Source organism: Gordonia sp. SMJS1, from assembly GCF_029866425.1.
Lineage (GTDB): Bacteria > Actinomycetota > Actinomycetes > Mycobacteriales > Mycobacteriaceae > Gordonia > Gordonia hongkongensis.
In genome coordinates, this window is sequence record NZ_CP123381.1 from 4716997 (window position 1) to 4774667 (window position 57671).

A 57671-nucleotide genomic window follows, 5' to 3' on the forward strand; every position below is an offset into this window, starting at 1 on the left:
CGACTCGGGATCGGCGGAATTGTTCATCCCGGGAGCGGCCCACACCGACAGGACGACGTCGAACATGGCGCGCGTCACGGGGTCGAGCGTTGCGGTCAGCCGGGACATCAGTTGGGCGTCTTGCGGCCCGAGTTTGAGGCCACGGTTGCGGGCGCGGTCGCGGTCGTCGGTGATGGTTCCGTCGGGGTCGAGGTGGGCCAGGATGCGGGCGCCGAGGTCACGGAGTGACGACGGGTCGTACTCGCGTGCGTAGTGCGCGAGCGTCGCCTCGGCGGCTTCCCGGTCGGCGGGGTCCACGTCGGCGGGGATCTTGCGCATCACCTCGATGACGACGTCGACGTGGCGTCCCGAGATCTCGCCGTCGGCAACACCTTTGGCGGTCTCGGGGAAGCGCGGTTCGAGCGGCACCCCCTGCATGTCCGGAAACCTGCCCAAGGCCCAGACCCGGTTCATCAGGCGGTTCGCCTCGCCGCGCCGGTTCAGCGCGTGGCAGAGGAAGTTGGAGACGGTCTGGCACCCCATCTTCCGGTACGCCGACCGCTCGTCGATATCGACGATGTGGTCGGTGAACAGCGACAGCATCCGTCGTTCGGCGCGCTCGTGCTCGATCGCGACCTGCAGCAGTTCGGTCTCGGAGCAGTCCGTGGACTGCGTCTCGGCGATCTCGTCCATAAGTGCATGCAGGCGCTTGTACTGGTCGAGAAGAAGTGGTGGTGGTGCAGATGGCCCGGTAGAAGCCATGATTTCATCCCCCGTCATCATGGCTTTACTCGAAACTACGTTCGAGACTACCGGCCGGCCGCCCGGCGCGCAACCCCTTCCGGCGAATTATTCTGCGTCGCAACTGAATCGCGTCGGCCCGCCGCCGCCCGGTCTCGCCTAGATGTCGCAGTTCGTTGCGCCTGACGCCACGATCCACGACATCTGCGCGTGCCGGCGACCGGACCGGCCACGGGTTTGCTAGGCTGTCGTTCGCGAGTCCGGCACTCGCACGCCGATGTAGTTCAATGGCAGAACATCAGCTTCCCAAGCTGAATACGCGGGTTCGATTCCCGTCATCGGCTCCACCATCACCGCAACTCGCGAGGCCCCCTGGTCCGGTGATCGACTAGCCGAAGAGAGCGACAGCGGTGCCGGCGATCAGCGGCACACTGAGCAGGACCAAGACGACTCCGTTGATCCATCGGTGGTCACGCAGAACCGCCAAGAACTCACGGACCTGGGCGTTGGGGACGAAGTATCGCGCGGTGTGGGCGCCGGTCGAGAATCCGTCGATCCCGGCAGACCGCATGAGCATCGCTCCGCGGAAGGCGTGATAGCCGCTCGTCACCACCGCGACCGATTCGGTCACTCCACGCTCGTCGAGCACACGCCTCGAGTACCGGAGGTTCTCCGCGGTGTCGGTGGATCGGTCCTCGAGTGCGATGGCATCACGATCGACGCCCTTCGAGACGAGGTACTCGGCCATCGCCGCGGCCTCCGACAGCCGCTCGTCGCCACCTCTGCCTCCGGAGCAGATGATCAGCGGGTCCAGGCCGGAAGGCCGGGCCAGATCATAGATCTCGCGACCGCGGTCGAGTCGTGACGCCAGCAGCGGACCGACGCGGGACCGGTCGAGCAGACCGGCACCCAGGACGATGATCGCGCCGACCTTCGCCCGTCGCGCCCGCCACCTGCTCCACCTGCCGTACAGCCACGACCAGAGCAGCAGCGAGGCGAACACGAATCCCAAGTAGCCGGCCGGGATCCCCACCGCCAAGAGGAAGTTGAGCAGAGCGTTGCTCGTCGACACGTCGAACCATCCGACGATGATCCCGAGCAGGACAGCGAGCGCATAACCGGACAGCAGTGCACCCAGGAGCGCCGACAGCAAGTTCCCGGGGCGGCGCCCCTCTCGGCGCAGAAGCGTCACGCCGTTGGCGATCAACGACACCCCGAGAGTGAGGATGGCAAGCAGCGCAACGAGTCCGAAGGCCACGATGGCCACCGCCGGCGCGAGAACCGAGCCGTCGTCGTCGATGCGCCTGTCCACGGCCGCGATCACCGCGGCGAGCATCAGGCCCGACAAGCCCGCGGTCAGCAGGATGCCGGGGCTCAGACGACGCGGGTCCTGCCATGCGAGCACCGCGCTCATGATGAGCAGCACTGCAGCAACTATCGGTACGCCCATCACGAGCTCGATGGTGTCACAGGTGTCGCGCAGGTCGGGAAATGAGGAATGAGCCCAGTGGCTCTAACTCGATCTCGGCGCACACGAAACGTTTCTTCGTACCCATTCCCAGACGCGATCGAAACCGCGCGGCCGGCGTGCAATCATCAGACGAGTTGGACCGACGCCACAGTCGGTCCTCGTCATCCCAGGACGCTCACAATGCATCTGCCCGCGATGAGAACTCCGATTCTGGTGCTGAGCATCGGCCTGCTCCTGAGTTGGCTGCTGCCGCCGCCCGCTCATGCGGCGCCCAACCGGGTCGATGCCACTCCGGCTGGGTTGACCCTTGATGGACGCCAGTGGTGGCCATCCGGATTCGACGCCTACCAGCTGGCCACCGATTGGTCGGTGAATGCCGGGTGCGGAGCGATGGTTGATCTCGACGACTATTTCGCCGCCTTACCTCCGCATACGCTCACCCGCTTCAATCTGTTCGCTCAACTGGCCGTGAACAAGTACACCCAGCAATTGGATTTCGGGCCGATGGATGCCGTCTTCGACGCCGCCGCGCGGCACGGTCAGATGGTCTTGCCGGTCCTCGCGGCCGCCGACGGCGCATGCGAGAGCGGAGTTTTCAAGGAACGAGACTGGTACCGATCCGGCTGGCGAACCGTCGCCGGCGCGGGTGGACTCACGTTCGAGCAGTGGGTCAGGACGGCAGTGGGACGCTGGAAGAGCAGGTCGACCCTGGCGGGATGGGAATTGGTGGGTGAACCCGAACCGTCCATCTGTGGCGATCAGTCGTGTGGATGGCAGCAGCGGTCGTGCCCGGTCGACGCCGCGCGCGTACTGCGGTCGTTTTTCGGCAGCGCAGGTGCGATGGTCGCCCGGCTGCACGGCGGGGCGGTGATCTGGTCCGGCTTCACCGGCGGTGGCCAGTGCGGCACCGCCGGGCCCGACTACCAGTACGTCGCCGGCTCCCCCTACGTGGACGTCCTGGACTATCACGACTACGGTGCGGACGGCGTCGCGCTCCCCGGGGATCAGTGGAACGGACTGGCCGAACGTCTACGCCAGGCACGCGCAGTCGGAAAACCCCTCGCGGTGAACGAGATCGGCCAGCATGCCGGTTCATGCGGTTCGACATCCGAGCGCGCCGACGACTTCCGGACCAAGGTCGCCGGTCAGCGGGCGGCCGGGACGGCAACCGCGCTGTTCTGGGCATTCGTCCCGGACCCGAGGCACGACCAGTGCACCTACGACATCGGTCCCGGTGACCCGGTGCACGAACTGGTCTCCGAACTGACCAGCCTCGATTGAGGGTCAGCACTCGGGCAACAGTGCAATACCCGGCCGACGGGCCGACCGGCCGTTAGACTCTGCCGATGTCCAGTCCCCTGGGGATCACCCCCGACGAGTCGCTGCGCAAGGGACTTCAGAGTCGTCACATCAGCATGCTCGCGCTCGGCGGCGCCATCGGCACCGGCTTGTTCGTCGCCTCGGGCGCCACCATCTCAGACGCGGGCCCGGGTGGCGCCATCCTGGCGTATCTGCTGATGGGCTGCATGGTCTTCTTCCTGATGCAGAGCCTCGGCGAGATGTCGGCATACATCCCGTGCAGCAACCCGTTCGAGGAGTACGGAAAGCGCTTCGTGTCCAAGTCCTTCGGCTTCGCAGCCGGGTGGAACTACTGGCTCAACTGGTCGGTCACCCTGGCCGCCGAGTTGGTGGCCGCCGGGCTGATCATGAAGTACTGGGCACCCGACGTGCCGTCGTGGATCTGGTCGGTCGTGTTCCTGGCGGGTCTGCTGGCGCTGAACCTGTTCGCGGTCAAGGCATTCGGCGAAGCCGAGTTCTGGTTCGCGGCGATCAAGGTCATCGCGGTGGTCGTCTTCCTCATCGTCGGCGTGCTGCTGATTCTCGGTGTCATCGGCGACCGTCCTTCGCCGGGCTTCAGCAACTGGACGATCGACGACGCTCCGTTCGTGGACTTCCCGCTCGGCATGCTGTCGGTCTTCCTCATCGCCGGTTTCGCATTCCAGGGCACCGAGATGATCGCAGTCGCCGCCGGCGAGGCGGTCGAACCGAAGACGGCGATTCCGCGCGCCGTGCGCACCGTCTTCGTGCGCATCCTGCTGTTCTACATCGGCACCCTGACCGTCATCGCGTTCCTGATCCCGTACACCGATCCCAATCTGCTGAACGCATCCGCGGAGAACATCGCGATCGCCCCGTTCACCCTCGTGTTCTCCGACGCGGGGATCGCGGTGGCGGCATCGATGATGAACGCCGTGATCCTGATCGCGATCCTGTCGGCGGGCAATGCGAGCCTGTTCGCGGCAACCCGCGCGTTGTACGGCCTGTCGGTGCAGGGCAACGCCCCACGTGTGTTCGCCTGGGTCACGCGATCAGGAGTGCCACTCCTTGCCGTGGCCGCGACGACGGCCATCGGCGCCCTCTGCTTCCTGGCGAGCCGGGTGGGCGACGGTCGCGCGTATGTCTGGCTGGTCACCGCCTCGTCGGTGGCGGGCTTCATCACGTGGATGGGTATCGCGTGGGCCCACTATCGTTTTCGTCGGGCGTGGCAGGCGCAGGGTCTGGACCTCGGCAGACTCCCCTACAAGGCCTGGCTCTACCCGGCCGGCCCGATCATCGCGTTGCTCATGTGTGTTGCAGTCATCGCGGGGCAGAATCTCCCGGCGATCCGCGACGGATCCGCGGGGAACCTCGAACTCTGGCTCACCGCCTACGGCGCACTGTTCGTGTTCCTCGCTCTGTGGTGGGGCCACAAGGTGATCACGCGCAGCCCGACCGTCGACCTGCTCACCGCCGATCTGTCACCCACATCGGCTGCGTCGGCGCATCGCGATCCGGATCCGGACCTCGTCGGCTGACGATCAACCGACAAGTTCGGCGATGTGGTTCAACGAGTTACGCAGATGGTCGTCGGCGAACGGCGGGAACTCGATGTACTCGCGGATGTGGGTGGGTACGGCCGACCAGTCGTAGGTCAAGGTGAGCTCGGTGGACGACTCCCCCACCGGCACCAGGTCGTACCGCCATGTCCAGCCGCCGAATTCGAGCTCCCCGGAGTCGTTGCGCTGCCCTGGTTGCCACGCTATCGCCGACCGCGGTTCGATCACCTCGACCCGGTTCTCCATAAGGTAGTCACCATCCGGATGGTTGGAGTGGTACATGTTCATCCGGAAGACCTGGCCCACCTCCCGCAGCGGTGTCGTGTCGACTGCGTCCCGAACCCAGCCGGTGCCGTCGATGGCCTGGTGTGTGCGGGGGTCGGCGAGCGCCGCGAACACCTCCTCGGGCGTGGCGGAGATCGTGCGGCTGACGGCAACGTTCTGGTTCGTCATGGTGCTGGCCCTTTCGGGTCGGGTCCCCCGGATCGGGGTTCGGACACAGAGGTGGACCCGAACCGGCGCCCGAGCTCATCGGTGACCTTGTTTCCCACGAGTGCATGCCATCCTCGGATGATGGACCTGCGCCTGAGTCGCGAACGCTTCGCCGCCGCCCGGTCGGTCACGCTCGCCACCGTGTCACCCTCCACCAAGCCGCACCTGGTCCCCGTCGTGTGCGCACTCGACGACGACGTCATCTACACGTGCGTGGATCACAAGCCGAAACGAACCACCGCACTCCGTCGTCTCGCCAGCATCGCGGACAACCCCGCGGTGTCACTCTTGGCTGACGTGTATTCCGACAACTGGGATGAACTCTGGTGGGTGCGGGTCGACGGCCGGGCACACGTCGTCGACGCCGGTGAACCCATCGGCAGTCACGGCATCGACACGCTGGCCGCGAAGTACCCGCAGTATCGACTCCGACGGCCCGATGGACCGGTGATCGTCGTGGAGTCTCTGACGTGGCACAGCTGGTCGGCCACCTCATAGGCACGTCGGCGGGCGGCGGTTTCGGATAATTCCGACACGCTCCTCGATAGGCTGGGTGCCACGCAGGCATACCGAGGAGGCTCCGATGGTGCAGCGCAGCGGCGAACGGCCACGCGACAACCGGTCCGACACACCGGGCTCGGCCGGCCGAGGCTCCGGATCGCCTGACTCACAGCAGGAGTTCGACGAGATCGACCACCAGTCGGCGGGTGAGCGCGCTGACGAGGTGGAACCGAAGATGCGGCGTCGGCAGTGGATCGGGCTCGTTGCCGGCGTGGCACTCGCGGCACTGGTCTACGTGATCCTGCCCGCCGAGGTCGGGCAGGGAGCCCGGCTCACGGCGTCGACCGCAGTTCTCATGGGCCTCTGGTGGATGACCGAGGCGATACCCATCCCCGCGACCGCGCTGCTGCCGCTGGTGATCTTCCCGGTCTTCGGCTCAGACGAAGCAGGCGAATCGATCTCGGTGAACGACGTCGGCGCGGCCTACGGGAACAACGTCATCTTCCTGTTCATGGGCGGCTTCATCATCGCCCTCGCGATGCAACGGTGGAATCTGCACCGCCGCATAGCCCTGGTGACCGTCGCAGCGATGGGCACCAAGCCGCCGATGGTCATCTGAGGTTCCCCTGAAAAAGTGGACACGGTTAGCTTGTTTGCTGACTTGTGTGTGATCTGATTTCGAAGTCGATAGGTGAGACCATCCCTAGCGAGCTATGCCTTCTGTCATGGTTGTAGAATCGGATGTAATTGTCAAGTCCGGCAGCAAGATTCGCGTAGCTGCCGTACGCGTGGCGCTTGTAGTTCTCGTGTTTGACCGTTGACCACAACGACTCGGCGCCGGCGTTGTCCCAGCAGATGCCGGTCGCGCCCATCGAGCGTTGCAAACCATGTCGACGGCACGCTGAAGCCATGTCGTAGCTGGTGTACTGACCGCCTCGGTCGCTGTGCAGAATGGTGCCGGCCACCGAACCGCCACGAGTGAGCACTGCAGCATCCACCGCGTCCTCGACGAGCTCGGTGCGCATGTGATCTGCCAGCGACCAGCCCAGCACTCGACGCGAGTGCTCGTCTCGGATCGCGCACAGGTAGGCGTCCCCTTCGCCGCAGGTCAGATAGGTGATATCGGAGGTCCAGACCAGGTTGATGCCGCCGCGATCGAAATCGCGGCCGACCCGGTCCGGCGGGAACGACGCGGCCGGATCGACCTGGGTGGTCCTGACCTTGAACGTGCGCGGACTGATGCCCTCGATGCCCATCTCGGCCATGATCTTGGCGACGGTGTTCTCCGAGACCGCCACCCCCTCAGCGTGCAGATCGGCGGTAATGCGCGGTGAACCGTAGATGCGTCGCGAGGCCTGCCAGTGCGCCAGAATCTTCACTTCCAGATCCCGGCGCCGCTGCTGTCGGGGCGTCAACTCGACACGATGTTGCCGATCTGCCCACGCGTAGAATCCGGACCGCGACACACCCAGGAGAGCAACAAGTTTCGTCACGTCGTGGTTGGCGCACTCCGCGGCGATGAGTTCGAAACGACTCACCGATGATGCTGCGCCGCAAAGTACGCCGATACTTTTTTCAGGAATGCGATATCACGGTCCTTCTCGGCGAGTTCGGCACGCAGCCTGGTCAGTTCTGAGCGTTCACTCGCCGACAGATCTTGGTCGGGCGGCACCTTGCGAACATCATCGGCGACGCCGTCTCGAAGCCGCTCAGCCCGAACCCATTTGCCCAGCAGATTCTCATGCACATTGAGTTCCCGAGCCACCTCGGTGATCGGCCGACCACCATCAATCACCCGACGAGCAGCCTGAGCCTTGTACTCCGGCGTAAACGACCGCCTCCTGGACATGTCGACATCCTTCCAGCAGGACCCCTGGCCCCACTATCTCGGTGTCCACTCAAACTGGGGAGGCTCAATCGCCGGCTTCATGATCGCCACCGGATTCCTCTCGATGTGGGTGTCCAACACCGCAACCGCCGTGATGATGATCCCGATCGGCGTGTCGGTCCTGGCGCTGGTGCTCGACCTCGGCAAGGAATCGGGCACCGACGCCCCCGCGCCGAAGGCCACCGGCACCGACGAACCGGTGGACGGTGAGACCCTCACCCAGGCGGTCATCAAGAGCAACTTCGGCACGGCACTGATGCTCGGCATCGCCTACGCCGCATCGATCGGATCGTTGGGCACGATCATCGGCACCCCGCCCAACACCCTCCTGGTCGGATACCTCGAGGGTGAAGGCATCGACATCGGGTTCCTGGAGTGGATGATCGCCGGCGTCCCGCTCGCCGTGATCTTCCTGGCCATCGCGTGGTTCCTGCTCACTCACGTCCTGTTCAAGCCGGAGATCGACGACATCCCCGGCGGCCGGCGCATCATCCGCGATCAGCTCGACGCCCTCGGCTCGATGTCGCAGGGCGAGATCCGGGTCGCCGCGATCTTCGGCCTCACCGCATTGGCGTGGATCGCGGTCCCGCTGATCTGGGACGAGAACCCGCCGATCTCCGACACCGGCATCGCGATGACCGCCGCCGTTCTCCTGTTCCTGTTGCCCAGCGGCTCCAAACCCGGTGTGCGACTGCTCGACTGGGAGACCGCGATCAAACTGCCATGGGGCGTGCTGCTGCTGTTCGGCGGCGGCCTGGCATTGTCCCAGCAGTTCGAGTCCAGCGGATTGACCGCTTGGATCGGCGATGTGGCCGCCGGGCTCGACACGATCCCGGTCATCGTGCTGGTGGTCATCGCGGCGACCGCGATCATCTTCCTCACGGAGATCACGAGCAACACCGCGACAGCGGCAACCTTTCTCCCGGTCGCCGGTGGCGTGGCCATGGGAATGGGTCTCGACCCTCTGGTGCTCACGATCCCCGTCGCCCTCGCCGCAACCTGCGCATTCATGCTCCCGGTGGCGACCCCACCGAACGCGGTGGCCTACGCCAGCGGGTACGTCACCATCGGCCAGATGATCCGCGGCGGGCTCTGGCTCAACCTCATCGGGATCGTGCTCATCACCCTCGCCGCCTACACCGTGTTCGCGTGGTCTCTCGGTATCGCGTACTGACCCACGACTCGACCGGGCCCGATCGAGTCGCTCGTCACCCTCCCGCCGACCACGGGAATGCACCGAACCGACGGATCCGTTGCGCGAAGGGTCAACAACGTCGTCGAACAAAGAGGTGCAGTTGTGAAGATCGGGATCATCGGAGCGGGATTCATCGGCGGGACGCTCACGCGTCGTCTGACATCGTTGGGACACGAGGTGCGGGTGGCGAACTCGCGCGACCCGGAGACGCTGGCCGAACTGGCCTCCGAGACCGGCGCCACCGCGGTATGGGCCGCCGACGCCGCGAAGGACGCCGACCTGGTGATCGTCAGCATCCCGCAGAAGAACACCCCCGACCTCGCGCCGGGCATCCTCGATGCCCGCAAGCCCGACGCCCCGGTGATCGAGACGAACAACTACTACCCCCAGCAGCGCGACGGCAAGATCGAGGCGATCGAGAACGGTACCCCCGAGAGCGTCTGGGTGTCGGAACTGCTCGGCGTCCCCGTGTACAAGGTGTTCAACGGGATCTACTGGAAGCACCTGCTGAACAAGGGCGTACCCGCGGGCACAGAGGGCCGTATCGCGCTGCCGATCGCCGGCGACGATCCGGCGGGCAAGGAGATCGTGTTCCGCGTGGTCGACGAACTCGGGTTCGACCCGGTCGACGCCGGACCGCTCGCCGAGTCGTGGCGGCAACAGCCGGGAACGCCGGTGTACGGCAAGGATTTCGGCGTCGACGACACCCTCAAGGCGCTCGCCGATGCGTCGCCGGAACGCACCGCTGAGTGGCGCGCCTGACGCACTGACAGGAGCGGCACGCCACAGTGGGAATCACCGACGCTTCGGACGTCCGGGCCCGCGTCGCGCGCCCTTGCCGGGGATCTTTCCGGCCGCCTCGCGTGCCGCCCTCTTCGCCGCCGCCTTCTCCTTGGCCGACCGTTTGGGCGCCTCGTCGGTCCGCCCCCGCGACGACGTCGCCTTGCGGCCGCGCACGATGCCGATGAACTCATCGGCCAATTGAGTTGTGGGAGCAGGCCACAGGAGTCCGACGGACCCGGTCGGGGCGTCGGTGACCGGTCGATACAACAGGTCCTTGCGGTGATGCAGGCGCGCCAGCGACTGCGGCACGAGCAGTACGCCGACGCCCGCCGCGACGAGCTCGATTGCGTCACCGGTGGTCTCGGGCCGATGGTCTACCGCCACACCCGGGCGCTCGGAAACGGCCAACGGCTCGTCCAGCGGCCACAGGAACTGCTCGTCGGCCAGATCGGTCAGGGTCATCTCGTCGCCGGCGGTCAGGGCGTGGTCCTTCGGCACGACGACGACCGTCGTCTCCTCGTAGAGGTCGATCGTGTGATGTTCCCGCGCATCGCCGGACCGCAGGGCATCGGGCAATCTGGTGATCGCCATGTCGACGCGCCGCTCCCCGACCGCCTCGGCACAGTCCGCGACGTCGACGGCGACGAGTTCCAGCGGGACGTCGGGACGCCGCTCGGCCCAGATCCTGACCCACTTGCTCGGCGTGACCCCCGGAACGTACGCCAGCCGGAAGACAGGGGCCTCGCCCGCTGCGTGAACGTCGGGTGTGGTCACGCCCAAAGGCTACCGCCCGATACCCTCGTCGAATGAGCTCGCAGTCGATGAAGCCGGCCACCGCCGCCAAGAAGCTGGACGTGTACCTGCCGGCCACTCCTGCGGAGTTCCAGCAGGGCCCGATCACCCGGGCCGAACTCGCCGCCCTCCAGACCGACCCGCCGGAATGGCTCCGCACGCTTCGCGCCGACGGCCCGCACCCGAAGAATCTGGTCGCGGCGAAACTCGGCATCTCGAACTCGGGTCTGGTTCGCGGCGGCATCACCGAGGCACTCACGACGGCGCAGATCGACGACCTCCTCGCCGAGATGCCGGATTGGCTGGCCGCCGAACGCGCCACCCAGATCGAGGTCCGTCGCGAGGAGCGGCGCGTCAAGTCGCTGCATGCCGACCGACGACGCGCCCGCGAGGAGGGTGACACGGACCCGGAGAGTTAGTCCTCTGACCGGTCCGCAGCAGCACAACGGTATCCGCCCGACAGCGAATATCGTTTCACTGCAACGTCTCTCGGATCTCGACCGCCAGCCCTGTCAGATACTCCCGGAGCACGCGCTGCGCGCGAGCCGGCGAATCCGTGTCGGCGAGGAGCAGATGCATCGCCAGACCGTCGACAAGGGCGTGTACCGCGATCGCTTGAGAGTCGAGTTCGCGGCCGGCGCCGATCAGCCCGTGCTCGTCGAGGACGCCCAGCACCGTCCGACAGAGTGAGCGCAAACCGTCGTGGGCCTCGCGCGCAGCATCCGCGAGACCGGGGTGTGCCACCGACTCGGTCACCATCGCGAGGTTGACGTGCATCTCGACGCGCCGCTCGTCGTCCAGCGGTAGGACCTCGGACAACACGGCTTCGGCCCAGCGGAGCGGATCGCGGATCCGGTCGTGCTCGCGGATGCGGAGCGCCACCCGTTCATAGATCAGGCGCATCGAGAACTCGAGCAGCTCTTCCTTGGCCCCGAACACGTGTCGAAGCGAGCCCACCGAGATGTTCGCCTCGGCCGCCACCTCCCGGACCGATACTCCGGATGCGCCTTCGCGCAACACGATCCGCCACAGGGCCTCGGCTATCTCGGCGCGTCGCCCGTCCCGGTCGATCAACTTGGGCATTGACCCATGCTAGTACACCCGTGCTACCTTGGCTTCGAGTTTTGATAGCACGGTTGTGTCAGCAAAAACGTGGCACAGAACGGAGACGCGATGGCGACCCGACACGCGGCGCTGGACGTCCTGCGCGGCATCGCGATTCTGGGCACCCTCGCCACCAACATCTGGATCTTCACCAACCCGGAGGGGTTGATCGGCTACATCCAGGGCGCCTATCGGGCCACCGGCTCCTGGGCGGTGGCCGAGGGCCTCCTGCAGCAGCTCGCCCAGGGCAAATTCCTCGGTCTGCTCACGATCATGTTCGGAATCGGGCTGGCCATCCAGCAGCGGTCGGCTGTTCGACGAGGCCGGCCCTGGCCGGGACGGTACTACTGGCGAGCCGCGCTGCTGTTCGTCGACGGCGTGATCAACTACTTCCTCTTCACCGAGTTCGACGTCCTCATGGGATACGCGGTCACCGGCCTCATCGTCGCCTACCTGCTGTCGATGCGACTGCGTCGCCAGTACGTCGCGATCGCGATCGCTGCGTCGACGCACCTGGCGCTGCTGGGGCTGCTGAGCTGGGCCCTTCTCGCCGGGCCTGCTGCATCGGGTCCGGGCGCCGGGCTGTCCCCGAACCCCTACGCAGACGGCAGCTTCGTCGACCTCGTCGCTTTTCGCGCCGAGAACTTCCTGATGTTCCGTGCCGAGGTCCTCTTCATCCTGCCGATGTCGATCGCGCTCTTCCTCATCGGCGCGGCCCTGCTGCGCGCCGGCGTCCTGGAACCGCGCGGCGTCCGGCTTCGGCGACGCCTGATGGCCGTCGGGCTGGGGATCGCCCTACCTCTCGACTTCGGCGTCGGACTGGCCGGCGGCGATGCCGGACTCGTCGTGGGGCGGTACGGGTTGGCGCCGGTCGTCGCACTGGGGTTGCTCGCATGGGTCGCCGGGTACTACGCCGACGGCCGCACTCCCGGGCGGTGCGGCCGCGCGCTGACACCGGTCGGTCGAATGGCGTTGTCCTGCTATGTGTTACAGAACGCGATCGCGGGTGCCGTCTGTTACGGCTGGGGACTGGGGCTCGCGCATCATCTCGACGGCTCGACGCTGGTCCCCGCCACGGTGTCGCTGTACCTCGGCATCGCCGTGGTGCTCATACTGTTCTCCCGCTTGTGGCTCAGCCGATTCGAGCGAGGCCCTCTCGAATGGCTGTGGCACCGAAGCTACGACCGCATCACCGCTTCCGCCGACCGGCGAATGTCACCCGAACGAGTGGACTACCCGCGGTGACGGCTGCTCGACCGCAGGTCAGCGAGCTGACCGGGATGGGTTAGCCATCCCCGCCGCGGGGTACCCGACGCGCACCATCATCCGACCGAGGAGTGAGTCGTGGACACCGCCATCTGGATCATCATCGCCGTCGTCGTCGTCGTGATCGTCATTCTTGCGCTCGTGTTGCTGCTGCTTCGTCAGCGAAAGGCACGCCGACGGGTTCAAGCCGAGGAGATCAGGCAGAACGCCACGCAACAGGTCTCGACCGTCCGCCACCGCGAGGCCGTCGCCGAGGAGGCCGATGCCCGGGCACGGAAAGCGCAGGCCGAAGCCGATGCCAAGGCCGCAGAGGCCAAGCGGCTGCAGGAACAGGCACGCCACCACCAGGGACACGCGGCCGAGTCGCGGCACGAGGTCGAGAGCGAGTTCGCCCGTGCGGACCGTCTCGACCCCGATGTCCGACGGAACGCGGATGGACGGGACACCGAGGGACGGGGTACCGACGGGCGTGGTGCGGACGGGCGGGACGACCCGAACACCGCAAGCCGGCACGCCGGTCAGCCGTCGAACAACCCTATCGATCCGCGTCACCGCCCGGACGCCGATCCCCGCGGACACCAGACGCCGCCGAACGCCCGCTGACGAGACCCTCTCGCAAGGCGACGCCGGCCACACCTGCAGCGCGGTGTGACGGAGCCCGCTCCGAAAAGTGGTACTCAGTCCCGAGTGTTAGTGGGTACCATTTCTCTCGTCATCTGCGCCGGGACCTTCGGGGGCCGGTCTTCCGCAGCACCATAGGGGTCCACGCATGGCGTCGTTTCTGTTCAAGCTCGGAAGCTTCTGCTTTCGCCACAAATGGTCGGTGATCGCGGCCTGGCTGGCTGCGCTCATCGCGGTCGCCGGACTGGTCGGCGCACTCCAGCCCAAGTTCGCGCAGGACTTCAGCCTTCCCGGCACCGACTCGGGGGTTGCCACCGAACAGGTCGAGCAGTACTTCCCACAGGTCATGGCCCAGCAGGAACAGGCGTCGACGAGCATCCTCGTCGCTGCCGAGGACGGGCTGCAGAACCACACCACGCAGCTGAACGAACTCGCCGCGGCCCTCCGCGGACTCCCCGACGTGATCGAGCCGCAGACTGTCGTCAACCCGCTGACGGTTGCGGCCGCTGAACCAGCACTCGCAGCGCAGGTCGTCGGCGACAACGGTCGGGTCGGCCTCATCCAGGTGCGCCAGGACATCCCGATCCTCGACCTCACCGTCGAGAACAAGGAAGAACTCGTCTCGATCCTGGACGAGTTCTCCGTCGACGGTCTGCAGGTGGAGGCAACCGGGTCGCTGATGCAGGTGATGGAAGCCGGCGGCACGGCCGAACTGCTCGGTTTCGCCGTCGCCTTCGTCGTGATGATCGTGGCGTTCGGAGCTCTCATCGCCGCCTTCATACCTCTCGTCACCGCGATCGTCAGTGTCGGCATCACCATCCTGCTGCTCACGCTGTCGGCCGAGGCTCTGTCGATCAACGAGTCCGCCACCGCCATCGTCACGATGCTCGGCATCGCCGTCTCCATCGACTACGCGCTGTTCATCGTGTCCCGGTACCGCGCGGAACTACTCCGCGGCGGCGCGCCATCAGACGCCATCGGCCGAGCCGTCGGCACAGCCGGGTCGGCGGTGGTTTTCGCCGGCCTCACCGTGATCGTGGCGGTGGTGGCCCTCATGGTGATCGGCATCCCGATCATCACTCAGATGGGCGCGGGTGCCGGCGTCGCCGTGTTCATCGCGGTGCTGGCTGCTCTGACCCTCATCCCCGCCATTCTCAGCGCGTTCGGGCGGTTCGCCTTCCTACCTCGAATCCCCTGGATCAAGCACGCCGTGGAATCCGAGGACGACACTATGGGCGTCAAGGTCGGGCGCACCGTCGTCAAGTGGCCCATCCCGTTCATCGTGATCGGCCTGCTGGCGCTCGCGGCCGCGGCCATCCCGGCAACCAAGCTGGAACTCGGTCTGTCGCTGTCCAGCGAAGCCGAAGCACCCGCGCAGGAACTGCTGAGCCGCGGTTTCGGTGAGGGCATCAACGGCCCATTGCTCGTCGTCGTACACGACGAGGACGGCGCGATCAACGCCCCGGCCGAGGAGACCGTGCGGCACATCGCAACCCTGAGTGATGTCGCCAACCCCGAGGGGCTCACCTGGACGGGCAACCGAGCAGGCGACACCGCGCTCATCATGGTCACCCCGGAGAGCGCGCCGTCGTCAGCCGCCACACACGACCTCATGGAGCAGATCCGCGCCTTTGCACCAACGGTCGAGAACCGTGGCGCGGAACTCCACGTCGGCGGTCAGACAGCCATCATGTCCGATCTCTCCCAGAAACTCGACGATGCACTCATCCCCTACCTGGTCGTGGTCGTCGGTCTCGCATTCCTGATCATGATCGGCGTCTTCCGGTCGCTCTGGGTCCCGCTCATCGGCACCCTCGGATTCGTCTTCTCGGTCCTGGCGACCTTCGGCGTCACCGTGGCGATCTTCCAGGAGGGCTGGCTGGGATTGATCACCCACACGCAGCCGATCATCTCCTTCCTGCCGATCTTCCTCATCGGCGTGGTGTTCGGGCTCGCGATGGACTACCAGGTGTTCCTGGTGACCCGAATGCGCGAGGAGTTCATGCACGGCTTGTCGGCCAAGGAGGCGATCGTCGCCGGTTACCGGCACGGAGCCCGGGTGGTCACGTCGGCGGCGATCATCATGATCAGCGTCTTCGCGGCGTTCATGCTCTCCCCGGAGACGACCGCCAAGATGATGGGTTTCGCGCTGGCCGCGGCAGTGTTCTTCGACGCCTTCGTGATCCGCATGCTGGTCGTACCCGCGGCGATCGCGTTGCTCGGCGACCGGGCCTGGGGTCTCCCGCGCTGGCTCGACCGCCTCGTGATCAACTTCGACATCGAGGGCGAAGCAGTCCGCCATCGTGGGCTCGAGGAACCGGACGACACCAGGTCCCCGGTCCCGGCGAGCTGAGAAGCAGCACAATCGTTCTGACAAGAAGTGAGCACGCATGGGCAACTGCCTGACTGTGCACGCCGACTCCGACGCCTCGGAACCCGCACCGGGGCGTCGGATGGGCCTGCGTGAACAGAACAAACTGCGCACCCGCAACGCCATCCGGCAGGCGGCGATCACCCTGATCGCCGAGCAGGGGTACGCCAAGACCACCGTCGAGTAGATCGCCGAGGCCGCCGGCGTCTCACACACGACGTTCTTCCGCTACTTCCCGTCGAAGGAACAGGTGGTCGTCGGAGACGAGCACCTGCATGCCGAGGCGCACGCGATCGTCGAGTCCATGCCGCCCGGGCTCAGCCACTTCGACCTCATCCGGCGCCTGATGACCGAGCTGCACCGCCTCACCATCGACGACCCCTGGGTCGGCAATCCACTTCGCATGCAACTGATCCGCACCGAGCCGTTGCTGCAGAAGACCTTCCAGGTCGAGTCCGAGCGCATGATCTCGGACATGACCCAGCTCATCGCCGACTACTTACGGATCGCGCCCGACGACTTCCGGCTCAAGGTGTTCCTCGACGCGGTGGCCGGGGTGACCTTCCACCTGGCCACCGAGTTCGACGACAACCGGGAGATCCCCCAGCTCGAGACGACGCTGCGCGCGATCGATCTCCTCGAGCAGGGGTTGCCGGTCGGATGAACAGTGGTTGTCCGGCCATTCGCCCCGCGAACATTCCCTCTAGGATTCAGAGCGTGATCTCGGACAACGCTGCCCGACCGCGACCGATGCCGGGCCTTCGACACGGCTCCTCGCTGCGCTCGTCGCCGGCTCAGGCAGCAGGGGGACCGGTCCGCTGGACGCGGTTCGTCGTTTCATGGGTCAGTACAGTCGCGGCCATCGCGGCGACCGTCTCGCTCGCGGCATCGGCGCAGGCCGCGCCGGCCAAGCCGACCCCGGCGCCCTTCCCCGTGACCGACATCGCGCGGCTCTACGCCTCGGACATCTCGTCGTACCCGGGCGGCGTGTACCTGCAGCCGGTGGAGACGTTCACCGCCCTGCGCCGCGATCACCCCGAGGTGATGGCCCGCAATCTCGAGACGGCGGTCGCGATCAACCAGTCGGCGGCCGGCAACCCGGGACTGCAGCGCCGAGCGCTCGCCGACGCACACGACGATCCGCTCTGGACGATGTCCGACGCCTTCGGCGACCGGCTCGGACGGGATTTCCGGAACGCCCTCGCCGCCAACCGCCTCCCGAAGACCACGGCCCTCTTCAGCGACTACCTCGCCCGCGCCGGTGGGCTCGCGAACGCGACGCTCATCGAGAAGTACGTGTTCGGGTACGAGCGGCCGTTCATCGTCGCACCCGAGCGGATCCGCAAGTACATGCGCGCCGGAGCCAGCGAGTACGACGCGCTGGGCAGCAACCCGTCGTTCCCGTCCGGCCACACCAGCCTGTTCTTCTGGCGGGGCACCCTGTTCGCATCGATGCTCCCGGAACTCGCGCCGCAGTTCCTCGCCCGTGCCTCGGAGGGTGGATATCACCGCATCGTGCTGGGCGTGCACTACCCGCTCGACGTGATCGGTGGAGCGATCGTCGGGCAGGCCGCCGCCGCCGATCGCTGGAACGACCCGCAGTTCCGCCGGCTCCTCGCCGCGTCTGCCACCGAGATCCGCAAGGAACTCGAATGGCGTTGCGGCGCAGCCCTCTCGGTGTGCATTGCGCGTGACACGCCCTCCGCCACCGACGCCGCGGCCCAGACGATCTACGCCCAGCGCATGACCTACGGATTCGGACGCGTCTCGTCGCCGACACATCCGATGGTGGTGCCCCGACAGGCCGTCGAACTGATCGCCGGGGCGTACCCGCAACTCACCGACGAGCAGCGGCGTCAGGTCCTGGAACAGACCGCGTCGCCCGCGGGATACCCGCTCGACGACCAGCGTCCCGGCCGCGCCTCCTGGCAGCGCCTGGACCTCGTCCGTGCTTACACCGCCGACGTCACGGTCGGCCGCGACGGTCGGGTGACCGTCCACTGAGGACCGCCCTGACCTGCCGGTAACTGAATCGTTTGTCCTACTGCCCGTTGCGAACTCGTTCGTGACGGGCAGTGTCGTGCCATGTGGTCCACTGTGTGTCCAGTTTCGCCGAACAGCTTGACACCGGCGTAAGGATATGGCTACTTTTCGAGTGGCCCACATCACATCCGACGTGGACTCACCGCCGTGACCAGGGCGGACGGTGCCGGAATCGCGGACCCAGACACAGCGCTGGGTCGATGAACTCAATCCTTCTAAGCCCCGCCGGGCGATGTCGCCGTGCCCTCTCGCAGGGCGGTTCCGTCGTGCCCGGAGATCATCGGGAAAGGCAGTCGAAACATGCGTTGGTCGAATTCACGCAGGAGAGCCGGACGGTTGGCGGCAGTCGCCGTCGCCGCGGCGTGCATCTTCTCGGTCGTGTCGTGCAGCAGCGACGACGGCGGATCGTCGGACGGCTCCGCCGCGGATGCCAGCGGCACCAAGGCGTCGGGCGAGGCGATCAAGGTGGGGTTGTTCAACCCCACCAAGGGCCCCGCCACCCAGGGTGGCGTGACCACCGGCAAGGACGCCGCCCTGGACTACATCAACAACCAGATCGGCGGCATCGGGGGCCGGCCCGTCGAGATCGTCGACTGCGGAATCGACCAGACCGCACCGGAATCGACGGTGTCGTGCGCCAACCAGTTCGTCGAGGCCGGCGTGGTCGCCGCGATCGACGGCTACAATGCCGAATCCGCCTCCGCGGTGCCGATTCTCACCTCGGCCGGCATCCCGTTGGTCGGCCAGATCCCGTTCAACACCTCCACCGGCGCCTCGGCGGAGAACCGCGTGTACTTCGGTCCGCCACCCGCCGCGTTCCTCGTCGGTTTCATGCAGCAGCTCAAGGCCGCCAACAAGAATTCGTTGACGCTGGCGAATGCCGATCTCCCACAGGCACATCAGGTGTTCGACGGTTTGATGAAGCCGCTCGGCGCCCAGCTCGGCATCGACGTCAAGTCGGTCTACTACCCGCCGACCGGCCCGAACTTCACCTCGCTGGCCACCACCCTGGCCGAGGGCAACCCCGCCGCGGCCGGCCTGATGACCTCACAGAACGACAACGTGTGCACCAAGCTCGCGCAGTCGCTGCGGTCGGTGAACTACGAGGGCACCATGTTCATGGCGGCCTGCACCGACTTCATCGACACCATGGGCGCGCAAGCGGTTGGCGCACAGACCTACTCACCGATCTGGCAGCCCCCGGCCATGGACTCCGCACCGGAGCCGGCCAAGGCGAATCTCGGGATCGCCCAGAAGTTCATCGACGAGCAGGGTGGCACCGGCGGTTTCTATGCCTACGGCACCTTCGCGACCCTTGCCGACTTCGCGATCACGCTCAACAACGCCAAGGTCACCGATTTCACCGGCCCGAACGTGCTCGGTGCGCTCAAGGCAGTCACGGACTACCAGTCCTTCATCGGCCCGAAGCTCAACTGCGGTAAGCCGACCACACCGAACTGCACCACCGAGATGCTGCTGTTCGACGTCGTCGCCGAGAAGAAGACCGAACCCGCCACCGGCGGCTTCATCACCCCGCTTCCGGCTGCGCTGCAGCGCATCCCGGGCGCTTACTGACACGGGTCGCTGGTGTGGCGGGGTGGTCACCCACCCCGCCACACCCGGCTCTGCTCCCCGATCCGAACGCTCCGCATCCTCACACGCGCGTGAGATCCGTACGCGCCGAACGAATGAGTACGCCACATGGGCCAGTTCCTCCAGTTCGTCTTCCTCGGACTATCCGCCGGTGCCATCTATTCGGTGCTCGCGTCGTCCCTCGTGGGCATCTATGCCGCCACCGGCATCATCAACTTCGCGCAGGGCGCCATCGGCCTCTACTCGGTCTATCTCGTCGCCGCACTGCGCACCGACGGCAGTCTCGTCCTGCCCATCGGCACACTGAAACTCGGGAGTGAGTCCGACCCCACCTCGATGGAGTTGGCACTGGTCCTCGGCGTGCTCAGCGCGGTCGTCTGGGCCCTGCTCGCACACGTACTCATCTTCCGGCCGCTTCGCTCGGCCCCGGTGCTCGCCCAGGTCGTCGCCTCGGTGGGACTCATGCTCTTCATCCAGGCGCTCGTCCATCTCCGCTTCGAGACCGAGAACCTCTTCGCCGAGGCCATCCTGCCGGAGGACACCGTCGACATCGCCGGCGCGGTCGTCAACGTCTCGGACCTGATCCTGGCCGGCGTCGCCATCGCCATCTCACTGGTGCTGTGGGCCTACTTCCGGCTCACCACCCTGGGCGTCGCCACCCGCGCGGCTCCGAAGACGAACTCGCCGCTCGGCTGTCGGGCTACTCCCCGGACCGCCTCGCGGCGATCGTGTGGGCACTCACCGGTGCGGCAACCGGTCTCATCGTCGTCCTCGCGTCCTACACCATCGGACTCACCGAGACCAGCTACACCTTCTTCGTCATCCCGGCCCTGGCCGTCGCCCTCGTCGGCCGGCTCACCTCATTCGGGATCGCCTGTGCCGCAGGTCTTGTCCTCGGCGCATTCCAATCCACCATCACGTGGCTCACCACCAAGGACTGGTGGCCGGAATGGGCGCAGGCCGGCCTCGGTGACGCCGTTCCGTTCGTCATCGTCGTCATCGCCCTCTTCCTGCTCGGCGGTCGTATCCCGTCGCGCGGTTCGCTCGGTGAGGTGCGCATGCCCGCGGTCCGGATCCCCCGCATCCGGCTGATCCCGACGGTCGTCTGCATCGCGGTGGTCGTCGTCGCGATCCTCCTCACATCCGGCAGCTGGCGGTTCGGCGTCGTCACCTCGGTGATCCTCAGCCTCATCGCACTGTCGCTGGTCCTGCTCACCGGTTACCTCGGCCAGATCTCGCTGGCCAGCATGGCCTTTGCCGGCGCGGCCGGGTTCGCCCTGTCGAAGCTGACGACCAACTGGGATGTGCCGTTCCCGTTCAGCATGATCTTCGCCGCCCTGATCGCGACCGGCCTCGGTGTCCTGGTGGGCGTGCCCGCACTCCGGATCCGCGGCGCCCAGCTGGCCGTCGTGACATTGGCTGCCGCCTTGGCCATCCAGAGCTTCGTCTTCAACAACCCGGCGATCACGTCCTTCGAGGGCAACCTCATCGCGGACCCGACGATCTTCGGCCTCGACCTCGGGGTCCGCGACGGCACCAACCTGGTCACGATCCGGTTCTCGCTGATGGTCCTGATCGTCGTCGCGATCGCGACCCTCGTGGTGTTGCGCTTCATGGGCGGCTCGACCGGCCGGGCCTTCCTGGCCGTCCGCTCCAACGAGCGCGCCGCGTCGTCGGTCGGGATCAACGTCGCCGCAACCAAATTGCTCGGCTTCGCGCTGTCGGCGTTCCTGGCCGGCATCGGCGGTTGCCTCATCGGTTACAGCCGCGGACAGCTGTCGGCCGGCTCGTTCACGGTGATGATCGGGCTGACGCTGCTCGCGATGACCTACGTCGGCGGCATCACGTCGTTCGCGGGTGCGGTCCTCGCCGGCATCATCGGGCCGCTGGGCGTGGGTTACGTGTTCCTCAACCAAACCCTCGCTCTCGGTGAGTATTACGAACTCTTCGCCGCCGGCAGCCTCCTGCTGATGGCGGTGCTGAACCCCGTCGGCGTCGCGGGGGCCATGTCGGAACTCGGCGAGAAGCTACGCGCTCACCGGCACAAACCGTCCCCCCGTCCGGAAGCGCCCGGCGCGGCACAGAACGCACAGGAGGGTGCACATGTCTGAGTCGACACTCGAGAAGCCGGCCACGTCGACGACACTCCTCGAGACGGGCGGGCTGTCGGTCCGGTACGGCGGCGTCAGCGCCAACTCCGACATCGACATCTCGGTCTCGGCGGGCGAGATCGTCGGACTGATCGGACCCAACGGCGCGGGCAAGACCACGTTCGTCGACGCGGTCACCGGATTCACCAAGGCCACCGGCACGGTGTCGTTGCGCGGGGAGAGACTGGACAAGGCGAGCCCCCATCGTCGCCGCCGGGCCGGCATGGCCCGGACGTGGCAGGCGGGCGAACTGTTCACCGACCTCACCGTGGAGCAGAACCTGGCCGTGGCGGTCCAGCCGGTCGGCCTGCGTGCCATGCTCGCCGACGTCCTCAACGGTTCCCGTCCGCCCGCCGAAGTCATCTCGTCGGCACTCGAACTCGTCGGCCTGGCCGATGCCGCCGACCAGTTCCCCGGCGAGCTGACCCTGGGACAGCAGAAGCTCGTCGGTGTCGCGCGGGCGTTGGTCGGCGGGACGCAACTCGTCCTGCTGGACGAGCCGGCCGCCGGACTCGACACCCATGAGAGCCGCGACTTCGGGACCGAACTCCGCCGGATCGCGGCGACCGGTATCGGCATCCTGCTCATCGACCACGACATGTCGCTCGTCCTCGACGTGTGCGACCGGCTGTACGTGCTCGACTTCGGCCGGGTGATCGCCAGCGGGCCCCCGGCCGCCATCCAGGACGATCCGGCGGTCATCTCGGCCTACCTCGGCAGTCCCGAGGTGGACCCGGACGCCGCCCCGACCGGACCCGACCCGAAGGAAACGCGATGAGCGCGCACGCCGCCCCCGGCCCGGCGACACCGGACCCGACCACACCGGATTCGACGACACCGGTGTTGACGATCGACGACGTCACCGTCGGCTACGGCGGGGTCCCCGCCGTCCGCGGTCTGAGCGCCGCCGTGCGTCCCGGCGAGATCCTCGCGCTGCTCGGGCCGAACGGGGCCGGCAAGACGACGAGTCTGCTCGCCGCGGTCGGTGCCCTCGGACTGATGTCGGGCACGGTGACCGCCCTCGGCGAACCCATCGACCGTCGCATCGAACGCAACGCGCGGCGCGGGATCACCCTGGTCCCCGACACCCGGGGCGTCTTCCACCGTCTGTCGGTGTCGGACAATCTCCGTCTCGCCAAGCGTCGCAACGGGCCCGACCTCGACACCGTCTACCAGTACTTCCCGAAGCTCAAGACGATGCGGGGCCGACGCTGCGGCAACCTCTCCGGCGGCGAACAGCAGATGCTCGCACTCGCCAAGGCGCTGCTGGCGGACCCGAAGGTCCTCCTCATCGACGAGCTGAGCCTGGGGTTGTCCCCGGTCGCGGTCCAGGACCTGCTGCCCCGACTGCGATCGATCGCCGACGAACACCAGATGGCTGTCGTCCTCGTCGAACAGCACATCGATCTCGCTCTCGGCATCGCCGACGCCGCCATCGTGCTCCATCACGGTCGGGTCGCGCTCTCGGCACCCGCGAGCGAACTCCGCAACCGGCGGGACATGGTCGAGGCGGCCTACTTCGGGCGCACCGTCGAGGACCGCGCCTCCTAGGGCCGCGCGGTCTGCAGGCGCACGGACGAGACGAACGGAACCGGGACGACGTGGCCATCGGGGACGCAGACGATCCGGGGCGGACGGATGCCGGCGTCGCACGAGCGGCCCGCAACACGCGCAACCGGCCCACCGACGACGAGTTGCTCGACGCCGCATGCGCGGTCATCGCCGAGGTCGGTGCCGAGCGCACCACGATGACCGCCATCGCCGAACGCGGCGGCACCACCCGGGTCACCCTCTACGCACACTTCGGGTCCCGCGACGAGCTGGTCAACCGGGTGATGACCCGCGAGCTCGACACGTTCACCTCGTTCATGTTCGAGGTGTACGACGCGAGTGAGGACATGCCGTACGGTGCCCGCGCCCGCTACTCGGTGCAGGCCCTGTTCGACTACGCCCGACGCCACCCGGCAGGTCTGCGTGTCCTCATCGGCCACCGGGAGGGTGGCAGTGACCGCCGGTTGTACGCCGCGCTCGAACCCCGTATCGCCGCACGCCTACGCCAGAACTACGCCGAACGCGGCGCGCGGATCGCGGCCAGTGCCGACACCCTCGCGTCGCTCCTGCTGGGGATGAGCCTCGACGTCGCCCACCGCGCGCTGATCGTCGACGGCGCCGGCGTCGACGAGGCCTGCGACCTCGCGATCACCGCGACCCTCGCCGTGCTCCGCGACGTCCGCGCGGACCAGCTGCGCGCTCTCGACGAATCGCTCGGGCAGCGCTGAACCCGTGACCGGCGGTCGACACGGAAGCGCTCAGGACCGGGGCGGTCACCCCAGCCAGCGGCCGGCACGCCGGCTGTGGCCCGCCTTCGTCGCCGCGGGCAACCGGTCGTAGGCCCGGGCGAGGAAGTTCGACCGCGCATTGGCCTCGAAGACGTCCCGGTGGTCGCGAACGAACGTCCAGTACAGCCCGTCCCAGTCCGCGGCCCAGTCGCCGGGCGGTATGTCCGACATCTTCTTCAGATAGTTGCTGCCCGAGACGTAGGGCTTGGTGGTGATCGCCTCACCGGCCGCGAACTGACTCATCGCGTACACGTTGGGGACCATCACCCAGTCGTAGGCGTCGACGAACATCTCCATGAACCACTCGTAGATCTGCTCCGGGTCGATGCGGAGCAGGCACATCGCGTTGCCCAGGACCATCAGTCTCTCGATGTGGTGGGCATACCCGTTGGCGAGAACCCGCCGGATGACGAGATCGACCGGCTCGAGTCCGGTCTCGGCGGTCCACCACCCGTCGGACAGCTTCCGATCGTGGCCCAGGTGATTCCGGCTCCGGAGGGCACGCCCGCGGGTCTCGTACGACGCCCGCATGTATTCGCGCCAGCCGATCAGCTGCCGCACGAACCCTTCGACGCTGGCCAGCGGGACACGGTTACGTCCACCGGCCTCCAGCGCCCTTCTCAGCACCGTTCGCGGGCTCAGGAGCCCGGTGTTGAGTGCGGGCGTCAGCAACGAATGGAAGACGAACGGGTGCTCGGTGCTGATCGCATCCTCGTAGGGTCCGAACTCCGCGAACCGGTCGGCCAGGAACTGCTCGAGCATGGCCCGCGCCTCGTCGTGGGCGGTGGGCCAGGCGAAACCGTCGGCGCCGCCCGGGTTGTCGGGGAACTCGTCGGCCACCCAGGCGATCGCGGCGTCGACCTCGGGATGTCGCGCCGGTGGTGTCGGTTGCGGGACCTCACGGTTCTTCGGCAGTTTCTTCCGGTTCTCGGTGTCGAAGCTCCACCGACCGCCCGCCGGTTTGCCGTCGTCGTCGACGAGGATGCCGAGCCGTCGTCGCTGCCAGGTGTAGAACTGCTGCATCCGCGGCCGCTTGCCGGCGAAGAACTCGTAAATCTGCGAACGGGTGGTGAGGAAGTTCGGACTATCGGCGACGTCGTCGGCCGCGAGTGGACACCCGGCGTGCTGGAAGGCCGCCAGCAGGTCGCCCGTCAGCCAGTCGTCGACGACGTCGTACAGGTGAACCGACGCCGGGGGCCGTCGGGACAAGTACTCCACGAGCTGGTCGTGACTGGACTCCTCCGCGTCGGTCTCGAGCACGTCGACCTCGAAACCCCGGTCCCGCAGCCGGTCTGCGAACCTGCGCATACTCGCCCGGTGCAGGACGAGTTTCTGCACGTGGAACCGGTACTGCCGGAACATCAGATCGTGTTCGACGAGGACGAAGCGGGTGCCGGGGTCCGCGTCGAGGTGCGACTCGAACAACTGATGCGGCAGCACCACGCGGACGACATCGCCGGACGGACCTGACATCGGCTCTCCTCTCGCCGCTACACGCTCCCGACTTGGACGGCCCTCTCAAGGGCCGGACAAGTCGACCCCAAGTTCGCACCAAGCGCCCGGCGACATCCTGTCGTTCATCACCCGATCACCACGATGAGCCGCCGAGACCGGGCACCCGCCCACTCCAGACGATAGGAACGACGATGTCGCGCAGCACCGCCAGCTATTCGCACCCCTCCGACGATCGGATTGCCGAGTCCGGCGGCGACGTGCCGTCCGTGGACAGGCCTCTCTGGCAGCTGGGCCGGCGTGCCACGGTCATCGCGGCCTGCGTGGGCTTCGCCGCGCTGGCGGCCTGCAGCGTCAGCGTCGGCACGCAGTCGATCGAAGAGGCCTCCGACATCGACGTGGGCGAGTGCCTACAGATCGGTGCCGAAGCCGGCGAGGGCAAGGTCGAGGCGACCAAGGCCGAGTGCGAAGGAACCGAGGGGCTCACTTTCTACGCGGCCGAGAAGGTCAACACGTCGGCGGAATGCGGCACCCCCAACACCTCCGCGCTCACCTTCGGCGAAGGCGACCAGAAGCTCTGCCTCACACCCAACTTCGCCGTCGACACCTGCTACCAGATCCCGATCGGCGGCGGCAAGCTCGCCGACTACCGCGAGGTCGAGTGCGACGCCTCCCCCGCGGAGAGCACCATCCTCGCCAAGACCGTCAGCCGCGGTGCGGACTCCCTCACCTGCACCGAGGACGAGACGAAATGGGCCTTCACACAGCCGCTGTCGGTCAGTTACTGCTTGACCGAGGACGTCACGGCCGCGAGCCGATTCGACGGCTGAGCGGCGGCCTGCGGGCCGGGCGCCGCGTCGACGAGGTCGTGGGTGACGCGGTAGTCCTCCCGCATCCGCGCCATGGCGACATCCCGTGCGCGGTAGGATTTCTCGACGCGTGCTCGTGCCCGCCGGGCGCCACCGACCCGCTGCGCCGAATCCGCCACCGCGAGAACCGGTCCGACCCGTCTCAGCAGATGTTTGAACCGGCCGTCGGGGATTCCGAGCGCGTCGGCGTCGGCGTCACCGATGAACACCCGCTGCAGTCCGTGCATGGTCTTCGTGGCCAGCCGGCGTCGCAGGGCCTGCGGCCCCGGGAACACCGCGGCCAGTTCGGGCACCAGATAGTCGTCGGTCAACGCGACCACGAAATCCCGGTCGTCGGGACCCGGCCCCGGCGAGGTCAGCCGATAGAGCTCTTCGATCCGGACGTGGTCGGCCTCGCAGACCGGGTTGAGCTCGGGGCTCATCCCGACCACATGCCCCACGTACCGCCACAGGTGATAGATGTCGTCGAGCTCGCGGTCGGTGAACCGCACCCCCAACTTGTGCATCGCGTCGATCGCGATGTGCCCGAACTCGGCGATGGTGAACGCCATGTACGGCTGCGGGATCGGCACCCCCCACGCGGTCTCGTCCCAGTCTCCGCGCGTGAGCAGCATGGAACGGACATGCGCGTGGATCATCCGGACCCGCACCGTATACGCGAAACCGTCTCCGCCGCGGCGCATCCCGCCGGGCGTCAGTACCTGCCCCAGCCACTCACCGACCTCCACCGACCGCACCGCCGGCTGGGACACGTAACGCCCGGTGACCGCGAGTGGCTTGCCCGCGATCGTGTTTCCCGCCCCGCGGACCAGCGATGCCGCGCCGAGCACGATGCCCAGCGGTGCGGTGTTGACGACCAGCGCGTCGGCCGCGCGATTCATCCGATCATGATCGACCCAGTCGGGCTCGTCATCGAGGAACCCGAACAGCGCGCGCAACGAGTCGGTCGCGTCGTCGACCGAGTCGATGCCGTTCTTCAGCGCCGCCCGCAGCACTGTCGTGGTCGGGCCGCCGGGTTGCCGGTCGGCGGCCACGGCGTCGGCGAGCGGGTCGGCGATCCACATCTGATCGAGCCAGTCACGCCGGCCGTCCCGAACCGCTGCACGGCGAGGTCGGTGTTCACGAGGTCGGCGGGTGCGCTCCGTTCCATGGATCCATGAGAACACGAGCAATCCTCACTTACTATTCACTTTTGATGGCATCGTCGACGACTTCCAAAACCACCGCATCGCAACGGCGCAAGGCACCCAAGCAGCAGCGCAGTCGTGAGATGAGGCAGCGCCTCCTCACGTCGGCGCTCACACTCCTGGAGCGTCGTCCCGGCCGACGGCCCACCACTGCCGAACTCGCCGACCACGCGCACGTCAGCATCGGGACGGTGTACCGCTACTTCGCCGACATGGACGCGATCGTGGAAGAACTGCGCCTCGCCGCCGTTTACGACATCACCGCCACCCTCGCGAGCGGGATCGGCCGGGCGATGGATCAGCAACCGGAGACCGCGATGGTCACGGTGGTCGAGACCCTCGTGTCGTCGTTCGAGTCACATGAGCCGGTCCTGCGCGCCTCGCTCGAGATCGGCGAACACGGCTTCGGCGAGGCCTGGGCCGAGGTCGAGGGACCGCTCCTCCCGCTGGCGCGGATCCTGCCGTCGCGGATGAGGCCCGACCTCGACGATCGGGCGATCGACGAACTGGTGTTCCTCACCATGGGTGCGACCGCGAGCCTGTGCCTGCGCATCGCCCTGCAACGACCCCGCGACGCCGACCGGACCTCGCTCATCGCGATGGCGGCACGAATGTTGTTGGCGGCGTTCGACTCGCCGCCGTCGGCCAGTGCTGGTCGAGTAAGTGCCGGCTGAGTCGGCGACTCAGAGGCTGCGCTGTTCCGCGTACTCCGCCATCGCCGTTCGCTCCGCCTCGTGTCTGGGGTAGAAGAAGAACACCACCGCCGCACCCACCACCACGATGGCGGCCGCCGCGCCGTAGGCGTTCCTGTCGCCCTGTACGAACGCGTCGCGGGCCGCGGCGATGATCTGATCGGCGTACTGCGGATAGCGTTCGGCCAGGACCTCGGCACTCGAGAACGACTTCGTCAGCGCGGCTTCGGTCTGTTCGGTGACCTGATCGGCCTGCGGCGAACCGGAGATGGTGTCCTGCAACTGCTTCGCGTAACCCGCGGTGAGGATCGCGCCGAGGGTGGACTGCAGGATCGCGCCACCGAGGTCGCGTTGCAGATCGGACATGCTCGACGCCATTCCCGCGCGCTGCACCGGCACCGAACCGGTCAGCGACTGCGACGCCGGGGTGCCGGCGAGACCGACGCCCACCCCGACGAGGACGTAGACCAGACCGACATGCCAGAAGTGGGCGTCCTCATCCCAGGTGAGCATCGCGAGCACCAGGCCGACGACGATGAAGGCGTAACCGGACAGCAGCGTGAACCGCGAACCCATGCTCTGCACGAGTTTGGCCGAGCGCGGGGCCACGACGATCATGGCGGCCGCGGCTGGCAGGATCGTGGCGCCGGCCGCCAGCGTCGAGTAGCCGAGCACGTTCTGCATGTACTGCTGGCCGATGAACATCGCGCCCATGAGCGTGCCGAACACGATGAGCCCGCCCACCGCCGCGACCCAGAAGGTGCGTCGGGCTGCGATCCGCAGGTCGAAGAGCGGAACCCGCACGCGCAGCTGCCGCCAGACGAAACCCGCCCCTGCCAGCAGCGCGATCGCGGCCAGGATGTAGACCTGCAGTCGCTGATCGGAGTTCGGGGCGAAGTTGATCGCCAGCACCAGCGAGCCCACCATCACGATGGACACGACGCCGCCCAGGTTGTCGACGACCGCCGCCTGGTCGCCGTTATCATCGGGCACCAACCGCCACGCCGCGATCAACGCGACGACGGCGAGCGGCAGGGTCACCAGAAACACCGAGTGCCAGGCCAGGATCTCGAGGAGCGCCCCGGACAGGACCGGTCCCAGCGCCGAGATCGCACCGCCGAACGCCGACCACGCGGCGATTGCCCGGACCCGTTTCGGCCCCGACCACAGTGCGGTGATCACCGCGAGGGTGGTCGGGAAGGCCAGGCCCGCGGCGATGCCGCCCACCAGACGAGCACCGAACAGGACCTCGACGTTGGGCGCGAATCCGGCGACGAGCGACGCCGGGATCGACAGGCACATGCCGATGACCAGCATCCGCTTGCGCCCGTGCCGATCTCCCAGCGCGCCGAAGTAGAGCACCGACGCCGCCAGGCCCAGCGAGTAGCCGACCGCGACCAGGTTCAACTGCGTCGAACTCGCGTCGAGCGCCTTGCCGATGTCGGGTAGCGCGACATTCGCCACCGCGAGATTGATGTTGGCCACCCCGGCGACCAGGATCAGCGCGACCAGGATCGCCTTCGCCCGCTTCGGAGCCGTCCCCGCCTCGACCTCGGCCGTTGTCGACGTCATCGGGGAATCGTACGTGCGCGAGCGCCATCGGGCCGCGGATCGGGACGCTCCGGCACGAAATGGTCACGCCGGCGTCGACTTCTGGTGGGGTACGAGGAATCCGTATGACGTCGTGCCCGGTTTCCGGGCACAGCGTCATACGGCTCGGATCAGATCAGAGGCAGACGCTGATGGTCACCGGCCCGATGGGGATGCCGAAGCAGATCGCCACCGAACCGACGGCCTGCACCGGCTGCACCGGCGCGGCGGAAGCGGCCGGCGCGGTGGCCAGTCCGATCGCGCAGGCGGCACCGACAGCGGCCACCCCGACAGACGTACGACGCATGATCCCGGACATGTTCATGAGCAGCTCCCCTCGAGCTCGAGTCCCCCCCGGACAACCCTGCGGATGGGGTCAACACGCAGGTGATGGTGACTCGAGATTCTACGCCCCGGCGTCGGCGTCGTCCCCATCCCGACGGGCCGAATCCGCGACGGGTGTCACAGGCTGATGCGGAGGCCGTCCCACTCGTGGTCGTGCATGAAACCCTCCGCCAGCCCGACCCGGTACTTGAGGCAACTACGCAGGATCCCGGCATAGGCGAACGGGAGCATCAGCGCGGGCTTCTGGTCGCCCGGACTGCTGACGACATCGGACGCGCCGCGGAAGTCGCGGACGAAGTCGCGCAGGGTCCGGTCCTTGCGCGACGACGGACGCCACCCGTAGAGCAGCATGCCCAGCCCGATCATCTTGTCCACGCCCGACCCGGGCGTGATCGGTCCGTGGTCGGGATCCCAGGTCCCGAGGAACGCGCGATCGACCCCGTCTTCGGGCGTGAACATCATGATCCCGCTTGTGGCGCGCGGATTGCACTCGATGCAGAACAGGTCGCCGCCACCGTTCCGGTCTTCGATGAAGTCGAAGCCGATCTGGCCGGTGAAGTTCACCCGGCGAACGAAATCGCTGACCCACCCGGCGATCCGCGGATGGTCCACGGACCGGAAGTTGAGGCACGAACTGCCGTCGATGGCGTAGTCGACCGGATAGGTGGCGTGGGCGTAGACGCGGCCCTCATGGCAGACCGAATACGTGCAGAAGTTGTTCCCCGACGCCCACTCCTGTGCGATCCACGGGTTCTGCCCATCGTGTTCGAGCCAGGTGAGCGGATCGTCGGGAGTCACCTTGTGAACCTTCTGCGAGCCCCGCGAATAGCAGTGTTTGAGCGCGAACGGCGTGGTGAAATCGAGCGATCCGACGTCCTCGGGTCCGGACACCCGCGCGAACTTGCGCGTCGGGATTCCGAGTTCGACGAGCAGCTCCTGGAAGTCGTACTTGTTGTGCAGGCGGTTCTCGGTGGTGAAATCGGAGAGGAACAGCCGACATTCGGGCGGGAACACCTCGGCGAGCATCGCGATGATGTCGGTCTCCTCGTGCACCGGGATCACCATGTCGACGTCGTTGTCGGCCACGATCCGGGCGAGGGCGAGACAGTATGCGAGCGGCTCGAACTTCGGCGGGGGCACGCGGTGAAAGTCGCTCACCGCGTTGGAGAATCGGCCGATCCCGACCGGGATGGAGTCGACGATGCTCACCCGGTGACCCGCCGCGGCCATGAGCCGCGCGAGTTCCAGGGTGAGGAACGATCTGCCGAATGTGATCAGTACATGGGTTTGTCCGGCGCTGTTCACCGAGCGAGTGTAGTGCCGACGGGCCCTGAGCACGGAAGCCGGACGGCCTGCGAAAAAAATGCGGTCAGGTCGGGAATATTCAGTACCGTCCTGTCGGTTCACCCTGTTAGTTTTTTGCACGATCGGCCGGTCCGTGTGCTTCGCTTCCGGTTGCGGAACAGCAGTTGCGGAGCAGCGCTGGTGCGGCCCGAGCCGATCGCGTGCGTACGCAGTCGGGGTGGTCGTCGGTCCGAGCCTGTCGAGGCTCATCCGGGCCGAGTTGGAGGAGGCATGCAGCTGTTCGTCATCGGCGTCATCGCCGCGTGCCTCGCCGCAGTCGCCTATGGGATGTCCACGGTCCTGCGCGCGCTCGGCGCCCGCCGCGTGGCCGAAGCCGCTGCCGACGAGGGTGAGGGCATCACCACCGAGAACGGCGCACCGACCCTCTCGTCCACGATGTCGACGCTGGTCGATCCGGCCTTCATCCTCGGCACGACGCTGGTCGTGCTCGGCTTCGCGGGTGGCGCCCTCGCTGCCCGGTTCCTACCGCTGTTCCTCTCGCAGACCATCGTGTCGGCCAACCTGGTCATCACCGCCCTGCTCGGCACGATCATCCTCAACATCGCCCTGCACACGCGCGAATGGGTCGCCATCTGGCTCGTCGTGATGTCGCTCTGCCTCCTCGGCGTTGCCTCGTCCCATCACACCGGCGGCGGGGAAGAGGTCGGATTCCACTGGGGTCTGTTCGTCGCGACGCTCGCCCTCTGCGCTCTTGCTCTGGTGGGCGTCTACAACCTCGGTCCGGCGGGCGCCATCGTCGGCGGCGCATCGGCGGGTCTGCTGTTCGGCATCATCGCCATCGCCGTGCGCATCCTCGACGGAGTCCAGCCGTTCGATCCCGTGGCGCTGCTGACCGATCCGGCCGCCTGGACCATCGCCGCCGCGGGCGCGGTGGGCTTCTACGTCCAGACCGTCGCCCTGCAGCTCGGCGCCGTGAACGGGGTGACCGCGGTGCTCGTGGTCGGCGAGACGGCCGGCCCGAGCCTGGTCGGGGTCGTCTTCCTCGACGACACGGCCAAACCCGGACTCGGCTGGCTGGCCATCCTCGGTTTCGTCGGCGCCGTCGTCGGTGCCGTACTGGTCGCCTGGTACGGCTCGGTCGACCCGGACCACCTCGGCGAGGCGCCGCCCATGAAGGGCGGGTGGCGCCGTGGCCGCGAAGAACCCGCCTCCGACGAGGAGCACGAAGCGTCCGCGGCAGACGCCGATCCCGACATCGCTGATGGCGATCTGTGGACCACCGACGACCCCGTCTTCGACAGCCGGGACTCCCGGCGCACCTGACGCTCCCACTCTCGTCATCGCAGGTGGTTGACACCCGCCCCGCTGATGGAGAGGGTGGGTTGATGACATCGACCAGCACGGGCTCCGCTGCCCGGCTCGCCTACGAAACCCTCGAACCCTTCCACATTCTGGCCTACTTCAACCCGGGACTGAAAGGCGCGCAGGCGGACACCGGGCTCGATCCCTACGCCTTCTACGTCGGTGCGCGCGGAGCGCCGTTCGGTCCGTGCGCGTCCTCGGTCGTCGCCTCCGCCTTCTACAACTTCAACCACGAACTCATCGCCAAGGGCTGGACGGCCGCCGTCGACGCCGGGCTCGACCGGGTCCACGAACGACGCAACCAGATGCTCGACGACTCGCTGCGAGAGATCCTGGGCGACTCCATCGACGACTCCCTCCTCGACGAACTCGCCTCCGCCTATTACGATCTGGCGGCCCGGCTCCCGCTCGGCGGACGCCCGCTCGCTGCCGCGTGGTCGACGGCCCCGCGACCGGACACCGCGCGCCTACGTCTGTGGCACGCCATCGCGATTCTCCGAGAGTGGCGCGGCGACAACCACATCGCCGCTCTCGCCCTCAACGGTCTGAACGGCTTCGACGCGGCCGTCTTCCACGAGTCGCAGCTTCCCGACCCCACGGTTCGTCGTCGCACCCTGGGCAAGCGCATCGTGCTGATGACCCGCGGCTGGTCCGAACAGGACTGGCAGGACAGCGTCGATCGCCTGGTCGACGCCGGGCTGGCCGAGCGCGTTGAGGACGGGCACCGTCTCACCGCTTCCGGCGCGGCGACCTACGACGACATCGAGGCCACCACCGATGCTGTCGGAGAAGCCATCTGGGCCGGCACCGACGACCTCCTCACTCGGACGAGACCGGTCGTGAAAGCCGTCATCGATGCCGGAATCCTGCCGGGAACGAGGACGAAGTGAGCGCGCCCGCCGGCGGCTTCGAGGACCTGCGGGCGATCGAGAGCCTCAAGTATCGCTACCTGCGATCTCTCGACACCAAGGACTGGACGGCGTTCGAGTCGACGCTCACCGAGGACGTCACCGGTAACTACGGTGAGAGTCTGGCCTTCTCGAATCGGAACGAGCTGGTCGGATACATGCGCGAGAACGTCGGTCCCGCAGTCATCACCGAACATCGTGTCGCACACCCGGAGATCGAGATCGACGGGGACACCGCACGCGGACGCTGGTACCTGCACGACCGGGTCATCGTCGCCGAGTTCTCCTTCATGCTCATCGGGGCGGCGTTCTACGACGACACCTACCGCCGCACCGCAGACGGATGGCGGATCAGCAGTACCGGTTATGACCGCACGTACGAGGCCACCGTCGGGCTCGCCGACGTGCCGAGCTTCGCACTGAAGGTCGGTCCCGCAGTGCAGGTCTGAGCCTGCCCATGCGCGCCCGCATCTTCGCCGACCGCCGCGAGGCGGGTCGGTTGCTGGGTGCGCGGGTCGTCGAAGTCCGGTACGGCGTCGGCATTCCGGAGGCCGGTACAACAGAACCTGTTGTCCTGGGACTCGCGCGCGGCGGGGTTCCGGTCGCCCGCGAGGTCGCCGACGCCATCGCGGCGTCGACAGGCAGGTGCGCGATGGACGTGCTGGTGGTGCGCAAGATCGGGGCGCCCGGCCACGAGGAGTTCGCCATGGGCGCGCTCACCGCGCACCACCTGGTGGTCAACGACGACATACCGCGTCGACTCGAAGTGTCCCGCAGCGAGTTCGACGAGGCCGCCGATCGACAGCGGCGCATCCTCGACGACCGCGAACGACGTTACCGCGGCGGACGTCCCGGCACCGAGCTCGGCGGCCGGACGGTCATCCTGGTCGACGACGGTCTCGCCACCGGGTCGAGCATGGCCGTCGCGGTCGACTCCGTCCGGGCCGCCGGCGCCACCCACGTGGTGGTGGCGGTACCCACGGCACCCTCCGATTCGATTCAGCGACTGCGGGATCGGGGCGCCGACGACGTGATCGTCCTCGTGACGCCGGAACCGTTCCGGGCCGTCGGCCTGTCCTACGGCGACTTCACTCAGGTGGACGACGACGAGGTGATCGCGGCCCTCAGCCGGCCGAGCGACTGAGCCGTCGAGGACCGCACCGGAAACCACCCGTCCGAGCGGCACCGGCGAGCTGTCGTCGACTGTCCGTTTCCTACGGGTGGTTTTCAGCCGGGCTTTCGCTGGTCTTTGAGGAGTAGCTCAGCAAGCTCGGCACGGTCACCCACATCCAGCTTGGTGTAGGCGCGGAACAGATGACCTTCGACGGTGCGGACCGAGACGGTGAGTCGCTGCGCGATGTCCTTGTTGGACAGGCCCGCCGCAGCGAGGTTGGCGATCTCCCGCTCGCGCGACGTCAACGGCAACGGTTGCGCGGCCGAGATCAGCGCCGGCGTCCGCAGGCCACCGCACTGCGACGCGAGTCGGTTCGCCACCGCGGCCGACGCCACGGTCGCGGACCGTCTGCCCGCCGCGTCGTGCAGGACACTGGCCTGCGCGGCCGCGTCCGCGGCGGACAGGCACACCCCGGAGTCCTCGAACGCCGTCGAGCACAGATCGAGTTCGACCGCATCACCGTCGCGGAGGGCCGCGGCGTGGCGCGCGTACAGATCCGAGAGCGGACCGTCGACGCGCTCGGCCAGTTCGGTGAGCCGGTCGGCGACGCCGCCGTCCCCGAACCGGGCGGCGGTGTGCAGGGCCTCGGCCTCCACCGCGAACTGACCGGCGGCACGGGCGGATGTGGCCGCGGAGTGCGCGAGTTCGACGGCGGGCGTGACGGTTCCGGCGGCCGCCGACTGCCAGGCCGCCGCGATGGCGAGCATGGGCCCGAAGACGGCCACGTGCTTGCCGGAACGTTTCCGCGCCTTGGCCAGCGCGGCCGCGGCACGATCGGCCTGTCCCAGCGCACTCAGGGCCTGCACCAGGAAGATGTGGGCCGGGAAGTTCCACGACTCGGAGAACCGGCCACTGTCGAGGATGGCGAGGGTCTGCTCCATCCGCCGGGTCACCGAGGCGCACGATCCGCGGGCGAGTTCGACTGCGGCGACGAGTATTCCGGACATCGCCCAGCCCAGGTACTGCGCGGTCTGCGCGGCGGACACGAAACGCCCCGCGGCACCGTCCGCGTCGTCGAGTCGGCCGGTGAGGGTCAGCGCGAGGGTCTCGCCGAAACCGGTGGGGAACCGGAGCAATCCGTCCACCTCGACCTCGCGCGAGTGTTCGGCCAGCGCCCCGACCTCCGCTCCCCGACCGGCGACCGCACGGGCGAGGCTGCCACCGAAGACCGCCCACTCCACCGCCCACGGCAGCGCCCTGGATTCGGCGAGGACGGTGTCGGACAGCGTGATCGCCTCGTCGATCCGGTTCTCGAAGAGGGCGCACGCCGAGGCGATTCCGGTGACGATCGGCGTGAGTGCCGGGTGGGTGACCCGCTCGGTCAGCAACCGCAGGATCTCGTCGGCCCGATCAGCGTCGCCCAGAGCCCAGAACGTGTTGCCGATGATCGAATTGCCCCACAGCACGAGTCGACCCTCGTCGAGATCGTCGGGCGAGAAGCGGGACAGGATGTCCCGCGCCTCGTCCGGATGCCCCTGCCACATGACCGCCCGCGCGAGCAACTCGGCCTCCTCGAGTCCACCGCCCTCGTCGAGCGCCGCCCGCGCGAATCGTTCGCCGAGCGGCGTCTGCGCGAGGTTCAGGGCATCGCGTGCGGCGGTCCGTACCAGCGCGAGGTCGATCTCCACGTCGCTCTCGATCGCGAGATCGGCGAGCCGAATCCGCTCGGCCGGGGTGTTCGTGGGCCGTGACTGCAACGCCTCGACGAGCCGGCCGCGCAGCCGCCGCGACGACACGAGACCCAGGCGGCGCCGGATCACCTCACCGAACAGCGGATGGTGGAAGGCGACGTCGAGACGCCGCCCGTCGCGGGTGATGCGCACCAGCCCGGCGATCTCCGCCTCTTCGACGGCTTCTTCGCCGGCGAGCTCGGCGAGGACGTCGATGTCGAGGGGTTCGCACAGACTGAGGTATTTGAGGGCCCCGAGAACCGGCGCGTCGAGTTGCTCGATCCGCCCCTCGAGCAGCGATGCGAGCTCCGAGGTGATGGCGGCGCGTCCGCGTAGCTGCCACACGCCGTTGACCTGCCGCAGCGTGTCGGCCTGCCGCGCACCGTCGACGAGATGCCGTAGGAACAGGGCGTTCCCACCGGAGGCCTCCCACATGAGATCGGCCGAATGCTCCTCGAGCTGCCCGCCGAGCACCGACTCGATGAGGTCGACGCTCTGCTCTTTGGTGAACGGCGACAACGTGATCCGCGTGAGGTGATTGTCCTTCCACAGCGAGGTCACCGCATCCGGGACGGTCTCGCCGCTGCGGACCGTCGCGACGATGTGCACCGCACGGTCGATCGCGAGCTGATGCAGCAGTGTCGCCGACAGTTCGTCGAGCAGGTGGGCGTCGTCGACCCCGATCACGACATCGCCGTCGGCGAGGAGCGATTCACGGGCCGCCGCAAGGTAGGTGACCGGATCGCTCGACGTCGCCGGACCGACGAGATGCGCGAACACACCGAGCGGGATCGAGCGCGCGGACTCGGTGCCCGCCACCCAGCGCACCCCGGTCGGCAACTCGGCGGTGACGTGCCGGGCGAGGGTCGTCTTGCCCACGCCCGAGTCACCGGTCAGGACCACCCCACAGCCGGTCGTCTCACCCCTGAGGGCCGCCTGGATCGTGCGGAACTCCCGATCGCGCTCGACGAGCGGCCAATTCGTGGACATAACCGCGAATTTTAGTCTGCTGGGCCCTACAATGGGCCGCCCGGAAGCACCAATGTGGTCCGACCGGATGGCCCTGTCGACACGCGGCCAATCCCGGATTTGACATCGGCGGAAGAAAATCCGCGAACTACGCATCCCGGGCATTGGTCACGGCCACTGCCGCCGCCAGCAACACGATCGTGAAGCCCGCGAAGTAGGCCAACGAACCGTAGGCGTTCCAGTGGAACGTGTCGCTCCCGCCGGCGAGGAAGTTCCACCCGTTCAGGAACGGCAGGAACGACACGATGTGCTCGCCCACCCGCGGGAGCACCGACACGATGCGCTCGAGGGCCAGCATCCAGACGAGCACGATCGCCACCGCACCGGCCGAATGCCGCACCAACGCACCCACCGCGAGGCCGATCAGCGCGCACAGCATCGCGAAAACCGGCGTCCCCCAGAGATGCCGGACGGTCTCGGGTCCGGTCAGCGAGACTCCGACGCCGGCGAGCACCTGCGCCGCCACGACCGCGACGACGGACACGATGGCCACCACCGCGAACGAGAGTCCGCCGAACACGACCGCTTTCGCGAGGAGGACCTGTGGCCGACGCGGGATCGCCGCGAACGTCGGTCGGATCGTGCCGAAGCGATATTCGGTGGTGACGCCCAGGATCGCCATGATCGCGAGCACCGCGACCCCGAACTGGTTGACGCCGAGCAGGAAGTCGTCGGTCAGGGTGTCGGTCTCACCGGGACTGCCGTAGGAACCGCCGGCGATGGCGCCGAGCAGCACCGCGAAGCCCAGGCCCAGCACCACGACGACGCCGAGGCACCAGTACGGCGACCGGGTGCTGGCGAGTTTGATCCGTTCGGCGTTGATCGCGGCGATCACCGGTTCACTCCCCCGTGGTTCCCGACGGCCCGGTTGTGGGCGTCGGGGTCGTGGACGGCGCGGTTGTCGACGGCGGTGTAGTCGACGGCGTGCGCCGTCATCGACATGAAGACCTCTTCCAGTGACGCCGACTCGGCGGCGAGTTCGTGCAGGGTGATGCCCGCGGCGGCGGCGAGGTCGCCGACCCGATCGGTCGTGGTGTCCGGCACGCGCATCACCGGGCGCCCGTGGGCATCCGGGTCACCCGGCGCGGGATTCAGCCCCGCCGACGCGAGCGCGGCATGCAACTGTTCGAGCTGCGGGCCGCGCACCCGCACCGACTGCCGTGCCCGCCCGGTGAACTCCGCCACCGAACAGTCGGCGATCAGCCGGCCCCGCCCGATGACGACGAGATGGTCTGCGGTGAGCGACATCTCGGTGAGCAGATGGCTCGACACCAACACCGTCCGCCCCTCCGCGGCGAGCTTGCGCATGAACCCGCGGATCCACACGATGCCCTCCGGGTCGAGGCCGTTGACCGGCTCGTCGAACAGCAGTGTGTGCGGGTCGCCGATCAGGGCACCCGCCAGCCCGAGCCGCTGCGACATACCGAGCGAGAAGCCGCCGGCGCGCTTCTTGGCCACCGAGGTGAGCCCGACCGTCTCGAGCACCTCGTCGACGCGGGCGGCCGGGATCCGGTTGCTCGCCGCGAGCCACCGCAAGTGGGACCGCGCACTGCGATTGGGATGCACCCACCGGGCGTCGAGCAGCGCACCGACCTGCCGCAGCGGATGCTCGAGGTCCCGGTAGCGCTGCCCGTTGATCGTCGCCGTGCCCGATGTCGAACGGTCGAGTCCGAGCATCATCCGCATGGTCGTCGACTTACCCGCACCGTTGGGGCCCAGGAAACCGGTGACCCGTCCCGGCCCCACCTCGAAGGTGAGGTCGTCGACCGCGCGTTGACCGCCGAAGTCCTTCGTCAGATTCGCTACCTGCAACACGACTCGACCATAGCCGCCGAACCCCGAGCGGCCCGGTCTGTCATTCGGACGGCCTGCCGCGGGACCGCGGGTCAGTCCCGGTCGCGCCCGGGTGAGGACGCGTGCGCCCAGAAACGCTTGGGGATCCGGCCCGCACGCGCGGCCAGGCGGCCCGCGGTCACCGCGTGCCGCATCGCCGTCGCCATCAGTTCAGGGTTCTCCGCCCGGGTCACGGCGGTGGCCAGAAGCACGCCGTCGCAACCGAGTTCCATCGCCAGGGCCGCGTCGCTCGCCGTGCCGATGCCCGCGTCGAGAATGACCGGCAGCGGGTCGTCGAAGCGGGTGTGGCAGTCGTCGACGATCATCTCGATGTTGTGCGGGTTGAGGATTCCGAGTCCGGTCCCGATGGGCGATCCGAGGGGCATCACCGCCGCCACCCCGAGATCGGCGAGTCGCGCGGCCAGGACCGGATCGTCGTTGGTGTAGGCCAGCACGACGAAACCGTCGGCCACCAGTGCGGCCGCGGCGTCGACGAGTTCGATGGCGTCGGGCATCAGGGTGCGTTCGTCGGCGACCACCTCGAGCTTCACCCAGTCGGTCTCGAACGCCTCGCGCGCCAGCTGGGCGGTCAGGACGGCCTCGGCGGTGGTGTGACAGCCCGCGGTGTTGGGCAGGACGGCGATGTCGAGCCGGCGCAGCAGATCGAAGACCCCGGTGCCCGAGGCCGCGTCGACGCGCCGAACCGCGACGGTGGTCAGCTCGGTCCCCGACGCGACCAGCGCGCGTTCCAGGGTCGCGAGATTCGACGCGCCGCCGGTGCCGGTGATGAGTCGCGACGAGAAGTCGCGACCGGCGATGCGCAGATGGTCCGCATCCGGGATCGTCTCGTCGCCGGACTTCTGCTCGGTCCGCGAGGCGTCGGGCTTCAGATCGGCGAGGTCAGCCACCCTGCACCGCCGTGACGATCTCGACGACGGCACCGTCGGTCATCGTGTGCCGGTCCCAGCGGCCGCGCGGGACGACCGCGCCGTCCACCGCGACCGCGATCCCCCGGTCCGGCAACCCCAGCCCGGTGACGACGTCGCGCACCGACGTGTCGGCGCCGACGTCGACGCTCTTGCCGTTGACGGTGATGTTCGCGGTGATACTCATTCCTCTGCTCCTTCCAGAATCGACAGCACGCGGGCGGCGGTGCCCGGGGCGAGGACGATCCCGTTGCGCCCGTGCCCGGTCGCCACGACCGTTCGTGTGTCCACACGGGTGACGATGGGCAATCCGTCCGCGGTGCACGGCCGCAGACCGGCCCCCGCTTCGGTCAGTTCGTAGGTCCGCAGCCCGGGGAAGACCTCGATCGCGTCGGCGAGCAGATCCGCGACCCCGCCGGCCTGCGGCGCGCGGTCGGCAATTCCCTCGGCCTCGTACTGGGTGGCGCCGACGACGACTCCGTCCTCGCGCGGCACCAGGTACACGGCCCGCCCGTGGAGGCGTGCCCGGACGACGTGACCGGGCGGCGGCACCGACCAGCGCGTGCGGCGCAGGCGAAGGATCTCCCCCTTCGCCGCATGCAGGTCCACACCCGGCCAGAGGGCCGCGGTGCCGAGTCCGGCGGCGAGCAGGATCTGCGTGTCGGAACCGAGGTCGTCGAGGTCGGCCAGGGATTCGACGCGCGCGGAGACCAACTCGGCACCCGCCGACGTCGCGGCGGCGCGCAACGCCTCGAGCAGCCGCCGGTTGTCGACGGACCACTCGCCGACCGCGCGGTAGCCACCGACCAGTCGAGAGCTCAGCGACGGTTCCAGGGTCCGGATGTCGCGGCCGGTCACCGACTGCAGCGCGGCATCGGTGGCGGGCTGCCCGGCCCAGACGAAATCGGCGAGATGCCGCAGGTACTCGATGTCGGTGGCCGAGGCCGCGACGAACAGCGAGTCGGTGGCGGTGACGACACCCGGGTCGTCGAGCCGCTTCACGAGCGCCGGCCACAGCCGGACCGATTCGACCGAGAGGGCCAGGGACGCGTCCTCGCCGGGATGACCCTCGCCGAGTGAACCGAGCATGCCGCCGGCGACCCAGGACGCGCGCTCGTCGGTGCCGGCGTCGAGGACGCGAACCCGCCATCCGGCGTCGGCCGCGGTGAGCGCACAGGTCAGCCCGATGACACCGCCCCCGACGACCGTCAGGGCGCGGTGGGCAGGGCCCTGCGGTGGGGAATCCACGTTGGGAATCACCTTCCTTCGCCGGAATGACCCGGATCAGGTTCGACGGTCAGCGGAATCTGTCCGCACTCTCAGCCCGGCCGATCCGGACTCCCGTGTGTTCGTGCGATCCACCCTACGCCGGGGCGTCGGGGGTCCGGTTAGCCTGGTCGGCGTGACGACCCCGAACCGCACCAGCTCCGCGTCGACGGACCCCGGCTCCGCGACGGACCGTCGCCGGCGGCTCTCCACGGCCCGCCTGTACCTGTGCACCGACGCCCGGCGCGAACGCGGTGACCTGCTCGACTTCGTCGACGCGGCGCTCGCGGGCGGCGTCGACATCGTGCAGCTGCGCGACAAGAACTCGCCGGGTGAGCGCGAGTTCGGGACCCTGGAGGCGGGCGAGGAACTCGAGATCCTCGCGGGCATGCGGAAGGTCGCCGACGCGCATGGCGCCCTGCTCGCGGTCAACGACCGGGCCGACGTCGCGGCGCTCTCCGGGGCCGATGTCCTGCACGTCGGACAGGGCGACCTGTCGCCGTCGGCGGCCCGCCGGATCGTCGGACCGGACGTCCTCATCGGCGCCTCGACCCACGACCCCGAGCAGGCTGCCGCCGCGATCGCCGACGACGACGTCGACTACTTCTGCGTCGGTCCGTGCTGGACCACGCCCACCAAACCGGGCCGCGCCGCCGCCGGCCTCGACCTCGTGTCCTCAACGGCCGCAACACAATCAGCCAAGCCGTGGTTCGCCATCGGCGGGATCGACGCCGGCCGCGTCGGGGAGGTCACCGCGCTCGGGGCGCGGCGCATCGTCGTCGTGCGGGCCATCACCGCGGCCGACGACCCGGCCGCCGCAGCCACCGACCTCGCCGGGATGCTCTAGCGGTTCCCCTGGCGGAAACACGTTTGCCCGGTCGGTGTCGCGGGTCTATGGTGGACCGATCATGTTGTGCATCACGAGCGTTCTCGTAACCCGCCGCAGCGGGGTCTGAATCTGACCGACCCCCCGCTGCGGGTCGGTTGCGCTCTCCAGTCGGTCATCCGTTCTTCGACCGAAATCGGTTTTCGAGATGCACCCTCTTCATCTACCTCGTCGATCCTGTTCGTGGACCGAGCGCGACGACCGGCACGGTGGCGACCACTTCGCCGCACGTTTCGGCCGCCCGCTTCCCCTTGGGATGCACGAGGAGGCCGCCGGGATGACCTGGCAGCAATTCACCGACGAGTACTCCCGTGGCGGCACGATCCGGCTGGGCTCCTTCTCTGCCGTCCCGTGCTCGGGCGACCTGGTCGAGTGCCGCGCGACGCTCGCGATCGCCGACCGCATCATGTCCCGCAGCGCCGTCGCCGCCGGCCCCGTCGGTGCGATGACCTCGATCCTCTACGACGTCGGCGCCCCGGTTCAGATCGTCCGGCTGCACCAGCGGGTCGTCGACGGCCTGGTCACGACGTTCCTGCTCTGCGAGCACGACGGCCGGCAGGCCTGGGCCGTCGGTGAGGGCGCGAGCAGCGACGAGGCGAACGTCCACGCGCTGGTCGCCGGGGCGAACCGACTGCTGGACGCCGGGGTGTGACCCTGGCCCTCAGTATCTGCGGCCTCGCGGCCGTCGTGGACTTCGAAAAAACCTCTGCTCCCTGAGGAGGCCGGAGCTTGCGGAGGCCGTCACGAAGGGTCCTGGCGAGATGGGTCGCCAGCCCTTCGTGGCTCGTCGCTTGCGCTCCTCGCACCTCAGGGAGCAGGGGTTATGCGATTCTCTCGGATTAGGGAGCGGTGATCAGCTCTGGGGATCCAACATCGCGATCCGCTCGCGGAGGACGGGCCACGCGAGTCCGAACGCGGGGTGCAGTGGGAGTTGATCGACGCGCTTCTCGTCGACCCATCGCAGTTCCGTGGATTCGAAGTTGGCGACCGTGCGGACCGGCGAGTCCGTCTCGGCGATGACCGTCGTGTAGGTCCATCCGCCGGGCGCCTCGAGGGTGACGACCGCGGCGACGACGCGCAGGTCGTCGGCGGTGATCCCGGCTTCTTCCTCGGCCTCGCGGATCGCGGTGTCGATGGCACCCTCGTGCGAGTCGCGGGCCCCGCCGGGCAGCGCCCACGTGCCGCCCTGATGCGACCACGCGGCGCGGTGTTGGAGGAGCACCCCGGTCGATCCGTCCGGCAGCGGCGCCCGCAGCAGCAGACCTGCCGCGCCGTGGATACCCCAGTATCGAGAACCGTCGGGATCGATCACCCAGCCGTCGCCGTCGCCGCGCACCACGCCTCCTCGCAACCCGGTCGCCCCGACCGGGTGCCTCCACCGTAAGTGAGATGCGCAACACCTGCCAGGGAGACCGCGAAGCCCTCTCATCGCGGCTCGGAACCACGAGGTGCCGTCGGCGAGCACCCGGCACGCGCGAACCGCCGAGGTCGGCGGCGCGGCGCCGGTCGACTCGGGAGGAACCCGGCACGATGACATAGGGTGAAACACGCACGACCCGGTGAACGATGACCCAGATGACACAACCCCTGACGTTGATCGCCCGGTCACGCGAATCCGGAACGGGGAACCGGTGACCGTAGGACCGCACCGGAGACGATCCAGCGTTTGAGAAGGGATCAGGTAGGTGACCGGCGACGCGTCCTCCGTGCGGACGGCGCTGACGCGTGGCGGTCGCACGATCCGTCCGGCGCAGGCCTCACCCCCGATCCGCCAGGTGCTGGCCGACCGACGCGAACTCGTCGCCACCGCCCGGGAACGCGCCCAGTCCCCGTTCCAGACCCTGCGCCACTTCGCCGTCACGACCCCCGGCAAGCTGATCATCATCTGCGGAATCCTGGCGCTCGGCTGTCTGAGCACCGGCCTGTACGCATCGACGGTCCTGGAGGATCGCACCCAGACCCTGCAGCGCCTCATCGATCGGACCGAACCGCTCGCCGAGGCCGCGCAGGTTCTCTACAGCTCGCTGTCGATCGCCGATGCGTCGGCGAACGCGGCGTTCATCTCCGGCGGACTGGAGACCCCCGATCTGCGGCAGCGCTACTCCGACGCGCTGGCGACGGCGTCGTCGTCGCTGATCCTGGCGACCGGCACGTCCAGCGAACCCGGTTCCGGCATGGTGTCGGACCGGGCCGAGCAGGCGGTCAGCGCCGATCTCGAGACCCTGTCCACCTCGATCCCGGTCTACAGCGGACTCATCGAGACGGCGCGGACGAACAACCGGCTCGGCAACCCGGTGGGATCGGCGTATCTCGGCCAGGCGTCGTCGATGATGCAGGACCAGATCCTCCCGGCCGCCCAGCGCCTCTACGAACGGCGATCGATGGCCATCGCCGACCCCCAGCAGACCCTCACCCGTCCACCCTGGACCGTGTACGCGCCGCTGCTGTTCCTGCTCGCCGCGCTTGTCCTGACGTCGCGCTACCTGGCGCGGCGGACCCGGCGGCGGTTCAACATCGGCATCGTGGCGGCCATCTTCGCCCTCAGCGTCGGGACCCTGTGGTTGCTCGCCTCCGGTCTGATGTCGGTGGCCGCCACCAGCGATGCCCGCACCGAGGGCGCCGACCCGCTCCGCGACCTGACCGCCGCCCGGATCCTCACCCAGCAGGCGCGGTCGGCCGAGACGCTCTCGCTCATCCGCCGCGGTGATCAGGGCGGTCTCGAGCGCAGCTTCTCCGCGGCGACCAGCGAGATCGGCAACATCGTCGACGACGTCCGCGAGGGCACCGAAGACGGCGACAGCGCGGTCACCGGCGAACAACTGGACACGGTCACGGCGGCGCTGACCGAGTGGCGCCGCACCGACGCCGCGGTCCGCCGCTACATCCAGACCGGCAACTTCGGTCTCGCGCGCCTGCACACCGTCGGCGACGGACCGGACAGTTCGGCCCGCGCCTACACCGCGGTGGACACCGCGCTGGTCGATGCGATCACGACTGCCCGGAACTCCTTCCGGGACGACATCAACACCGCGCAACGGGTCCTCGGGTTCACCGGCACCGGCATCCTGCTGCTCACCGTCTTCGCCGGCGTCGCGGTCGTGGGCGGTCTCATCCCGCGCATCCGGGAGTACCGATGACCGTCCCCTCGCCTCGCCGCCTGCTGACCGTCGTGGTCCTGCTCGCGCTCACCGGCCTCGTCGCCACCGGCTGCGTGCGTTTCCCCGCACCCGACTCACCCCCACCGACGGCGACCGCCGGGCAACCGATGCTGCCCGGCGTCCAGTTCGACGTGCCCGTCGAACCGCCGCCGAGTTCCGAGGCCTGCAACGCGACCCTGACCCTGCGGCCGCCCGCCCAGATGCCGCCGCCTGCTCAGATGCCGATCAATTCGACGATGGCCGGCATCCTCGAGCGGGGCCGGCTCATCGTGGGGCTCGACATCGGGTCCAACCTGTTCAGCTTCCGCGATCCGATCACCGGCGACATCCAGGGCTTCGACGTCGACATCGCGCACGAGATCGCCGGCGCCATCTTCGGCGACGACCGCCGCGTCGAGTTCCAGGTGCTGAGCTCGGCGCAGCGGATCGACGCCCTGCGGGACATGACGGTCGATCTGGTGATCAAGACGATGAGCATCACCTGCGACCGGTTGCGCGACATCAGTTTCTCGGCTCCTTATTACGTCGCGTCCCAGCGCATCCTGTCGTTCCGGAACTCGAACGTGACCGGTCCGGCGCAGCTCGCCCACAAGCGGGTCTGCGCCGCGCGCGGGACCACCTCGATCGGTCGTATCCAGGCCATCCAGCCCCGAGCCACGATCGTCAGCACGACGACCTGGGCCGATTGTCTGGTCCTGATGCAGCAGGGTCAGATCGACGCGGCGACCACCGACGACGCGATCCTCGCCGGTCTCGCCGCGCAGGATCCGTGGTTGCGGGTCGTCGGCCCCAGCCTCGGCGAGGAGTTCTACGGCGTCGGGATTCCCAAGGGCCAGGACGACATGATCCGGTTCGTCAACGGCGTGCTCGAGCGCATCCGGGTGACCGGCCGCTGGCAGGAGATCCGGGACCGGTGGCTGTCCATCCTCGACAGTGGGTACGGCGCTCCCCAGCCGTACTACCGGGACTGATCCCCATGGACGACGCGGCCCGAAACGATCACGACACAGACGACGTCACCCACGGCGAACGGGGCGACGACCTCGGCACCCAGCGGGTCTCGCTCGACGCCCTGCTCGGCGACGACGACACCGGCCTCGACGGTCCCGGCCCGGGCGGTGGCCGTCCCGGTGGTGAGGACGCGGAGACGACCGCGAAGGTGGTCGACGTCGGCACCCAGCGGGCCGACCTGGCGGCGCTGACCGAGGGCCCCGACGACATGGACGACACCACCGACCCCCGGCCCGGCCGACGCACCGACCCGGATGTCGGAACCCAGGCCGTCGCACCGGTGTTCACCGTGGGGTCGACCCGACGACCGGACCGACCGCGTCGAACGGCAACCTCCGGCCGTGCCCCTTCCGGAACCCGACTCCGGTCCGCTCGGCCGGCGTCTGGTTCCGCGGCGCCGGCCTCCGGTGCACGAGCGGCGGCTCGGCAGCGGCCTGGTCGAGATGCCGAAGATCACCGACATCGAACCCGAGGACGCCGTCATCGACGACCCGGTGATCGCCGACAGCAAGCGGTTCTGCTGGCGCTGCGGCAAACCTGTCGGTCGAGCCGAGGGCGAGGGCGCCGGTCCCCCGACCGGCGACTGCGGCAACTGCGGCGCCCGGTACTCCTTCGTCCCGGGACTGGCTCCCGGAACATTGGTCGCCGACCAGTACGAGATCGCCGGCGCCATCGCCCACGGCGGCCTCGGCTGGATCTACCTGGCCATCGACCGCAACGTGAGCGACCGGCCCGTCGTCCTCAAAGGCCTGCTGAATTCCTCGGATTCGGAGGCGCAGCGCGTCGCGGTCGCGGAACGGCAGTTCCTGGCCTCGGTCAACCATCCCGGGATCGTCAAGATCTACAACTTCGTCGAGCACGTCGACGACGATGACCGCTTCGGTTACATCGTGATGGAGTACATCGGCGGCCAGACGCTCAAACAGATCACCGCGGGCGATCCGGACAACTCCCTGCTGTCGGTGGAGCAGGGCCTGGCCTACATCCTGGAAGTGCTTCTCGCCGTGGGCTATCTGCACTCGGTCGGCCTGGTCTACAACGACGTCAAACCCGAGAACATCATGGTCGGCAGCGACGAGGTGAAGCTGATCGACCTCGGCGCCGTCTCGCCGATCAACGGCTACGGGCACCTCTACGGCACGCCCGGGTTCCAGGCACCGGAGATCGTCAAGACCGGACCGCAGATCGCGACCGACATCTACAGCATCGGACGCACCCTCGCAGTCCTGACCGTGCCGATGGAGATGCGGAACGGACGCTACGTCGACGGTCTGCCCGCCGCGTCGAAAACGCCTGTCTTCCGGAACAATCCGTCGTACCACCGCCTCCTGCAGCGCGCCACCGCCCCCGACCCGGCCGACCGGTTCGTCTCCGCGGAGGAGATGAGCACCCAGGTGCTGAACGTGTTGCGCGAGACGGTCGCCGTCCACACGGGGGTCCCGCGGCCCGCGCTGTCCACGGTCTTCACCCCGCAGCGCTCGACGTTCGGCACCGACCTGATGCTCGCACCCGTCGACGGCTTCTTCGACCCCGATCAGGCGGCGTTCTACGATCCGGTGGACATCGCCAACGCCCTGCCCGTCCCGCTGGTCAACCCCCTCGACCCGGCGGCGAGTCTGCTCACCTCGGCGGCGCTGTCCGACCCGCGACAGACCCTGGATTCCATCAACACCGCCCGGGCAGAGGGTTTCGCCTCGCTCTTCGGCGGCCGGCCGGTCAAGAACGCTCACCCGTCGCGGGAGATCGACCTCGCCGAGGCCCGCGCGCATCTGCAGCTCGACGACGTCGACACCGCGCTCGCCCTTCTCCAGGAAGTCCGCGCCCACCACGGTGATTCGTGGCGGGTCGAGTGGTACATGGGCATCTGCGCGTTGATGAACGACGAACCCGAACTGGCCTACGAGCGCTTCGACGAGGTCCTCGGTGCGATGCCGGGCGAGGTCGCGCCCAAGCTCGCCGTCGCCGGTACCGCCGAACTCATCGGCCGCTGGCTGGCCGACGAGAAGGGTCCGGCGAAGTCTGCCGAGAAGATCGCCAAACTGTATGACGTTGCGCAACATCACTATCACGATCTGTGGCTGACCGATCACAGCATCGTGACCGCCGCGTTCGGTCTGGCCCGGCTCGCCGTGGCGGCCGGTGACATCGATGCCGCGATCCAGCCGCTCGACGAGGTGCCGGCCACCAGCCGCCACTTCAACACCGCGCGCGCGACGGCGATCATCGCGCTCGTGCACGGCCGACCCACCTCGCAGGTGACCCGCGAGCAGATCGTCGAGGCCGCACGACGTCTCGAGCAGATCCCGGACACCGAACCGCGCAAGGCCCGGATGCTGCTCATCGTGCTGGGCACCGCGCTGGGCTGGATCCACGACAATCCCGACGACGCCAAGCAGGACAACGAACCCTCGACGCTGCTCGGCTTCCCGTTCACCGAGTACGGCATTCGCACCGGCACCGAACGTTCGCTGCGCCAGCTGGCCCGCCTGACCCGAACCAACCGGGACCACCGGTTCATGCTCGTCGACCTCGCCAACTACGTCCGGCCGAATACGTTGTTCTAGGGCTATCCGAAGAACGTCCCCGCTGCGTTGCGCACGAGCGGGTCTTCGCCCAGGAGCTCCGCGAGGTGGGCCTCGACCGGTGACGGACGGGTGCTGCGACGCACGCGCAGTGGCGGTCGGACGTCGATGACGTGGCTGGTTTTCAGCCATGAGCGGCGCGCTCGATCGTCGGGCCCCCTGCTCCCTGCGGAGCTTGCGGAAGGCGCGTCAGCCCGGTTCCCTGAGGAGCGCCCGGAGCTTGCGGAGGGCGCGTCACGAAGGGTCGGGCGCGTCTGACCGCCGGGCCGGGTTGGTGGTCCGTGGATCTCGTCGCGCACGGTGTTCAGGTGTTCTGCGAACCGCCGGGGTATGTCGGGTCGGCGGTTCAGCCGACCGGGATTGGGCGGTGCGCCGGCTTCGGCGTTCAACCGCCAGACGCAGCGGCCTTCGTCGGGTCCGGACCGGGCGATGCGGGTGGTGTACTGCCCGGGCTGGTCACCGACCATCCGGTTATGTCGCGGGCAAGCAGGGGCGAGGTCGTCGATGTCGGTGAGACCGCCCTTGGCCCAATCCCTGTGGGCGTGATGCATGTCGACGTGGGTGGCGGGCTGATCACACCCGGGTGCCGAACACACTTCCCCGTCGGGGCGGGCAAAGGACACGAGGCGCTGTTCGCGGGTGGCCAGACGTCTGCCGCGCCCGAAGTGCAGCGGCACAGTGGTGGCGTCTTTGAAGATCGCCAACCACGGCTGGACCTCACCGGCCATCGCGATCAAGTCCCGGATGGGCAGCAGGGTGCCGGTGGCCGTGGTCGCGAGTCCGGCACCCTGGATCAGGTCGGAGAGGTCGGCTTTGACGATCAACTGGACGGGCAGGCCGCGATGCGAGGTGCCGAGTGCGCCGTCGGCGAAACCGGCGGCCAGTGCGGCGTCGAGCGCGTCGTGATTGGACTGGGCGGGGGTGCGTCCGTCGCGATCGGCGGCGGCGGTGAGGGCGTCGGGGTCGGCGGTGCCGGCCGGGCCTTGGGGCGACTGGGGGTCGTCGGGGTTGTTGAGCCCGGGTTTGCCCCAGACAGCGAACATCATGGTGAGCCGGGCGGCGAGTGCGGGAGTGAGGGTGCCCGAGATCTTGGCGGTGCCATCGGCGCGTTGCCGACCGATCCACAGGCCGCGGCGTCGTTTCTGCTCGGTGTCGTCGGACAGGGTTCCGTCGGGATCGAGGTGGGCGAGCAGTCGCGAGCCGAGCTGGGTGATCTCGGCGGGCGTGTGAGCTTCGGCGATCTCGGCCATCTGCCGCTCGGCGGCGACTTTCACGTCGTGTTCGACAGCATGCGGGATCTGGTCGAGGACATCGATGGCGGCCTGGACGTGCCCGGTTCCCACGGATCCGGTGGCGAAAGCTTCTGCCAGCGTGGGGTGTTCAGGTTCGAGACGGTCGCCGTTGAGGCAAGTCAGCGCGGCGGTGGCGTTCAGCTGCTTGCGTCGACGCATCGGGTTGGAGATCCGCAGCCGGTGGGTCATGAACTGCATCAGAGTGCGGCAGCCGGTCTTGCGGGGCAGATCCCGAGCCTCGATTTCGGCGATTTGGCGGTCGCCGGCGTAAGTGGTTCGAGCGATCGCGCGTTCGGTAGCGGCGGCGACTTCCATCAGTTCTTCGTCGGTGCACGGGGACAAGTCGACGGTCTGCAGTTTGTCGAGGGTCGCGTGCAGATCGGCCACCAACTCGACGGCGCGCGGTTGCGGCGTTATTGATTCGTCAGACATTGTCACCCCCCCCCGGAGACGTTTGCACGAATACATGATCGAGTGTAACGGCTATGCCGCTGGGGTGCAATGGTTTTCGTTGACCATCCGCAGAGCTCATCTTGTCGGTGGCGCGTGATAAGGGCAACCGCAACTCGAACTATGCTGCGTCTTGTCACTTATCCGGTTGCCTCCCAACGCAGCCATCCTGCCTAACAATCCGCGGTGCCGACCCTTCTTCGGAGCCGGAATGTCGACCTCCGAGTACGCGGTCGGGACGATGCCAACGCGCCAACAGGCTGGGCCCCACCTACCGGCCGGCACAACAGCCACCACCCACTCCAAACCGGTGCGTCCTTCGTGAGCTCGCTCAGCGGCCCGCGCCGTCAGCACAACCTTCAGCGGGACGCACGGACCTCAAACCCGACCACCGCCGCCGACTGCCGTGCGATGGCCAACTCCTCATTGGTCGGAACGACGAGCACGTCCACCGCGCTGTCGTCGGCCGAGATGCGTCGAGCCTCCTTGCCACGCTGAGCGTTTCGCTCGTCATCGACGATGATCCCGAACCCTTCCAACCCCGCCAGCGCACGGGCGCGGACGACTGCGGAGTTCTCCCCCACCCCGGCCGTGAAAGTGATGGCATCGACGTGGCCGAGGGCGAACGCGTACGCACCGAGGTAGCGGCGCAGACGGTGGATGTAGACGTCAAAGGCGCGTCGGGCGGCGTCGTCACCGTCGTCCATCAATTCGGTGATCGTGCGGAAGTCGTTCTCGCCGCACAGACCTCGAAGTCCCGAACGCTTGTTGAGCAGCGTGTCGATCTCGTCGACGGACAGGTTCGCCACCCGGTTCAGATGCAGGACCAGCCCGGGGTCGAGGTCACCGCTGCGGGTTCCCATCACCAGTCCCTCGAGCGGGGTCATACCCATCGACGTGTCGATCGGCTGCCCGCCCGCGATGGCCGACGCCGACGCGCCGTTGCCCAGGTGCAGCACGATCTGGTTCAGCGACGCCGGGTCGCGGTCGAGGAACTCGGCCACCCGACCGGAGACATACTCGTGGCTGGTGCCGTGAAAACCGTAGCGGCGGATCGCATGTTCGTCCGCGACCGCACGGTCGATCGCGTATGTCGCCGACGCGTCGGGGAGACCGTGGAAGAACGCGGTGTCGAACACGGCCACCGAGGGGACGTCGGGGAGCAACTCCCGGGCCGCCAGGATGCCGACCAGGTTGGCCGGATTGTGCAGCGGCGCCAGCGGGGAGATCCGCTCGATCTCCGAGATCACCTCGGGGGTCACCACCGTCGGCTCGTAGAACGACCGGCCACCGTGCACCACCCGATGTCCGACCGCGCTCAGTCCCGCGTCGGCCAGATCGGTTCCGTTGTCGGCGAAGAAGCGTTCCGCCCGTCGGACCGCGGCGAGGTGATCGTCGAGTTCCAGTGTCTCGGTGACGGTCTCGCCGTTCTGTTCGTGTGTCATCGACGAACCGGAGTCGCCGATCCGCTCCGCGATGCCCTCCGCGATCACCGTGCCGTCCGCCGGTTGCACCAGTTGGTATTTCAGCGACGACGAGCCGGCGTTGAGCACCAGCACCGCACCCGACGCCCCGCTCATCGGGGACCCTCGGCCTCGGCGGAGGCGACGTTCTCGGCGAGGGGGTCCACGCCCTCCTGCTGGGCCTGGATCGCGGTGATGGCGACCGTGTTCACGATGTCCGACACGAGGGCGCCACGGCTCAGGTCGTTGATCGGCTTGTTCAAGCCCTGCAGCACCGGGCCGATCGCGACCGCCCCCGCGCTCCGCTGCACCGCCTTGTACGTGTTGTTGCCCGTGTTGAGGTCGGGAAAGATCAGCACGGTCGCACGGCCGGCCACCGGCGAGTCGGGCATCTTGGTCTTCGCCACCGAGGGTTCCACCGCGGCGTCGTACTGGATCGGCCCCTCGACCAGCAGATCGGGTTGCCGCTCGCGCACGAGTTCGGTTGCGGTCTTGACCTTCTCGACGTCGGCGCCCGATCCGGACGTCCCGGTCGAGTACGACAGCATCGCGACCCGGGGATCGATACCGAAGGCCGCGGACGTCTGCGCCGAGGAGATGGCAATGTCGGCGAGCTGTTCGTCGGACGGATCCGGGACGATGGCGCAGTCGCCGTACGCGAGCACCTTGTCGGCCAGGCACATGAAGAACACGCTCGACACGGTGGACACACCCGGTTTGGTCTTGATGATCTCGAAGGCCGGCCGGATCGTGTGGGCCGTGGTGTGCGACGCCCCCGACACCATCCCGTCGGCGCGCCCGGTGTGCACCATCATCGTGCCGAAATACGACACGTCACGCATCTTCTCCTGGGCCCGTTCCAGATCCATACCCTTGTGCTTGCGCAGCTCGGTGTAGATCCGGGCGAACTCGTCGAGATACTCCGACTCGGCCGGGTCGATGACCGTGACGTCGGAGAGGTCGAGTCCGAGTTCGATGGAACGCTCGCGCACCGCTTCGGGATCACCGAGCAGAGTGAGGTCGGCAACGCTGCGCCGCGCAAGCCTGTTGGCGGCCCGCAGGATCCGGTCGTCGTCGCCCTCCGGTAACACGATGTGCTTTCGGTCGGCGCGCGCACGGGAGATCAGGCGGTACTCGAACATCTGCGGCGTCACCACGGTCGGCGTCGACACGTTGAGGTTGCGCATGACCTTCTCGGGGTCGACATGGGTCTCCATCATCGCCAGCGCGGCCTCGATCTTGTGTACCGAGCCCACCCCCACCTTGCCGCGCGTGTGAGCGGCGGTACGCGCGGTGTCGTAGGTGCCCTGCGGGCAGCTGATGATCGGCAGGGTCGGCTTCAACCCGCTCACCAGCGCCTCGATCATCGGGTGCGGTTTGAGTCCGCCGTTGAGGATGATGCCGGCGAGACGCGGGAAACCCTGTGCGGTGTTGGCGTTCACGAGTGCCAGGAGAACATCCGACCGGTCGGCGGGCGTGATGACCACGGTGCCGTCGGTGAGCCGCTCCAGGATGTGCTCGACGGTCATGCCACCGACCATCACCCGGAGCGCCTCGCGGTCGAGCAATTCCTCGTCACCGCTGTACATCGTCGCGCCGAGCGCCTCCTTGAGCTCCCCCATCGTGGGGGCGAAGAGCACCGGCTCCTCGGGTAGGCACAGTGCCGGAATCCCGGTGCTGCGCAACTGGTCCCGGATCTCGTCGAGGCGGTCGGGGTCGCACCGGTTGGCAACCAGGGCGACGGGGGTGGCATGGGCAGCGGTCACCTCGGCGATCAGCCCCTCGGCCAGACCGTGCATCTCTTCCGGCGACCGGTCGATCGCCTTGATCGCCAACACCATCGGCGCCGAGAGATTCGCGGCGATCCGGGCGTTGTAGCTCAGCTCCGACGGGGTGCCGACGTCGGTGTAATCCGAACCGACGATGACCACGCGGTCGCAGCGGGACTGGATCGCGTGGAAGCGCGCGACGATCTCGGCAACCGCGCCCTCGGGATCGTTGTGCACCTCCTCGTAGGTGACACCGAGACAGTCCTCGTACGGGAGGTCGGCGGATTCGTAGTCGAGGAGAAGATCGAGGATCGGATCACGATCCTCCGCGGCCGTCCGCGAGATCGGACGGAACACCCCGACCCGCCCGCCGGTGGCCGACAGCAGGGCCAGCAACCCCAGCGCGACGATGGACTTTCCGGTCTCGCCTTCAGCCGAGGCGATGTAGATGCTGGTCGTGGGGTCGGCGACGATCTGATCCGCGCTCGCGGGTCTGTCGGGGTCGGCGGTCTGGACTCTATCCGTGGCCATGCGCCCCAGCATAGTGGCGGACGGGCCGGGCAACCCCGGTCCCGGAGTCGGGCGTCAGAGCAGAATACCCGGGTTGCACACACCGTCGGGATCGAGCGACGCCTTCACCGCCCGCAACGCGTCCAGGGCCAGGGGCCCGATCTCGTCGTGGTACGCGTCACGGTGATCCCGCCCGACCGCGTGATGATGGGTGATGCTGGCACCGGACGCCCGGATCGCGGAATTGGCCGCGACTTTCGCCGCCGCCCACTGCGCCAGCGGGTCGTCGGCGAACGGTGCGACGACCGTGAAGTACAGCGAGGCACCCGACGCGTAGACGTGACTCACGTGGCACATGATCAGCGGCGGCGTACCCGACGCGGTGAGCGAGTCCGTCAGCGCGGCCGTCACCGCGGCGCGCACGTCGTGCAGCCGCGACCAGAACGCGACGGTCTCGAGCGTCTCGACCAACACCCCGGCATCGAGCAACGGGTCGCGAAGGTACGGTCCCGCGAAACGTCCTGTCCGCCAGGCCTCCCCGGGACCATCTCCCAGTGCGCTGCCACCGGCTTCGATCAACATCGACGACGCCGCATCGCGTCGCCGCGCCACCTCGTCGGCCGCGCCCTCATACCCGGCGACGACCAGGCACCCGGCCCCGTCATCGCCGTGCTCGCTCCCGGCGCCGCTCTCATGCGGCCCGCTCGCTTCGCTCCCGGCGCCGACGGGATCAGCGAGATTCAACGCCGTCTCCACCTCGTCGGACAGCCGGAGCACCGTCGGCAGCGGACCGTCCTGGGCCAGCCGACGAAGAGCGGTCGCGCCCTCCGCGAACGAGGCGAACCGCCAGGCGTCGAAGACGCGGGTCGTCGGGGCCGGACGGATACGGATCTGCACGCTCGTGATGACACCGAACACGCCTTCCGACCCGAGGACCATCTGACGCAGGTCGGGTCCGGCCGCCGACCGCGGCGCGGTACCGAGTTCGATGGTTCCCCGCGGAGTCGCCAACACGAGACCCTCGACCATCTCGTCGAAGCGCCCGTACCCCGCCGAGGACTGGCCGGCCGAGCGAGTGGCGGCATATCCACCGATCCCGGCGCCCTCATAGGACTGCGGGAAATGACCGATGGTCCAACCCTTCTCGCGCAGGAGCGCCTCGGCCGCGGGTCCGCGCAGACCGGCCTGCAGGGTCGCCGTCCGGGAGATCTCATCGATCTCCACCACGCGGTCGAGACGGCGCAGGTCGAGACTGATCACGCCGGCGAATCCGGCGCGGTCCGGCGTCAACCCACCCACCACGGACGTCCCGCCGGTGAACGGCACCACCGCGATCCGTCGCTCCGAACACAACCGCAGGATCGCGACCACTTCCTCGTAGTCGCCCGGGTACACGACGAGGTCGGGCGCGTCGTCGGCGTCACCCGCGCGCAACCGCAGGATGTCCGGGGTGGAGTACCCGCGCGTGTGCTGTACCCGTGTCGCGTCCGCGTCGGAGACGTGGTCGGCGCCGACGACAGCCGAGACCTCTTCGCGGACAGCAGCATCGACCGTCGACCGAGCCGGCGAGATCGTCCCCGGGTCGACGCCGGCGTCGGTTTTCCGGTCCCCGGCCAGCGCAGCCGCGGCGCCGGGCAGTTCGGCCGTGCACGCCGGGTCTCCCCAGCGCGGCCGAAGCATCCCCACGACGGGGATCGCGGTTTCGTCGGACACGTGCTCGCCGGTCATCGGACCGGGCCCGGCCGGTTGCCGCCCGTCGGCGCGCCACCGCTCTCGGTGTCGTCTCGGACGATCGCCCGGACGACCAGTTCGGCGATCTGCTCGTCACTCAGGAAGCTGTCGGGGATGAGCATGAGGGAGTAGATGGTGCGCACGAGGAACTCGGCGGCCCCCCGCGGGGTGGGGAACAGCTGGTCCCCGATCTCGGGTTCCAGATCGGGCAGGGCCTCCGACACGATCTGATGGATGAGCGTGGGCCCGGCCGAATCGTTGGTGGCGACGAGCGCGCGGACCACTTCCTCCGGCTCCTTGCGCAGCACGTACTGCAACGCGTCGTGGTTGCGGATGTAGGGCAGCACGTTCACCACCTGCGCGTGGATCTTGCCCGCCGCGTCGGGCGCGGTCGCCGACCACTCGATCAACTTGACCCGCAGCAGCGACACCTCGCGTTCCACGATGGCCGTGACCAGCGCTTCGCGGCCGCCGAACATCCGGTAGGCGGTCGCCCGCGCCACCCCGGCGTGCCGGGCCACCGACGTCAGACTCAGCGTCTTGGCCCCGAACCGGGACACCAGCCCGACTCCGACATCCACCATGCGGTCACGATCCATGCGAAAACCGTAGCGAATCAGGATGCGGCGGGAACCGTCGTGGTGGTCGTCGTGGTCACGGCGCGCTCCGGTGCGGCGTCCTCGGTGGTCGGAGGTGTCGTGGTGATCTCGGCGGGGCCCTCCGGCTCGGATGACGTCGAAGGCGCCGACGGGACAGGCGCCGGTGACGTACGGCGGACCGAAGGCGTCGTACGCGCCGGCTCCGGCGTCTCGGCGCGCGCGGTGATCGTGGTCTGCCGGTCCACGCGGTCGGCACCCGCACCGCCGCCGAGGCAATGGACGACGAAGGTCCTCGGCACATTCGGATACACCGACGCCGTGAGAACCCCACGCGCCCCCGGCCCCATCGTGATGGCGGCCGTGGGATGGACCGCACCGCTCGGTGTGAGGGTGCATTCCACCGACGG

Annotated in this window: 48 protein-coding genes, 1 tRNA gene, 5 pseudogenes and 1 riboswitch (2 of these 55 only partly in view); of the genes and pseudogenes, 29 read left to right on the top strand and 25 right to left on the bottom strand. The window is 68.2% G+C overall.

Annotation, left to right across the window (positions count from 1 at the left end; translation table 11 throughout):
- A protein-coding gene (locus QAD21_RS21380) for an HNH endonuclease signature motif containing protein (protein ID WP_280360224.1) crosses the window boundary here: on the bottom strand, positions 1–741 show its beginning. Its footprint begins 759 nt before the window's first position; only the first 741 of its 1500 coding nucleotides appear in the window; it begins with the start codon at positions 739–741; its stop codon lies beyond the left edge, outside the window.
- A 252-nt stretch (positions 742–993) separates the two neighbouring features.
- Here QAD21_RS21380 and QAD21_RS21385 point away from each other — a divergent pair.
- Positions 994–1067: transfer RNA gene (locus tag QAD21_RS21385), tRNA-Gly, on the top strand.
- Between the two features lie 41 nt (positions 1068–1108).
- Here the strand turns inward: QAD21_RS21385 and QAD21_RS21390 are convergent.
- Positions 1109–2170, bottom strand: a complete 1062-nt coding sequence (locus QAD21_RS21390) for a YdcF family protein (RefSeq protein ID WP_280361826.1) — start codon at positions 2168–2170, stop codon at positions 1109–1111.
- Between the two features lie 216 nt (positions 2171–2386).
- Here QAD21_RS21390 and QAD21_RS21395 point away from each other — a divergent pair, with 216 nt between their 5' ends.
- Both QAD21_RS21395 and QAD21_RS21400 read left to right on the top strand, forming a co-directional pair.
- The gene (locus QAD21_RS21395; RefSeq protein ID WP_280360225.1) at positions 2387–3472 is read left to right on the top strand and encodes a beta-mannosidase; all 1086 of its coding nucleotides are present in this window, start codon (positions 2387–2389) and stop codon (positions 3470–3472) included.
- A gap of 65 nt (positions 3473–3537) precedes the next feature.
- Positions 3538–5046 (top strand): amino acid permease, encoded by a 1509-nt coding sequence (locus QAD21_RS21400; RefSeq protein ID WP_280360226.1) that lies wholly within the window; start codon positions 3538–3540, stop codon positions 5044–5046.
- A 3-nt stretch (positions 5047–5049) separates the two neighbouring features.
- On the opposite strand, the gene QAD21_RS21405 is transcribed toward QAD21_RS21400, so the two are convergent.
- Complete coding sequence (locus tag QAD21_RS21405; protein ID WP_205334322.1) at positions 5050–5520, bottom strand: SRPBCC domain-containing protein; 471 nt, start codon at positions 5518–5520, stop codon at positions 5050–5052.
- 120 nt (positions 5521–5640) lie between these two features.
- On the opposite strand from QAD21_RS21405, the gene QAD21_RS21410 reads away from it, so the two are divergent.
- Both QAD21_RS21410 and QAD21_RS21415 read left to right on the top strand, forming a co-directional pair.
- A complete protein-coding gene (locus QAD21_RS21410) occupies positions 5641–6057 on the top strand; it encodes a TIGR03668 family PPOX class F420-dependent oxidoreductase (RefSeq protein ID WP_205334329.1) in 417 nt (138 codons plus the stop codon).
- Positions 6058–6142: 85 nt separating this feature from the next.
- Entirely contained in the window at positions 6143–6679 is a 537-nt protein-coding gene (locus tag QAD21_RS21415) for an SLC13 family permease (RefSeq protein ID WP_240199451.1), read from the top strand.
- Positions 6680–6704: 25 nt separating this feature from the next.
- Here QAD21_RS21415 and QAD21_RS21420 read toward each other — a convergent pair whose 3' ends face one another.
- On the bottom strand, positions 6705–7598 hold the full coding sequence (locus tag QAD21_RS21420) for an IS3 family transposase (protein ID WP_165630008.1): 894 nt from the start codon (positions 7596–7598) through the stop codon (positions 6705–6707).
- On the bottom strand, positions 7595–7909 hold the full coding sequence (locus QAD21_RS21425; RefSeq protein ID WP_068969944.1) for a transposase: 315 nt from the start codon (positions 7907–7909) through the stop codon (positions 7595–7597). The genes QAD21_RS21420 and QAD21_RS21425 overlap by 4 nt, the downstream gene beginning before the upstream one ends.
- Positions 7910–7976: 67 nt before the next feature.
- Here QAD21_RS21425 and QAD21_RS21430 point away from each other — a divergent pair.
- Together QAD21_RS21430 and QAD21_RS21435 are read left to right on the top strand one after the other, a co-directional pair.
- A pseudogene (locus QAD21_RS21430) lies at positions 7977–9122 on the top strand (DASS family sodium-coupled anion symporter); the annotation flags it as partial.
- Positions 9123–9179: 57 nt separating this feature from the next.
- Positions 9180–9905: an NAD(P)-binding domain-containing protein gene (locus QAD21_RS21435; RefSeq protein WP_280360227.1), complete on the top strand. Its 726-nt coding sequence runs from the start codon at positions 9180–9182 to the stop codon at positions 9903–9905.
- Between the two features lie 33 nt (positions 9906–9938).
- Here the strand turns inward: QAD21_RS21435 and QAD21_RS21440 are convergent, their stop codons facing one another.
- Positions 9939–10700 (bottom strand): LysR family transcriptional regulator substrate-binding protein, encoded by a 762-nt coding sequence (locus QAD21_RS21440; protein WP_280360228.1) that lies wholly within the window; start codon positions 10698–10700, stop codon positions 9939–9941.
- Between the two features lie 47 nt (positions 10701–10747).
- On the opposite strand from QAD21_RS21440, the gene QAD21_RS21445 reads away from it, so the two are divergent.
- Positions 10748–11137 carry a DUF5997 family protein gene (locus QAD21_RS21445; protein ID WP_058249924.1) on the top strand — a complete coding sequence of 130 codons (390 nt, stop codon included), beginning with the start codon at positions 10748–10750 and terminating at the stop codon, positions 11135–11137.
- A gap of 55 nt (positions 11138–11192) precedes the next feature.
- On the opposite strand, the gene QAD21_RS21450 is transcribed toward QAD21_RS21445, so the two are convergent.
- A complete protein-coding gene (locus QAD21_RS21450) occupies positions 11193–11801 on the bottom strand; it encodes a TetR family transcriptional regulator C-terminal domain-containing protein (protein ID WP_068970938.1) in 609 nt (202 codons plus the stop codon).
- Between the two features lie 90 nt (positions 11802–11891).
- Between QAD21_RS21450 and QAD21_RS21455 the strand changes: the two genes are divergently transcribed.
- The 10 genes and pseudogenes from QAD21_RS21455 (at position 11892) to QAD21_RS21500 (ending at position 24145) form a co-directional block, all read left to right on the top strand.
- Positions 11892–13067 carry a DUF418 domain-containing protein gene (locus tag QAD21_RS21455; protein WP_280360229.1) on the top strand — a complete coding sequence of 392 codons (1176 nt, stop codon included), beginning with the start codon at positions 11892–11894 and terminating at the stop codon, positions 13065–13067.
- Between the two features lie 99 nt (positions 13068–13166).
- Positions 13167–13691 (top strand): hypothetical protein, encoded by a 525-nt coding sequence (locus QAD21_RS21460; RefSeq protein WP_280360230.1) that lies wholly within the window; start codon positions 13167–13169, stop codon positions 13689–13691.
- A 166-nt stretch (positions 13692–13857) separates the two neighbouring features.
- On the top strand, positions 13858–16062 hold the full coding sequence (locus tag QAD21_RS21465) for an MMPL family transporter (RefSeq protein WP_280360231.1): 2205 nt from the start codon (positions 13858–13860) through the stop codon (positions 16060–16062).
- A gap of 37 nt (positions 16063–16099) precedes the next feature.
- Positions 16100–16744 (top strand): annotated as a pseudogene (locus QAD21_RS21470) (TetR family transcriptional regulator).
- Positions 16745–16797: 53 nt separating this feature from the next.
- Positions 16798–18084 carry a phosphatase PAP2 family protein gene (locus tag QAD21_RS21475; protein WP_280360232.1) on the top strand — a complete coding sequence of 429 codons (1287 nt, stop codon included), beginning with the start codon at positions 16798–16800 and terminating at the stop codon, positions 18082–18084.
- A gap of 339 nt (positions 18085–18423) precedes the next feature.
- Complete coding sequence (locus QAD21_RS21480; RefSeq protein ID WP_171011606.1) at positions 18424–19698, top strand: ABC transporter substrate-binding protein; 1275 nt, start codon at positions 18424–18426, stop codon at positions 19696–19698.
- Positions 19699–19824: 126 nt separating this feature from the next.
- Positions 19825–21827 (top strand): annotated as a pseudogene (locus QAD21_RS21485) (ABC transporter permease).
- Complete coding sequence (locus QAD21_RS21490) at positions 21820–22644, top strand: ABC transporter ATP-binding protein (RefSeq protein ID WP_280360233.1); 825 nt, start codon at positions 21820–21822, stop codon at positions 22642–22644. Before QAD21_RS21485 ends, QAD21_RS21490 begins: the two are co-directional and overlap by 8 nt.
- Positions 22641–23417: an ABC transporter ATP-binding protein gene (locus tag QAD21_RS21495; protein ID WP_280360234.1), complete on the top strand. Its 777-nt coding sequence runs from the start codon at positions 22641–22643 to the stop codon at positions 23415–23417. The genes QAD21_RS21490 and QAD21_RS21495 overlap by 4 nt, the downstream gene beginning before the upstream one ends.
- Before the next feature lie 50 nt (positions 23418–23467).
- On the top strand, positions 23468–24145 hold the full coding sequence (locus QAD21_RS21500; RefSeq protein ID WP_280360235.1) for a helix-turn-helix domain-containing protein: 678 nt from the start codon (positions 23468–23470) through the stop codon (positions 24143–24145).
- 45 nt (positions 24146–24190) lie between these two features.
- Here the strand turns inward: QAD21_RS21500 and QAD21_RS21505 are convergent, their stop codons facing one another.
- Entirely contained in the window at positions 24191–25678 is a 1488-nt protein-coding gene (locus QAD21_RS21505) for a cryptochrome/photolyase family protein (protein ID WP_280360236.1), read from the bottom strand.
- 173 nt (positions 25679–25851) lie between these two features.
- Between QAD21_RS21505 and QAD21_RS21510 the strand changes: the two genes are divergently transcribed.
- Positions 25852–26487 (top strand): pyridine nucleotide-disulfide oxidoreductase, encoded by a 636-nt coding sequence (locus tag QAD21_RS21510; protein ID WP_280360237.1) that lies wholly within the window; start codon positions 25852–25854, stop codon positions 26485–26487.
- On the opposite strand, the pseudogene QAD21_RS21515 reads toward QAD21_RS21510, so the two are convergent.
- Positions 26439–27676, bottom strand: a pseudogene (locus QAD21_RS21515) (oxygenase MpaB family protein). The gene QAD21_RS21510 and the pseudogene QAD21_RS21515 overlap by 49 nt on opposite strands.
- Positions 27677–27796: 120 nt before the next feature.
- Between QAD21_RS21515 and QAD21_RS21520 the strand changes: the two are divergent.
- Positions 27797–28387 carry a TetR/AcrR family transcriptional regulator gene (locus QAD21_RS21520; protein ID WP_280360238.1) on the top strand — a complete coding sequence of 197 codons (591 nt, stop codon included), beginning with the start codon at positions 27797–27799 and terminating at the stop codon, positions 28385–28387.
- A 9-nt stretch (positions 28388–28396) separates the two neighbouring features.
- On the opposite strand, the gene QAD21_RS21525 is transcribed toward QAD21_RS21520, so the two are convergent.
- The 3 genes from QAD21_RS21525 to QAD21_RS21535 form a co-directional block, all read right to left on the bottom strand.
- Positions 28397–29977: an MFS transporter gene (locus QAD21_RS21525; protein ID WP_211539774.1), complete on the bottom strand. Its 1581-nt coding sequence runs from the start codon at positions 29975–29977 to the stop codon at positions 28397–28399.
- A gap of 154 nt (positions 29978–30131) precedes the next feature.
- Complete coding sequence (locus QAD21_RS21530) at positions 30132–30320, bottom strand: hypothetical protein (protein ID WP_165629484.1); 189 nt, start codon at positions 30318–30320, stop codon at positions 30132–30134.
- Positions 30321–30457: 137 nt separating this feature from the next.
- Positions 30458–31645, bottom strand: a complete 1188-nt coding sequence (locus QAD21_RS21535) for a carboxylate--amine ligase (RefSeq protein ID WP_280360239.1) — start codon at positions 31643–31645, stop codon at positions 30458–30460.
- Between the two features lie 270 nt (positions 31646–31915).
- Between QAD21_RS21535 and QAD21_RS21540 the strand changes: the two genes are divergently transcribed.
- The 4 genes from QAD21_RS21540 to QAD21_RS21555 all read left to right on the top strand — a co-directional run bounded on the left by QAD21_RS21540 (position 31916) and on the right by QAD21_RS21555 (position 35059).
- On the top strand, positions 31916–32968 hold the full coding sequence (locus tag QAD21_RS21540) for an EamA/RhaT family transporter (RefSeq protein WP_165629482.1): 1053 nt from the start codon (positions 31916–31918) through the stop codon (positions 32966–32968).
- A gap of 62 nt (positions 32969–33030) precedes the next feature.
- Positions 33031–33897, top strand: a complete 867-nt coding sequence (locus QAD21_RS21545) for a hypothetical protein (protein WP_068970951.1) — start codon at positions 33031–33033, stop codon at positions 33895–33897.
- A complete protein-coding gene (locus QAD21_RS21550; RefSeq protein ID WP_058249611.1) occupies positions 33894–34364 on the top strand; it encodes a nuclear transport factor 2 family protein in 471 nt (156 codons plus the stop codon). Before QAD21_RS21545 ends, QAD21_RS21550 begins: the two co-directional genes overlap by 4 nt.
- A gap of 8 nt (positions 34365–34372) precedes the next feature.
- A complete protein-coding gene (locus tag QAD21_RS21555) occupies positions 34373–35059 on the top strand; it encodes a phosphoribosyltransferase family protein (RefSeq protein WP_280360240.1) in 687 nt (228 codons plus the stop codon).
- Between the two features lie 83 nt (positions 35060–35142).
- Here the strand turns inward: QAD21_RS21555 and QAD21_RS21560 are convergent, their stop codons facing one another.
- The 6 genes from QAD21_RS21560 to thiO form a co-directional block, all read right to left on the bottom strand.
- Positions 35143–37749: a LuxR family transcriptional regulator gene (locus tag QAD21_RS21560; protein ID WP_211539771.1), complete on the bottom strand. Its 2607-nt coding sequence runs from the start codon at positions 37747–37749 to the stop codon at positions 35143–35145.
- 127 nt (positions 37750–37876) lie between these two features.
- Positions 37877–38623 carry an ABC transporter permease gene (locus QAD21_RS21565; protein WP_068970954.1) on the bottom strand — a complete coding sequence of 249 codons (747 nt, stop codon included), beginning with the start codon at positions 38621–38623 and terminating at the stop codon, positions 37877–37879.
- Positions 38620–39603: an ABC transporter ATP-binding protein gene (locus QAD21_RS21570; RefSeq protein WP_280360241.1), complete on the bottom strand. Its 984-nt coding sequence runs from the start codon at positions 39601–39603 to the stop codon at positions 38620–38622. The genes QAD21_RS21565 and QAD21_RS21570 overlap by 4 nt, the downstream gene beginning before the upstream one ends.
- 71 nt (positions 39604–39674) lie before the next feature.
- Positions 39675–40463 (bottom strand): thiazole synthase, encoded by a 789-nt coding sequence (locus QAD21_RS21575; protein ID WP_280361828.1) that lies wholly within the window; start codon positions 40461–40463, stop codon positions 39675–39677.
- 58 nt (positions 40464–40521) lie between these two features.
- Positions 40522–40734 (bottom strand): sulfur carrier protein ThiS, encoded by a 213-nt coding sequence (gene thiS / locus QAD21_RS21580; RefSeq protein ID WP_280360242.1) that lies wholly within the window; start codon positions 40732–40734, stop codon positions 40522–40524.
- Positions 40731–41795, bottom strand: coding sequence for a glycine oxidase ThiO (thiO, locus tag QAD21_RS21585; RefSeq protein ID WP_068970962.1), 1065 nt, complete (start codon positions 41793–41795; stop codon positions 40731–40733). Before thiO ends, thiS begins: the two co-directional genes overlap by 4 nt.
- A riboswitch (TPP riboswitch) is annotated at positions 41792–41901 on the bottom strand. It overlaps the preceding gene by 4 nt.
- Before the next feature lie 48 nt (positions 41902–41949).
- On the opposite strand from thiO, the gene thiE reads away from it, so the two are divergent.
- Complete coding sequence (gene thiE, locus QAD21_RS21590) at positions 41950–42660, top strand: thiamine phosphate synthase (RefSeq protein ID WP_068970963.1); 711 nt, start codon at positions 41950–41952, stop codon at positions 42658–42660.
- A 316-nt stretch (positions 42661–42976) separates the two neighbouring features.
- Positions 42977–43351, top strand: coding sequence for a hypothetical protein (locus tag QAD21_RS21595; RefSeq protein ID WP_068970964.1), 375 nt, complete (start codon positions 42977–42979; stop codon positions 43349–43351).
- 201 nt (positions 43352–43552) lie between these two features.
- Here the strand turns inward: QAD21_RS21595 and QAD21_RS21600 are convergent, their stop codons facing one another.
- Positions 43553–44035: an NUDIX hydrolase gene (locus QAD21_RS21600; protein WP_058249916.1), complete on the bottom strand. Its 483-nt coding sequence runs from the start codon at positions 44033–44035 to the stop codon at positions 43553–43555.
- A 349-nt stretch (positions 44036–44384) separates the two neighbouring features.
- Between QAD21_RS21600 and QAD21_RS21605 the strand changes: the two genes are divergently transcribed.
- The 3 genes and pseudogenes from QAD21_RS21605 to QAD21_RS21615 all read left to right on the top strand — a co-directional run bounded on the left by QAD21_RS21605 (position 44385) and on the right by QAD21_RS21615 (position 49432).
- Positions 44385–45836, top strand: coding sequence for a hypothetical protein (locus QAD21_RS21605; protein WP_058249606.1), 1452 nt, complete (start codon positions 44385–44387; stop codon positions 45834–45836).
- Positions 45833–46828, top strand: coding sequence for a glutamate ABC transporter substrate-binding protein (locus QAD21_RS21610; RefSeq protein ID WP_068971009.1), 996 nt, complete (start codon positions 45833–45835; stop codon positions 46826–46828). The genes QAD21_RS21605 and QAD21_RS21610 overlap by 4 nt, the downstream gene beginning before the upstream one ends.
- Positions 46829–46833: 5 nt before the next feature.
- A pseudogene (locus QAD21_RS21615) lies at positions 46834–49432 on the top strand (tetratricopeptide repeat protein).
- Positions 49433–49434: 2 nt separating this feature from the next.
- On the opposite strand, the gene QAD21_RS21620 reads toward QAD21_RS21615, so the two are convergent.
- The 6 genes from QAD21_RS21620 to QAD21_RS21645 all read right to left on the bottom strand — a co-directional run.
- Positions 49435–51174: an HNH endonuclease signature motif containing protein gene (locus tag QAD21_RS21620; RefSeq protein ID WP_205334333.1), complete on the bottom strand. Its 1740-nt coding sequence runs from the start codon at positions 51172–51174 to the stop codon at positions 49435–49437.
- A gap of 377 nt (positions 51175–51551) precedes the next feature.
- Positions 51552–52772 (bottom strand): acetate kinase, encoded by a 1221-nt coding sequence (locus tag QAD21_RS21625; RefSeq protein WP_068972077.1) that lies wholly within the window; start codon positions 52770–52772, stop codon positions 51552–51554.
- Complete coding sequence (gene pta, locus QAD21_RS21630) at positions 52769–54967, bottom strand: phosphate acetyltransferase (protein WP_068972078.1); 2199 nt, start codon at positions 54965–54967, stop codon at positions 52769–52771. Before pta ends, QAD21_RS21625 begins: the two co-directional genes overlap by 4 nt.
- Before the next feature lie 42 nt (positions 54968–55009).
- Positions 55010–56662, bottom strand: coding sequence for an FAD-binding oxidoreductase (locus tag QAD21_RS21635; protein WP_280360243.1), 1653 nt, complete (start codon positions 56660–56662; stop codon positions 55010–55012).
- Positions 56659–57264, bottom strand: a complete 606-nt coding sequence (locus QAD21_RS21640) for a TetR/AcrR family transcriptional regulator (protein WP_065630369.1) — start codon at positions 57262–57264, stop codon at positions 56659–56661. The genes QAD21_RS21635 and QAD21_RS21640 overlap by 4 nt, the downstream gene beginning before the upstream one ends.
- A 17-nt stretch (positions 57265–57281) precedes the next feature.
- On the bottom strand, positions 57282–57671 hold the 3' portion of the coding sequence (locus QAD21_RS21645) for a hypothetical protein (RefSeq protein ID WP_280360244.1). Its footprint extends 210 nt past the window's final position; only the last 390 of its 600 coding nucleotides appear in the window; its start codon lies off the right edge, out of view — the gene reads right to left on this strand; it ends in the stop codon at positions 57282–57284.

Bases quoted from the DNA above. Each gene is read 5' to 3' on its own strand.
- QAD21_RS21390 (WP_280361826.1), bottom strand. From the start codon at position 2,170: ATGGGCGTACCGATAGTTGCTGCAGTGCTGCTCATCATGAGCGCGGTG.
- QAD21_RS21395 (WP_280360225.1), top strand. From the start codon at position 2,387: ATGAGAACTCCGATTCTGGTGCTGAGCATCGGCCTGCTCCTGAGTTGG.
- QAD21_RS21400 (WP_280360226.1), top strand. From the start codon at position 3,538: ATGTCCAGTCCCCTGGGGATCACCCCCGACGAGTCGCTGCGCAAGGGA.
- QAD21_RS21405 (WP_205334322.1), bottom strand. From the start codon at position 5,520: ATGACGAACCAGAACGTTGCCGTCAGCCGCACGATCTCCGCCACGCCC.
- QAD21_RS21410 (WP_205334329.1), top strand. From the start codon at position 5,641: ATGGACCTGCGCCTGAGTCGCGAACGCTTCGCCGCCGCCCGGTCGGTC.
- QAD21_RS21415 (WP_240199451.1), top strand. From the start codon at position 6,143: ATGGTGCAGCGCAGCGGCGAACGGCCACGCGACAACCGGTCCGACACA.
- QAD21_RS21425 (WP_068969944.1), bottom strand. From the start codon at position 7,909: ATGTCCAGGAGGCGGTCGTTTACGCCGGAGTACAAGGCTCAGGCTGCT.
- QAD21_RS21435 (WP_280360227.1), top strand. From the start codon at position 9,180: ATGCACCGAACCGACGGATCCGTTGCGCGAAGGGTCAACAACGTCGTC.
- QAD21_RS21445 (WP_058249924.1), top strand. From the start codon at position 10,748: ATGAAGCCGGCCACCGCCGCCAAGAAGCTGGACGTGTACCTGCCGGCC.
- QAD21_RS21450 (WP_068970938.1), bottom strand. From the start codon at position 11,801: ATGCCCAAGTTGATCGACCGGGACGGGCGACGCGCCGAGATAGCCGAG.
- QAD21_RS21455 (WP_280360229.1), top strand. From the start codon at position 11,892: ATGGCGACCCGACACGCGGCGCTGGACGTCCTGCGCGGCATCGCGATT.
- QAD21_RS21465 (WP_280360231.1), top strand. From the start codon at position 13,858: ATGGCGTCGTTTCTGTTCAAGCTCGGAAGCTTCTGCTTTCGCCACAAA.
- QAD21_RS21480 (WP_171011606.1), top strand. From the start codon at position 18,424: ATGCGTTGGTCGAATTCACGCAGGAGAGCCGGACGGTTGGCGGCAGTC.
- QAD21_RS21490 (WP_280360233.1), top strand. From the start codon at position 21,820: ATGTCTGAGTCGACACTCGAGAAGCCGGCCACGTCGACGACACTCCTC.
- QAD21_RS21495 (WP_280360234.1), top strand. From the start codon at position 22,641: ATGAGCGCGCACGCCGCCCCCGGCCCGGCGACACCGGACCCGACCACA.
- QAD21_RS21505 (WP_280360236.1), bottom strand. From the start codon at position 25,678: ATGTCAGGTCCGTCCGGCGATGTCGTCCGCGTGGTGCTGCCGCATCAG.
- QAD21_RS21510 (WP_280360237.1), top strand. From the start codon at position 25,852: ATGTCGCGCAGCACCGCCAGCTATTCGCACCCCTCCGACGATCGGATT.
- QAD21_RS21520 (WP_280360238.1), top strand. From the start codon at position 27,797: ATGAGGCAGCGCCTCCTCACGTCGGCGCTCACACTCCTGGAGCGTCGT.
- QAD21_RS21525 (WP_211539774.1), bottom strand. From the start codon at position 29,977: ATGACGTCGACAACGGCCGAGGTCGAGGCGGGGACGGCTCCGAAGCGG.
- QAD21_RS21530 (WP_165629484.1), bottom strand. From the start codon at position 30,320: ATGAACATGTCCGGGATCATGCGTCGTACGTCTGTCGGGGTGGCCGCT.
- QAD21_RS21540 (WP_165629482.1), top strand. From the start codon at position 31,916: ATGCAGCTGTTCGTCATCGGCGTCATCGCCGCGTGCCTCGCCGCAGTC.
- QAD21_RS21545 (WP_068970951.1), top strand. From the start codon at position 33,031: ATGACATCGACCAGCACGGGCTCCGCTGCCCGGCTCGCCTACGAAACC.
- QAD21_RS21555 (WP_280360240.1), top strand. From the start codon at position 34,373: ATGCGCGCCCGCATCTTCGCCGACCGCCGCGAGGCGGGTCGGTTGCTG.
- QAD21_RS21560 (WP_211539771.1), bottom strand. From the start codon at position 37,749: ATGTCCACGAATTGGCCGCTCGTCGAGCGCGATCGGGAGTTCCGCACG.
- thiS (WP_280360242.1), bottom strand. From the start codon at position 40,734: ATGAGTATCACCGCGAACATCACCGTCAACGGCAAGAGCGTCGACGTC.
- QAD21_RS21595 (WP_068970964.1), top strand. From the start codon at position 42,977: ATGACCTGGCAGCAATTCACCGACGAGTACTCCCGTGGCGGCACGATC.
- QAD21_RS21610 (WP_068971009.1), top strand. From the start codon at position 45,833: ATGACCGTCCCCTCGCCTCGCCGCCTGCTGACCGTCGTGGTCCTGCTC.
- QAD21_RS21620 (WP_205334333.1), bottom strand. From the start codon at position 51,174: ATGTCTGACGAATCAATAACGCCGCAACCGCGCGCCGTCGAGTTGGTG.
- QAD21_RS21625 (WP_068972077.1), bottom strand. From the start codon at position 52,772: ATGAGCGGGGCGTCGGGTGCGGTGCTGGTGCTCAACGCCGGCTCGTCG.
- pta (WP_068972078.1), bottom strand. From the start codon at position 54,967: ATGCTGGGGCGCATGGCCACGGATAGAGTCCAGACCGCCGACCCCGAC.
- QAD21_RS21635 (WP_280360243.1), bottom strand. From the start codon at position 56,662: ATGACCGGCGAGCACGTGTCCGACGAAACCGCGATCCCCGTCGTGGGG.
- QAD21_RS21640 (WP_065630369.1), bottom strand. From the start codon at position 57,264: ATGGATCGTGACCGCATGGTGGATGTCGGAGTCGGGCTGGTGTCCCGG.